Origin of the sequence: Saccharopolyspora cebuensis (assembly GCF_039542665.1) — a bacterium.
GTDB lineage: Bacteria > Actinomycetota > Actinomycetes > Mycobacteriales > Pseudonocardiaceae > Saccharopolyspora > Saccharopolyspora cebuensis.
The window spans coordinates 112625-157823 of record NZ_BAABII010000013.1 but is presented as its reverse complement, the minus strand read 5'-3'; the positions used below and the strand labels follow the sequence as shown (position 1 = coordinate 157823).

Annotated in this window: 44 protein-coding genes (1 of these 44 only partly in view); 21 read left to right on the top strand and 23 right to left on the bottom strand. The window is 73.1% G+C overall.

Annotated elements, in window-relative coordinates:
• Window positions 1-436 precede the first annotated feature (436 nt).
• Complete coding sequence (locus ABD976_RS19845; RefSeq protein WP_345365345.1) at window positions 437-634, top strand: DUF7455 domain-containing protein; 198 nt, start codon at window positions 437-439, stop codon at window positions 632-634.
• A gap of 89 nt (window positions 635-723) precedes the next feature.
• Here the strand turns inward: ABD976_RS19845 and ABD976_RS19840 are convergent, their stop codons facing one another.
• Window positions 724-1956 carry a cysteine desulfurase-like protein gene (locus ABD976_RS19840; RefSeq protein ID WP_345365343.1) on the bottom strand — a complete coding sequence of 411 codons (1233 nt, stop codon included), beginning with the start codon at window positions 1954-1956 and terminating at the stop codon, window positions 724-726.
• Window positions 1957-1986: 30 nt separating this feature from the next.
• Complete coding sequence (locus ABD976_RS19835) at window positions 1987-3732, bottom strand: DEAD/DEAH box helicase (RefSeq protein ID WP_345365363.1); 1746 nt, start codon at window positions 3730-3732, stop codon at window positions 1987-1989.
• Between the two features lie 225 nt (window positions 3733-3957).
• On the opposite strand from ABD976_RS19835, the gene ABD976_RS19830 reads away from it, so the two are divergent.
• Window positions 3958-5049, top strand: a complete 1092-nt coding sequence (locus tag ABD976_RS19830; protein WP_345365341.1) for a YihY/virulence factor BrkB family protein — start codon at window positions 3958-3960, stop codon at window positions 5047-5049.
• A 52-nt stretch (window positions 5050-5101) separates the two neighbouring features.
• Here ABD976_RS19830 and ABD976_RS19825 read toward each other — a convergent pair whose 3' ends face one another.
• A complete protein-coding gene (locus ABD976_RS19825; RefSeq protein ID WP_345365339.1) occupies window positions 5102-5347 on the bottom strand; it encodes a DUF3039 domain-containing protein in 246 nt (81 codons plus the stop codon).
• A 52-nt stretch (window positions 5348-5399) separates the two neighbouring features.
• Window positions 5400-5747: a DUF3099 domain-containing protein gene (locus ABD976_RS19820; protein ID WP_345365337.1), complete on the bottom strand. Its 348-nt coding sequence runs from the start codon at window positions 5745-5747 to the stop codon at window positions 5400-5402.
• A gap of 122 nt (window positions 5748-5869) precedes the next feature.
• On the opposite strand from ABD976_RS19820, the gene ABD976_RS19815 reads away from it, so the two are divergent.
• The 4 genes from ABD976_RS19815 (at window position 5870) to ABD976_RS19800 (ending at window position 7832) form a co-directional block, all read left to right on the top strand.
• On the top strand, window positions 5870-6541 hold the full coding sequence (locus tag ABD976_RS19815; protein ID WP_345365335.1) for a lysophospholipid acyltransferase family protein: 672 nt from the start codon (window positions 5870-5872) through the stop codon (window positions 6539-6541).
• 37 nt (window positions 6542-6578) lie between these two features.
• Window positions 6579-7190: a TetR/AcrR family transcriptional regulator gene (locus ABD976_RS19810; protein ID WP_345365333.1), complete on the top strand. Its 612-nt coding sequence runs from the start codon at window positions 6579-6581 to the stop codon at window positions 7188-7190.
• 91 nt (window positions 7191-7281) lie between these two features.
• A complete protein-coding gene (locus ABD976_RS19805) occupies window positions 7282-7701 on the top strand; it encodes a hypothetical protein (RefSeq protein ID WP_345365331.1) in 420 nt (139 codons plus the stop codon).
• Entirely contained in the window at window positions 7701-7832 is a 132-nt protein-coding gene (locus ABD976_RS19800; RefSeq protein ID WP_345365329.1) for a hypothetical protein, read from the top strand. Before ABD976_RS19805 ends, ABD976_RS19800 begins: the two co-directional genes overlap by 1 nt.
• A gap of 19 nt (window positions 7833-7851) precedes the next feature.
• On the opposite strand, the gene ABD976_RS19795 is transcribed toward ABD976_RS19800, so the two are convergent.
• Window positions 7852-8421, bottom strand: a complete 570-nt coding sequence (locus tag ABD976_RS19795) for an HhH-GPD-type base excision DNA repair protein (RefSeq protein WP_345365327.1) — start codon at window positions 8419-8421, stop codon at window positions 7852-7854.
• A gap of 179 nt (window positions 8422-8600) precedes the next feature.
• On the opposite strand from ABD976_RS19795, the gene ABD976_RS19790 reads away from it, so the two are divergent.
• Window positions 8601-8954 (top strand): ArsR/SmtB family transcription factor, encoded by a 354-nt coding sequence (locus tag ABD976_RS19790; protein ID WP_345365325.1) that lies wholly within the window; start codon window positions 8601-8603, stop codon window positions 8952-8954.
• Window positions 8947-9561 (top strand): SRPBCC family protein, encoded by a 615-nt coding sequence (locus tag ABD976_RS19785; RefSeq protein WP_345365323.1) that lies wholly within the window; start codon window positions 8947-8949, stop codon window positions 9559-9561. Before ABD976_RS19790 ends, ABD976_RS19785 begins: the two co-directional genes overlap by 8 nt.
• On the opposite strand, the gene ABD976_RS19780 is transcribed toward ABD976_RS19785, so the two are convergent.
• Complete coding sequence (locus ABD976_RS19780) at window positions 9540-10049, bottom strand: GNAT family N-acetyltransferase (RefSeq protein ID WP_345365321.1); 510 nt, start codon at window positions 10047-10049, stop codon at window positions 9540-9542. The genes ABD976_RS19785 and ABD976_RS19780 overlap by 22 nt on opposite strands.
• Window positions 10050-10160: 111 nt before the next feature.
• Here ABD976_RS19780 and ABD976_RS19775 point away from each other — a divergent pair, with 111 nt between their 5' ends.
• The 3 genes from ABD976_RS19775 (at window position 10161) to ABD976_RS19765 (ending at window position 13377) form a co-directional block, all read left to right on the top strand.
• Window positions 10161-11672: a DUF7782 domain-containing protein gene (locus ABD976_RS19775; protein ID WP_345365319.1), complete on the top strand. Its 1512-nt coding sequence runs from the start codon at window positions 10161-10163 to the stop codon at window positions 11670-11672.
• Window positions 11669-12094 (top strand): D-aminoacyl-tRNA deacylase, encoded by a 426-nt coding sequence (dtd, locus tag ABD976_RS19770; protein ID WP_345365317.1) that lies wholly within the window; start codon window positions 11669-11671, stop codon window positions 12092-12094. Before ABD976_RS19775 ends, dtd begins: the two co-directional genes overlap by 4 nt.
• Before the next feature lie 311 nt (window positions 12095-12405).
• On the top strand, window positions 12406-13377 hold the full coding sequence (locus ABD976_RS19765) for a sigma-70 family RNA polymerase sigma factor (RefSeq protein ID WP_369774929.1): 972 nt from the start codon (window positions 12406-12408) through the stop codon (window positions 13375-13377).
• A gap of 335 nt (window positions 13378-13712) precedes the next feature.
• Here the strand turns inward: ABD976_RS19765 and ABD976_RS19760 are convergent, their stop codons facing one another.
• The gene (locus tag ABD976_RS19760; protein ID WP_345365313.1) at window positions 13713-14441 is read right to left on the bottom strand and encodes a tyrosine-protein phosphatase; all 729 of its coding nucleotides are present in this window, start codon (window positions 14439-14441) and stop codon (window positions 13713-13715) included.
• A 267-nt stretch (window positions 14442-14708) separates the two neighbouring features.
• On the opposite strand from ABD976_RS19760, the gene ABD976_RS19755 reads away from it, so the two are divergent.
• Entirely contained in the window at window positions 14709-16361 is a 1653-nt protein-coding gene (locus ABD976_RS19755; protein WP_345365311.1) for a fumarate hydratase, read from the top strand.
• 152 nt (window positions 16362-16513) lie between these two features.
• On the opposite strand, the gene ABD976_RS19750 is transcribed toward ABD976_RS19755, so the two are convergent.
• Window positions 16514-16969, bottom strand: a complete 456-nt coding sequence (locus tag ABD976_RS19750; RefSeq protein WP_345365309.1) for a hypothetical protein — start codon at window positions 16967-16969, stop codon at window positions 16514-16516.
• 140 nt (window positions 16970-17109) lie between these two features.
• On the opposite strand from ABD976_RS19750, the gene ABD976_RS19745 reads away from it, so the two are divergent.
• Entirely contained in the window at window positions 17110-18384 is a 1275-nt protein-coding gene (locus ABD976_RS19745) for a YeeE/YedE family protein (protein ID WP_345365307.1), read from the top strand.
• On the opposite strand, the gene ABD976_RS19740 is transcribed toward ABD976_RS19745, so the two are convergent.
• From ABD976_RS19740 to ABD976_RS19725, 4 genes are read right to left on the bottom strand one after another with little or no spacing between them, the layout of a single operon-like run.
• Window positions 18340-19254: an alpha/beta hydrolase family protein gene (locus ABD976_RS19740; protein WP_345365305.1), complete on the bottom strand. Its 915-nt coding sequence runs from the start codon at window positions 19252-19254 to the stop codon at window positions 18340-18342. The genes ABD976_RS19745 and ABD976_RS19740 overlap by 45 nt on opposite strands.
• Window positions 19255-19299: 45 nt before the next feature.
• Window positions 19300-21978 carry a bifunctional acetate--CoA ligase family protein/GNAT family N-acetyltransferase gene (locus ABD976_RS19735; protein ID WP_345365361.1) on the bottom strand — a complete coding sequence of 893 codons (2679 nt, stop codon included), beginning with the start codon at window positions 21976-21978 and terminating at the stop codon, window positions 19300-19302.
• 46 nt (window positions 21979-22024) lie between these two features.
• Window positions 22025-23200 (bottom strand): acetoin utilization protein AcuC, encoded by a 1176-nt coding sequence (locus tag ABD976_RS19730; protein WP_345365303.1) that lies wholly within the window; start codon window positions 23198-23200, stop codon window positions 22025-22027.
• Between the two features lie 50 nt (window positions 23201-23250).
• A complete protein-coding gene (locus tag ABD976_RS19725; protein WP_345365302.1) occupies window positions 23251-24102 on the bottom strand; it encodes a sulfurtransferase in 852 nt (283 codons plus the stop codon).
• Between the two features lie 120 nt (window positions 24103-24222).
• Here ABD976_RS19725 and ABD976_RS19720 point away from each other — a divergent pair, with 120 nt between their 5' ends.
• The 3 genes from ABD976_RS19720 (at window position 24223) to galE (ending at window position 27128) form a co-directional block, all read left to right on the top strand.
• Window positions 24223-24921, top strand: a complete 699-nt coding sequence (locus tag ABD976_RS19720) for an iron-dependent transcriptional repressor DtxR (RefSeq protein WP_345365300.1) — start codon at window positions 24223-24225, stop codon at window positions 24919-24921.
• On the top strand, window positions 24918-26096 hold the full coding sequence (gene galK, locus ABD976_RS19715) for a galactokinase (RefSeq protein ID WP_345365299.1): 1179 nt from the start codon (window positions 24918-24920) through the stop codon (window positions 26094-26096). The genes ABD976_RS19720 and galK overlap by 4 nt, the downstream gene beginning before the upstream one ends.
• 69 nt (window positions 26097-26165) lie before the next feature.
• Window positions 26166-27128 carry a UDP-glucose 4-epimerase GalE gene (gene galE, locus ABD976_RS19710; RefSeq protein WP_345365298.1) on the top strand — a complete coding sequence of 321 codons (963 nt, stop codon included), beginning with the start codon at window positions 26166-26168 and terminating at the stop codon, window positions 27126-27128.
• Window positions 27129-27163: 35 nt separating this feature from the next.
• On the opposite strand, the gene ABD976_RS19705 is transcribed toward galE, so the two are convergent.
• Together ABD976_RS19705 and ABD976_RS19700 are read right to left on the bottom strand one after the other, a co-directional pair.
• Window positions 27164-28243, bottom strand: coding sequence for a DUF4192 domain-containing protein (locus ABD976_RS19705; RefSeq protein ID WP_345365296.1), 1080 nt, complete (start codon window positions 28241-28243; stop codon window positions 27164-27166).
• A gap of 176 nt (window positions 28244-28419) precedes the next feature.
• Window positions 28420-30183 carry a Xaa-Pro dipeptidyl-peptidase gene (locus tag ABD976_RS19700; protein WP_345365294.1) on the bottom strand — a complete coding sequence of 588 codons (1764 nt, stop codon included), beginning with the start codon at window positions 30181-30183 and terminating at the stop codon, window positions 28420-28422.
• 137 nt (window positions 30184-30320) lie between these two features.
• Between ABD976_RS19700 and ABD976_RS19695 the strand changes: the two genes are divergently transcribed.
• The 3 genes from ABD976_RS19695 to ABD976_RS19685 all read left to right on the top strand — a co-directional run bounded on the left by ABD976_RS19695 (window position 30321) and on the right by ABD976_RS19685 (window position 31912).
• Window positions 30321-30629, top strand: a complete 309-nt coding sequence (locus tag ABD976_RS19695) for a hypothetical protein (RefSeq protein WP_345365292.1) — start codon at window positions 30321-30323, stop codon at window positions 30627-30629.
• A gap of 172 nt (window positions 30630-30801) precedes the next feature.
• A complete protein-coding gene (locus tag ABD976_RS19690) occupies window positions 30802-31095 on the top strand; it encodes a TetR-like C-terminal domain-containing protein (protein ID WP_345365290.1) in 294 nt (97 codons plus the stop codon).
• 73 nt (window positions 31096-31168) lie between these two features.
• Window positions 31169-31912 (top strand): DUF3626 domain-containing protein, encoded by a 744-nt coding sequence (locus ABD976_RS19685; protein WP_345365288.1) that lies wholly within the window; start codon window positions 31169-31171, stop codon window positions 31910-31912.
• Between the two features lie 94 nt (window positions 31913-32006).
• Here the strand turns inward: ABD976_RS19685 and ABD976_RS19680 are convergent, their stop codons facing one another.
• The 4 genes from ABD976_RS19680 to ABD976_RS19665 all read right to left on the bottom strand — a co-directional run bounded on the left by ABD976_RS19680 (window position 32007) and on the right by ABD976_RS19665 (window position 36907).
• Window positions 32007-32696, bottom strand: coding sequence for a hypothetical protein (locus ABD976_RS19680; RefSeq protein WP_345365286.1), 690 nt, complete (start codon window positions 32694-32696; stop codon window positions 32007-32009).
• Window positions 32697-32910: 214 nt separating this feature from the next.
• Window positions 32911-35721, bottom strand: coding sequence for a vitamin B12-dependent ribonucleotide reductase (locus ABD976_RS19675; RefSeq protein ID WP_345365284.1), 2811 nt, complete (start codon window positions 35719-35721; stop codon window positions 32911-32913).
• Window positions 35722-35875: 154 nt separating this feature from the next.
• A complete protein-coding gene (gene nrdR, locus ABD976_RS19670) occupies window positions 35876-36406 on the bottom strand; it encodes a transcriptional regulator NrdR (RefSeq protein WP_345365359.1) in 531 nt (176 codons plus the stop codon).
• A 249-nt stretch (window positions 36407-36655) separates the two neighbouring features.
• Entirely contained in the window at window positions 36656-36907 is a 252-nt protein-coding gene (locus ABD976_RS19665; RefSeq protein WP_345365281.1) for a LysM peptidoglycan-binding domain-containing protein, read from the bottom strand.
• A 605-nt stretch (window positions 36908-37512) separates the two neighbouring features.
• On the opposite strand from ABD976_RS19665, the gene lexA reads away from it, so the two are divergent.
• On the top strand, window positions 37513-38241 hold the full coding sequence (lexA, locus tag ABD976_RS19660; RefSeq protein WP_345365279.1) for a transcriptional repressor LexA: 729 nt from the start codon (window positions 37513-37515) through the stop codon (window positions 38239-38241).
• Window positions 38242-38875: 634 nt separating this feature from the next.
• On the opposite strand, the gene ABD976_RS19655 is transcribed toward lexA, so the two are convergent.
• The 5 genes from ABD976_RS19655 to ABD976_RS19635 all read right to left on the bottom strand — a co-directional run bounded on the left by ABD976_RS19655 (window position 38876) and on the right by ABD976_RS19635 (window position 43998).
• On the bottom strand, window positions 38876-39916 hold the full coding sequence (locus ABD976_RS19655; protein WP_345365277.1) for an SdiA-regulated/phytase-like domain-containing protein: 1041 nt from the start codon (window positions 39914-39916) through the stop codon (window positions 38876-38878).
• On the bottom strand, window positions 39913-41388 hold the full coding sequence (gene hflX, locus ABD976_RS19650) for a GTPase HflX (protein WP_369774934.1): 1476 nt from the start codon (window positions 41386-41388) through the stop codon (window positions 39913-39915). Before hflX ends, ABD976_RS19655 begins: the two co-directional genes overlap by 4 nt.
• Before the next feature lie 68 nt (window positions 41389-41456).
• On the bottom strand, window positions 41457-42311 hold the full coding sequence (gene dapF / locus ABD976_RS19645; protein ID WP_345365275.1) for a diaminopimelate epimerase: 855 nt from the start codon (window positions 42309-42311) through the stop codon (window positions 41457-41459).
• Window positions 42312-42320: 9 nt separating this feature from the next.
• Window positions 42321-43238 (bottom strand): tRNA (adenosine(37)-N6)-dimethylallyltransferase MiaA, encoded by a 918-nt coding sequence (gene miaA / locus ABD976_RS19640; protein ID WP_345365273.1) that lies wholly within the window; start codon window positions 43236-43238, stop codon window positions 42321-42323.
• A gap of 46 nt (window positions 43239-43284) precedes the next feature.
• Window positions 43285-43998, bottom strand: a complete 714-nt coding sequence (locus ABD976_RS19635) for a class III extradiol ring-cleavage dioxygenase family protein (RefSeq protein ID WP_345365271.1) — start codon at window positions 43996-43998, stop codon at window positions 43285-43287.
• Between the two features lie 309 nt (window positions 43999-44307).
• On the opposite strand from ABD976_RS19635, the gene ABD976_RS19630 reads away from it, so the two are divergent.
• Window positions 44308-45199: the 5' portion of a DUF349 domain-containing protein gene (locus tag ABD976_RS19630; protein ID WP_345365269.1), read on the top strand. Its footprint extends 449 nt past the window's final position; the window shows 892 of its 1341 coding nt (coding positions 1-892); it begins with the start codon at window positions 44308-44310; the stop codon falls past the right edge of the window.

Here is a 45199-nt window from a genome sequence, read left to right as displayed (position 1 = left end):
GCCGTCGACCCGCGGGTCGACGGCAGCCCCCTTCGGCGTTCCCGGGGTCGGTGCTTCCGGGGAACTTCGCCGTTGCCGGGGTGCGGGCGTGTTCGCCCGCAGCGGAATCGAGCGGCCCGAGATCACGGCGATCTTGTGATCCGAACCACCGGAAGGGCCGCTGAGAATCCACTTCGGATAGCTGACGTGAGAGTGTTTTCCCTCGTCAGGGCCTCGCGAAGCGCGATGTTCACCCAGCGTTGGGACGGTTGCTGCAACCGGGTGCTTCACCGTGACGCCCATCGCGACCCGCCGCGGGAACACTGACTGGAGCTCATGCGTCTGGAAGAGTGGGTAGCAACGAGCACCGACCCCGCAGCCAGTGGGCCACCGGTGGTCGTAGCAGGATCGAGGGCGTCGGGAGGAATGCCCGACGCCGGGACGGAGGGAGATCACGATGCCGGGAACGCTCACCCGCCCCGAGCTGACCGCCGCCGACCGCTGCGACCGCTGCGGGGCCGCTGCCAAGCTTCGCGCCGTACTGCCGTCCGGTGGCGAGCTGCTGTTCTGCGGGCACCACGCCCGCGCCTACGAGGCCGGACTCCGGGAGATGGAAGCCGACCTCCAGAAGGACGAACAGCACGAGGTGCAGTAAGCCGACGAGCGGAGCCCCCGGGAGGACGAGTTCCTCCCGGGGGCTCCGTGGCATCCGGGGCCAGGTGGTGCCCGGCCCGGGACCGCCGCTCAGCGGTGTCCGGGCCGGTTCGCCGGGGTCAGCTCGGCCAGCGCCGCCAGCAGCCGGTCCACGTCCTGCCGCAGGCTGTAGTGGGCCAGGCTCGCGCGCACCGCTCCCGCCGGACCGAGCCCGAGCGCGTGCACGAGCTCCCAGGCGTAGGAATGGCCGCTGGAGACGTTCAGACCACGCGCGGCCAGCTCGCCCGCCAGCCCCGCCGGGGTGTACCCGTCGACGCTGAAGCACGCGGTCGGGGTGACCCGGCCGCGGGGCGCACCGTGCCGGACCACCCCGCCCAGCTCGGCGAGCCCGTCGAACAGCCGCGCGGCCAGCGCGTCCTCGTGCTCGCGGACGGCGCGCCGGGACACCGCGAGGCGCTGCGCGCGGGTGCCGGTGGCCGCGTCGTCCAAGTCCGCCAGGTGCTCGACGGCGGCGACCAGCCCGGCCAGCGCGGCGAACGGCTGGGTGCCCAGCTCGAAGCGCTCGGGGACGGTGTCCGGGGACGGCGCGAGCTTGTCCGGGTGCAGGTCCTCCAGCGCGCCCGGATCGGCCGCCACGACGGCGGCCAGGTGCGGACCGGCCCACTTGTAGGCGCTGGTGGCGTAGAAGTCCGCCCCGAGCTCGGCGAGCCGGACGTGCTCGTGCGGGCAGTGCTGCACCCCGTCGACGAACGACACCGCGCCCGCCGCGCGGGCCCGCCGGGTGATGCTCGCCAGGTCCGGCACGGTGCCGATGAGGTTCGACGCGGCGGTCACGGCGACCAGCCGGGTGCGCTCCCCGATGAGTTCGGCGACCCGTTCGGCGGGCAGCTCACCGGTGACCGGATCGACCTCGGCCATCCGCAGCACCGCCCCGGCGCGCCGCGCGACCGCGACCCACGGGCGCACGTTCGCGTCGTGGTCGAGCTGGGTCACCACGACCTCGTCACCGGGATTCCAGCCGTCCGCGAGCACCTCGGCGAACCGGTAGGCCAGGGCGGTCGAGCTCGGACCGAACACCACCCCGGCCGGGTCCGGCGCGCCGACCAGGTCGGCCACCGCCGCCCGCGCCTCGGCGACGATCCCGCCCGAGCGCCTGCTGGCCCGGTGGTCACCGCCCAGGTTCGACAGGCCGCCCCGGTGGGCGTCCCCGATCGCCTCGATCACCGCTTCCGGGACCTGCGTGCCGCCGCCGGCGTCCAGCCAGGCCCGGCCGTCGGCGAGCGCGGGGTAGCCCGCCCGGATCCGCTCCACGTCGTATGCCATGCGGAGCAGCCTAGGAACAGCGGCGGTGCATCACCAGGAGCGCAGCGTGGCGATGCGCTCCTCCAGCTGCTCCACGGTGGCCATCGCGGTCGGCGGACCACCGCAGCTGCGCTGGAGCTCGTTGTAGATCTTGCCGTGCGGTTTCCGGGTTCGGTGGTGGTGCAGCGCCACCAGCGTGTTCAGCTCCTTGCGGAGCTTGCGGAGCTGTTCCTGGACGTTCTGCGGCCGGGAGGCGCGCTCCGCCTGCTCCCGGGCCTGCTCCTCGGCCTTCGCCGACTTGGCCTCGGTCTCCCGCTTCCCGACGACGTCGAGCTGCTCCTCCTGCCGCTGCCGCAGCAGGGCCCGGACCTGGTCGGGTTCGAGCAGACCGGGCAGACCCAGGTAGTCCTGCTCCTCCTCGGTGGTGCTGAACGCCGCGGTGCCGAACGAGGAGCCGTCGTAGATGACCTGGTCCAGCTCGGCGTCGGCGCCCAGCGAGGTGAACGCCTTCTCCTCCTCGCCGGGCTCGTCGCGGGTCGCGTTGGCCTGCGCCAGCAGCTCGTCGTCCCAGCCGTCCTTCTCCCGGTGCGGCTTGCCGAGGACGTGGTCCCGCTCGGCCTCCAGCTCGCTGGCCAAGCCGAGCAGCACCGGGACGCTGGGCAGGAAGATGCTGGCGGTCTCGCCGGGCCGCCGGGAGCGGACGAAGCGGCCGATGGCCTGGGCGAAGAACAGCGGCGTCGAGGCGCTCGTGGCGTAGACGCCCACCGCCAGCCGGGGGACGTCGACGCCCTCGCTGACCATCCGGACCGCGATCATCCACCGCTCGTCGGACTCGGCGAACTCGGCGATCCGGCCGGAGGCCTTGGGGTCGTCGGAGAGCACCACGACCGGCTCGGCACCGGTGATCCGCTGCAAGGTCTTGGCGTAGGCCTTGGCGCTGACGTGGTCGGTGGCGATGACCAGGCCGCCCGCGTCCGGCATCCCGCCCCGGCGGAGCTGCGTCAGGCGGGTGTCGGCGGCCTGGAGCACCGCGGGCAGCCAGTCCCCCGACGGGTCCAGCGCGGTGCGCCAGGCCCGCGCGGTCTGCTCGGCGGTGAGCGGCTCACCCAGGCGGGCGCTGAACTCATCACCCGCGCTGGTCCGCCACCGGGCCTCCCCGGAGTAGGCCAGGAACAGCACCGGGCGGACGACGCCGTCCTTGAGCGCGTCGGTGTAGCCGTAGGAGTGGTCGGGGCGGCTGCGCTGCGCGCCGTCGGCGTCGGGCTCGTAGTTGATGAACGGGATCGGCGAGTCGTCGCTGCGGAACGGGGTGCCGGTGAGCGAGAGCCTGCGCACCGCCGGGGTGAACGCCTCGCGGATCGCGTCGCCCCAGGACTTGGCATCGCCGGCGTGGTGGACCTCGTCGAGGATCACCAGGGTCTTGCGCCGCTCGGTGCGGACGCGGTGCAGCGTCGGGTGCGCGGCGACCTGCGCGTAGGTGAGCACCACGCCCTGGTAGTCGCTGGAGGTGATCCCGTCGCCGTTGCGGAAGTCGGGGTCCAGCGCGATGCCCGCGCCCGCGGCGGCCAGCGACCACTGGTGCTTGAGGTGCTCGGTGGGGGCGACCACGGTGACCGCCTCGACGGTGCGGTCGGCGAGCAGTTCGGCGGCCACCCGCAGCCCGAACGTGGTCTTGCCCGCGCCCGGCGTCGCGACCGCGAGGAAGTCCTGCGGCTTGGTCGACAGGTACTTGGCCAGCGCCCGGCGCTGCCACGCGCGCAGCGGGCGGGACGCGGGCTGCGACGGATCGGTGAGCACGGATCGGACGGGGTGGTCGAGTTGCGCTTCGGACACGCCGGCTCGCCGCTCCTTTCGTGCGTTCTCCGCTGCGGACCGTCGAGCAGCCTACCCGCGACGCGCGCCGCGACCGGGCAGGCCCGGCCGCGCTGAGAGCATCGCGACACCCCGGCTCAGCGCGGTCGGGGTCGATTCGGCCGGGTCGGCGTTCGAGGTGGCCCCGGATGCAGCATCCTGGTGCACGACATGCACCCACCCAGTCCCGCCCCCGGCCGACCGCCGGTCGCCCCGGTCCGCCCGGCCCCGCCGGTGCGCCGGGGCCCGCTGCGCTTGGTCGGCCGCACCGTGCACAAGGCGTGGTGGGACAACATCTTCTCGGAATCGGCCTCGGCCGCGTTCTGGCAGACGTTGTCGCTCCCGCCGCTGCTGCTGGCGCTGCTGGGCAGCCTCGGCTTCCTCGGCGACTGGTTCGGCCCGGACCTGGTCGACGTGGTGCAGAGCAAGATCGTGAGCTTCTCGCGCTCGGTGTTCACGCCCAGCGTGGTGGACCAGATCATCGCGCCGACGGTCGCCGACATCCTCACCAAGGGCCAATCCGAGATCGTGTCGGTGGGCTTCGTGCTGTCGCTGTGGGCGGGTTCCTCGGCGCTGGCTTCGCTGGTGGACTCGATCACCTTGGCCTACGACCAGTACCTGGTGCGCAACGCGGTGTGGCAGCGCGTGTTCGCCCTGCTGCTGTACCTGGTGTCGCTGGTGCTCGCGGTGTTCGGGTTGCCGGTGCTGGCGCTGGGGCCGGAGTGGCTGCCGACGATCTTCCCGGCGGAGTTCCAGGACGACATCGCCCGGCTCGTCGGGCTGTTCTACTACCCCGCGACCGGCCTGCTGCTGGTGCTGGCGCTGGCCACGCTGTACCGGGTGACGGTGCCCAGGAAGCTGCCGTGGCACCGGGGGCTGCCGGGCGCGCTGCTGGCGATGGCGGTGTTCCTGTGCTCCAGCATCGGCCTGCGGCTCTACATCACCTGGGTGACCAGCACCGGTTACACCTACGGCGCGCTGGCCACGCCGATCGCGTTCCTGCTGTTCGCGTTCTTCATCGGCTTGGCGGTCATCATCGGCGCCCACTTCAACCACACCATCCAGGAGATGTGGCCGGCCCGGATGACGCGGCGGGAGCGCCGGAAGTGGCGCAGGCTGGAGCTGGCCAGGCTGGACCAGCGGATGCACACCGAGGAGGGTTACCTGGCGTGGCGGGAGCGGCGGGACCGCGACCCGGGCGCGCAGGACTCGGGCGCGCAGGACTCGGGCGCGCAGCAGGAACGCGGACAGGACCAGGACTGATCGCGATTCCGGCGGGGCGGCGGCGGGCTGCCCGGCACCGCCCCGCAGGCGCTCACTCGCCGCCGGGCGGCAGCGAGTTGAAGACCTCCTTGCAGTCCGGGCAGACCGGCGAACCCGGCTTCGGCGACTTCGTCACGGGGAAGACCTCCCCGCACAACGCCACCACGTGGGTGCCCGTGACCGCGCTCTCGGCGATCTTGTCCTTCTGCACGTAGTGGAACATGTCCGGACGGTCGTCACTGGTCTGGTCAGTGGTCTCGGTCCGGGTGTCGGTCTCCGGCAGCGTCATCGTGCTCATGGGTCCATGATGCCCCACGACCGGGGCTGTTGTCCCCGAGGTCGCGGGCGGGTCAGCTGCTCTCCACGACCCGGTTGCCGCCGGTCTCGAGGCTCCGCGGGGACCGGCGGAACCGGTGCGCGTCCTCCTTCTTGCGGGCCGGCCGGTCGTTGGCGACGAGCACGGCCATCCAGGGCAGCGGCACCGAGATCGCGATGATCAGCAGCGCGAGCCACCAGAGCTGCCAGAACTGGTAGACGAGCACGCCGCCGACCAGGCACGGGATGCGGCTGGACATCATGATGAGGTACTTGCGCCGGCGAGCCGCCTGCTCGTCGTCGTAGGACGGCCGGGCCTCGGTGATCAGCACCGGGGAGTCGTCGCGATGGTGCACGGACAACCACCTCCAGACCGGCACCATGGTGCCACCCGGTCGGGCGTGCCGTCAGCGCGGGGACGCCGATTCACCGAGTTCGCCGACTGGGCACAGCGCCGAAACCCGGCCGGGTTAGATTCGGGTGGACGGCGTCGCGGGAGGCGGACATGTTGTACACGGTGAGCAAGCGGGTCCTGGGCACGCTCGCCCGGACGATCTACCGACCCACGATCATCGACGCCGACAAGGTCCCGGCGTCCGGCCCGGTGATCCTGGCGCCGAACCACCTGGCGGTGCTGGACAGCTTCATCGTGCCGCTGGTGCTGCCGCGCCCGGTGGCCTTCCTCGCCAAGGCCGAGTACTTCCGCGGCACCGGACCGAGCGGGCGGTTCAGCCGCTGGCTGTTCACCTCGCTGGGCGCCATCCCGGTGGACCGGGGCAAGGGGCGGGCCGCGATGGAGGCGCTGAACGCGGCCGAGCAGGTGCTGCGCGACGGCGGTGCGTTCGGCATCCACCCGGAGGGCACCCGCTCCCCCGACGGCAGGCTCTACCGGGGCCGGACCGGCGTGGCGCGGCTGGCGCTGAGCACCGGCGCCCCGGTGGTCCCGGTCGCGCTGACCGGCACCGACAAGCTCCAGCCGCGCGGCGCGAAGCTGCCCCGGCCGCACCCGTTCTCGGTGCGCTTCGGCGATCCGCTGCACTTCACCCGCTACAGCGGGATGGAGAACTCGTTGCCGGTGCTGCGCTCGATCACCGACGAGATCATGTACGCCATCGCGGAGCTCTCCGAGCAGGAGTACGTCGACCGGTACCAACGCCCCGGCGCCGCCGCGGCCTGATCGCCGCAGCGGCGGCCGGTCCCCTAGCCTCCCCCTCATGCGAAGGCGCGCGTCCGGCCTGATCCGCGACACCGGCCGGGGCCACGAAGCGGCGATCCTGCGCGCCGCGCTGGAGGCGTTCGCCGCGAAGGGCTTCAACGGCACGTCCATGCGGGAGGTCGCGCACAGCGCCGGGACCAGCCTGTCGAACCTCTACAACTACTTCCCGTCCAAGGGCCACCTGCTCGCCGAGCTGCTCCAGCGCGCCGGGGACGAGCAGCTCAGCCGCGTCCGGGACGCCGCGGCGGGCGGGAGCGCCACCGAACGGCTGGACGCGGTGGTGCGCGCCCACATCGGCTTCAGCACCGAGCACCAGCTCGCCGCGCTGGTGGCGCTCAGCGAGGTCCGCTACCTGGTGGGCGAGCAGCGCACCCGGGTGGTCCGGGCCCGCGACGCGGTGCTGGCCACCGTGGCGCGGATCGTCGCCGACGGCGCGGCCTCCGGCGAGTTCGGCACCCCGCACCCGCACGACGCGGCGCGCGCGATCGTGGCGATGTGCTCCTCGGTGGCCACCTGGTACCGGCCGCGCGGCCGGCTGTCCAGGAAGGCCCTCGCCGAGCAGCACGCCCGCTACGCCCTCGCCCTCCTGGAAGCCGACGCCCTCGGCTGACTCCCGCCCACCCCCGCGTGCGGACGCCCGGGAGGGGATGGTCCAAGATCAACAGCGTTGCCGTCCCGCATCCCGAGCCCCCGGGGGAATGATGTTCGATCCGGACCTGTGGCGGGTCCTGGGCGTGCACTGGCACGGCTACGTCGAGATCGACCGCGGCGACCCGTGGTGGGCCCCGCGGTCCCGGGCGGAGCTGCTGCGGCTCCCGCCCGCCAAGGTCCTGCTCACGCCGGACGCGGCGAGCGACTGGGTGTCGGAGATGACCGCCGCGCACGCCCTCCCCGTGGAGGTTCGCCTGGTCGGAGCACAGGGTCCGCACGGCGGCGTCGGAATACTGGGGGACGACGGGCACCGGGAACACGATTCCCAGGCGGACCACGTCGTCCTCAGCCGGGGCGACAGCCTCCGCTACGACTTTCCCCGCGAGGGGGACAGACTGCACCTGCGGGTGGAAGCGGTCACCGCGCGGCAGTGCGCGGTGACCCACCCACGCGAAGACCAGGAGAGTTGATGCCTGCCCGCGTCCACCACCGCCTCGCCGCGGAGATCGTCGCGCCGCTCGACCAGACCTGCCCGGTCTGCCACGGACCGATGATCCCGGTGCAGGGCAGCGACCGGTGGGTCTGCCCGCGGGGTTGCTAGCGCGCCACCCGGCCGGGCGCTACTTCTTCGCCGCCTTGGCCGCCTTCTTGAACGCGCGCACCTCGGCGAGGCTGTCCGGACCGGTGACGTCGGCGATCGAACGGCGCGAGCCCTCCTCGCCGTAGGCCCCGGCGGCATCGCGCCAGCCGTCCGGGGTGACGCCGAGCTGCTTGCCGAGCAGGGCGACGAAGATCCGCGCCTTCTGGTCGCCGTACCCGGGCAGCGCCTTCACCCGGCGGAGCAGCTCCTTGCCGTCCGGGTCGCCGGACTTCCAGATCTCGTCGGCCCGGCCGTCGTAGTGCTCCAGCACGTAGCCCGCGAGCGCGTGCACCCGGCGCGCCATCGAGGCGCCGTAGCGGTGGATGGCGGGCGGCTGCACGCACAGCTCCACGAACCCGTCGAGGTCGGATTCGGCGATCCTGGTGATGCTGAACCCGTCCATCCGGTCCGCGATCTTCCTCGGCCCGGCGAACGCGTGCTCCATCGGGAACTGCTGGTCGAGGAGGAGCCCGGTCATCAGGGCGAACGGGTCTTCGCTGAGCAGCTCGTCGGCCTCGGGGTCGCCGGTCAGGCGCAGGGCGGTGGACATGAGGTCATCCTGGCACGGGGCCGCACCGCCGGGCACGGCCCGCTCCCCGGGGCGCGGCGGCCTCGCCAGCGCGGGAGCGCAACGCCCGCCCGTCGAGCTCGGCCGGAGGTGGCGGCGGAACCTCGCGCCGCGAATGATCAGCTTTGACTTATATAAGCCGACGCTGCCATACTCGGCGGGTGCATGCCTTCGACGTGCTCGGCGACCCGGTGCGCCGCCGCATCCTGGAGCTGCTCGCCGAGGGCGAGCGGACGTCCGGGGCGATCACCGCGACCGTGCGGGAGGAGTTCGGCATCTCCCAGCCCGCGGTGTCGCAGCACCTCCGCGTGCTGCGCGAACACGGCTTCACCACGGTCCGGGCGGCGGGCACCCGTCGGCTCTACGCGGTGGACGCCGCACCGCTGCACGAGATCGACACGTGGCTGGAGCGCTTCCGCCGGTTCTGGGACCAGCGGCTCGACGCGCTGGCCACCGAACTGGCCCGCGGCAACCGGGGCCGCACCACCGCGAAAGAAGAGGACCACCATGACTGACACCGCGCAGCTCGTCGACGCCCTGCACCGCCGGGTCGGCACCGGCGCGCACGGCGGGCGCACCATCGCCCTCACCCGCACGTACGACGCCGCGATCGCCGACGTGTGGTCGGCGTGCACCGAACCCGACCGGCTCGCCCGGTGGTTCCTCCCCGTCTCCGGCGACCTGCGCACCGGCGGGCAGTACCGGTTGGAGGGCAACGCGAGCGGGACCGTCGAGCGCTGCGACCCGCCGCGCGGCTTCACCGCGACCTGGGAGTTCGGCGGCGGGACGAGCCGGATCGAACTCCGGCTGAGCACCGAGGAGGGCGGGCGGACCCGCCTCGAACTCGAGCACTCGGTGCCCGACGACGAGCACTGGGCGGAGTTCGGGCCGGGCGCCGCCGGGGTCGGCTGGGACATCGGGCTGCTGAACCTGGGCCTGCACCTGGCCGGTGCGCAGATCCAGCCCGAGGAGGAGTGGGCGGCGACCGAGCCCGGCCTCCGGTTCATGCGGCTCAGCAGCGCGCGGTGGGGCGAGGCCGACATCGCCGCCGGTGCGGGCCCGGAGCAGGCGCGGGCCGCGGCCGAGCGCACCGCCGCCTTCTACACCGGCTCGACCCAGTAGCGGCGGCGCGGCGCGGCATCGCCGCAGGGCACCACCGATTCCAGCCGACCGCCGCAGCGCTCGATCACCGCCGCCGACGCCGCGTTGTCCTCGGCGCAGGTCACCAGCACCCGCTCGACGCCGTGATCGCGGGCGATCCGGATGCCCCGCCGCAGCAGTTCGGTGGCGTACCCACGCCGCCGGAACCGCCGCAGCACGGCGTAGCCGATGTGCCCGCCGATCCGGCGCAGGTGGTCGTTGAGCTCGTGCCGGACCGACAAGCCGCCCGCGATCTCGCCGTCGACGACCGCCAGCAGGAACGTCGCGGGCACGAACCCGGGCAGGGGCGGGGCTCCGGGGGCCAGCACGGCCACGCACTCGTCCCAGGGCATGTCGGGCGTCAGGCCGGGGCCGAAGTCGAAGTCCTCGGCCGCCAGCTCCCGCTGCGCCGCCCGGAACGCCACCTCGTCCGCCGCGCGCACCGCCCGCAGTTCCAGCACGTGGTCCACGGGCGCGACGATGCCACGTGGCGCGCGCGGCGTTCCAGCGAATATCCGGCCGGGTGCCCTGCCGACCAGCCGGTCCCCGCACGTCAGCGGCCCCGTGTGAGGATCGTCGGCGTGATTCCCGACCTCTCCGCGGACCGCATCGACCGGCTCCGCGACGCGTTCCAGGCGGCCCGCTACGACGCCGACGGCGTCCTCGACCTGCTCGGACCGGAAGCCCACGCCGCCCTGGGGCGCGGCGAGCCGGTCCCCGCCCACCGGGCCACCGCCGACGCGGGCGCGCTCGGCACGCTCGTCCGGTTGTTCCTGCTCGGCGAGCCCCAGCCGCGCGGCGCCGTCGAAGCCGCGCTGGCCCCGCTGCCGCTCGACGAGGCGCGGGCCGCCGGGATCGTCGTGGCCGACGGCGACGCGCTGCGCCCCGGCCTCGACGTGCGCCCGCACGGCGCCGGGGACGACTCGTGGTGGGTCGTCTCGGACCTGGACTCCGACCTGCGCGGCGGTCGCCCGGTGGCGCCCGACCACGTGCTCGGCGTCGGACACGCCTCGCTGAGCCTGGTGCGGGCCACCTCGCGCCGCCCGGTCGGCTCGCTGCTCGACCTGGGCACCGGCTGCGGGGTGCAGGCGCTGCACGGCAGCACCCACGCCCGGCGGATCACCGCCACCGACGTCTCGGAGCGGGCCCTGGCGCTGGCCGGGGCGACGTTCCGGTTGAACCGGGTCGAGGCGGAGCTCGCCGCGGGCGAGTGGTTCGAGCCGGTCCGGGGTCGCCGCTTCGACCAGGTCGTGTGCAACCCGCCGTTCGTGGTCGGGCCGCCGCGCACCGACTTCACCTACCGCGACTCCGGGCTCGCCGGGGACGACGCGAGCGCCCTGGTGGTCCGCCAGCTCCCGTCCTTCCTCGAACCGGGCGGTACCGGTCAGCTCCTGGCGTCCTGGGTGCACCGGCGCGGCGAGGACTGGCGCGAGCGGGTCGCCGGGTGGCTGCCACCGGGCGGGGTGGACGCCTGGTTCGTCCAACGCGACATCGCCGACCCGGTGCTCTACGTGGGGACCTGGTTGCGCGACGCCGGGTACGACCCGCGCTCCCCGGAGGGCGTGCGCAAGGCGAACGAGTGGCTGGACTGGTTCGCCGCCAACGGGGTGGAGGGCGTCGGCTTCGGCTTCGTCACGCTGCGCCGCACCGACGCGGCGCAGGGGGACGTGGTGTGCGAGGACCTCCGGCACGCCTACGACGACCCGCTGGGACCGGAGTCCGACGAGTGGTTGCGCCGCGTCGACTGGCTGCGCGCGCACGGCTCGGACGAGGGCCTGCTCGCGGCCCGGCTGACCACCGCCGAGCACGCGGTGCTGGAGCAGGTCTCCGAACCCGGTGACGAGGGGTGGCGACCGATCGTGCACCGGCTGCACCGCACCGACGGGCCGGGCTGGCAGCACGAGGTCGACGAGCTCGGCGCGCGGCTGCTGGCGGGCTGCCGGGGCGCGCTGCCGCTGGGCGACCTGCTGGAGCTGCTCGCGCTGGGCGGCGGGCTGGACCCCGCCGAGCTGACCCGTTCCGCGCTGCCGGTGTTCCGCGAACTGATCCGGCACGGAATGGTGCTGCCCGCGGAATGGCGGGAGCAGCGATGAGGGCGATCGCCACTCGGGTCACGCGCGCCTCGGTGAGCGTCGAGGGCACCGAGGTCGGTTCGATCGCGGAACCGGGGCTGCTGGTGCTTTTGGGCGTGACGCATTCCGATGGTTCCGGCGAAGCCGTCGCAATGGCGCGGAAACTGCACGAGTTGCGGGTGTTGCGCGACGAGGAGTCGTGCGCGACCACCGGCGCACCGCTGCTGGTGGTCAGCCAGTTCACGCTCTACGGCTCGACCAAGCGCGGACGGCGCCCGTCCTGGACCGAGGCGGCCCGGCCCGAGCAGGCCGAACCCCTGGTCGACGCGGTGGTCGCGGAGCTGCGGCGGCGGGGTGCGGAGGTGGCCACCGGGGTGTTCGGGGCGATGATGTCGATCGAGAGCGTGAACGACGGCCCATTCACACTTTTGGTTGAGGTTTAAAAGTAACGAGGGCTCTCAGGAAAACCTCAGGCTTTGGCGCGCAACCGATGTGACCGCCATGACGTCCACCAGTCGCCGAGAGCGGGAACGAATTCGGAGCACGAGTCGTTTTCCCAGTAACGAAGCTTCGGCGCCAGGTCCTCCGCCCAGGTGGGTACTCCACCCGGTAGGAGGGTCTGGAACCCCACAACACAGACGTCGACGTGGCACTCGGAACCCTTCACCTCCGAGCGTACGCGTCCGCAGCACCCTCGCCGTCCGGCGAAGGTGTGATTGCGCCCGCCAAGCCAGCCCGCCAGGGAGGGAGCACAATGACCGTCCCGCAGACCGCCAACCCGACCACCACCGCCCCCGAGGACCTGGACAACCAAGGCCCGTCGGCCGACTTGGTGCGCGTGTACCTCAACGGGATCGGGCGGACCGCGCTGCTCACCGCCCAGGAGGAGGTCGACCTCGCCAAGCGGATCGAGGCGGGTGTGTTCGCCAAGCACCTCCTGGAGACCGACGACGCGCTGTCCCGGGAGCGGCGCTCGGACCTCAACGCCGTGGTGCGCGACGGCCGCCGGGCCAAGAATCACCTGATGGAGGCCAACCTCCGCCTGGTGGTCAGCCTGGCCAAGCGCTACACCGGTCGCGGCATGCCGCTGCTGGACCTGATCCAGGAGGGCAACCTCGGCCTCATCCGCGCGGTGGAGAAGTTCGACTACACCAAGGGCTTCAAGTTCTCCACGTACGCGACCTGGTGGATCCGGCAGGCCATCACCCGCGGCATGGCGGACCAGAGCCGCACCATCCGGCTGCCCGTCCACCTGGTCGAGCAGGTCAACAAGCTGGCCCGGATCAAGCGCGACCTGCACCAGAAGTTCGGCCGCGAGGCCACCGACGAGGAGCTGGCCGAGGAGGCCGGCATGACGGTGACCAAGGTCATCGACCTGATGGACCACTCGCGCGACCCGGTCAGCCTGGACATGCCGGTCGGTTCCGAGGAGGACGCCCCGCTCGGCGACTTCATCGAGGACTCCGAGTCCGCGGACGCGGAGAACGCGGTGATCTCCGGCTTCCTGCAGGACGACCTCCGCCGCGTGCTGGGCACGCTGGAGGAGCGCGAGCAGGCGGTGATCCGGATGCGCTACGGCCTCGACGACGGCCAGCCGCGCACCCTCGACCAGATCGGCAAGGCGTTCGGGCTGTCCCGCGAGCGGGTCCGCCAGATCGAACGCGAAGTCATGGCCAAGCTGCGCCAGGGCGACCGGGCCGACCGGCTCCGGGCCTACGCGAGCTGACCGGCGCGCCGGACGGGGTTGCACCCGTTCGGCGCGTTGACGCCCCACCGCCGGGCCCCCACCCTGGGACCCGTCTCCGCACTCGCCTCGGCTCTTCGAACACGGCGGGCCGCAGAACTCAACTGCCTCCGCGCTCCCGGACCGCGTCCTCGCGAGAAGGCCCGCGGGACCGCGGCGCCACCCGCGCGGGTGGCGGCGGGCCCCGTTCGTCGAAGCCCGCGGTGACAGGTCCTGAGCGGTCCGGCGCAGGAGCCCCGCGGCGAGGGCCCACCTCGTCGCCATCCCCGGGAGGCCGGACCCGCCTTCGTCGCGGGTCCGACCTCCCGATTCGCGCGTCAGGCCTCGGTCAGGAACCGCTCGCGCCACCGCTGCAGCTCCGCCTCGGTCACCCCGTGCGCCCGCAGCCAGCCCGCGGCCTGGTCGGGGTGCTCGGCGAAGCACGCCAGCACCGCTTCGATCGCGTCGACCGGCGTCGAGGCCAGCTGCATCACGTCCTCCTCGTCGACCCCGGGCGGCAGTTCGGGGGCGACGTCGAGCCGTTGCAGCACCCGGTACATGTTGCGATCGGTGCGCACGTAGTCGGCGACGATCGCGTCCTCCCGGACCCCGGCCGCGCTGAGCAGCAGCGCGCTGATCACACCGGTGCGGTCCTTGCCCGCGGCGCAGTGCACCAGCACCGGTCCCTCGGCGGCCAGGGCGATCCGGAACACCTCGGCGACCCGCTCCCCCGCCTGGCGCAGGATCGCCCGGTACATCGCGGTCAGCTCGTGGTCGCCGTCCTCGGCTTCCGCGGTGGGGTCGATCCCCGCGAGCAGCGCCATCGGGCGCACCTCGGCGGTCCCGGCCAGCGGGTGCACCGCCCCGGACAGCTCGGCGGGTTCGCGCAGATCGATCACGACCGCCGGCGGCCACTCAGGGACCTCCTCGGGCTCGCGGTCGCCGTCGTGCGGCGCATCGCTGCGGTACACCACGCCGGTCCGGGTCACCACGCCGTCGGACACCGGCTGACCACCCAGGTCCCGCAGGTTGACCAGGCCGCTGAGCGGCGATTCCGTGGTCGACAAGGGCACTTCTCCTCGATGTCGCGCGTCTTCTGGGCTGCCAGCCTCGCAGCCCCGCCCACCGGCGACCAGACCCACCCGGCGCATTCCCCGGCAGTTACCAACTCCACATCCCCTTGACCAGCGGCTCCGGAACGCTTCCGAGTGCGGTCGCGGAGCCTCCGACGTCGTGCGACGCGCTTCCGGCCACCGCAACCCCGGGCTGGGCGGCCCGCCGCGCGCGGTGTTTATTGGGTCGGCGTACCCGAACGCGCGCAAAGGAGCGGCGACGTGACCACCACCTTCGACTTCACCGAGGTGCTGCCCCTCGGTCCCGATCCCACCGAGTACCGCCTGCTGACCGAGGACGGGGTCCGGCTCGTCGAGGCGGCCGGGCGGAAGTTCCTCGAAATCCAGCCCGGCACGCTCACCGCGCTGGCCACCGAGGCCGTCAAGGACATCCAGCACCTGCTGCGGCCCTCCCACCTGGCCCAGCTCAAGGCCATCGTCGACGACCCCGAGGCCAGCCCCAACGACCGGTTCGTGGCCACCGACCTGCTGCGCAACGCGTGCGTGTCCGCAGGGGGCGTGCTGCCGATGTGCCAGGACACCGGCACCGCGATCGTGATCGGCAAGCGCACCGAGGCCGTGCTCACCGGCGGCGGGGACGAGGAGCTGCTGGCCCGCGGCGTCTTCGACGCCTACCAGGACCTCAATCTGCGCTACTCCCAGATGGCCCCGCTGAACTTCTGGGAGGAGCGCAACACCGGCAGCAACCTGCCCGCGCAGATCGAGCTGTCCCACAAGCCCGGCACCGACCCGGCCTACGAGTTCCTGTTCCTGGCCAAGGGCGGCGGCAGCGCGAACAAGACCTTCCTGTACCAGGAGACCAAGGCGCTGCTGAACCCGACCCGCCTCGGCCGGTTCCTGGAGGAGAAGCTGCGCTCCCTGGGCACCGCGGCCTGCCCGCCGTACCACCTGGCGATCGTCGTCGGCGGCATGTCCGCCGAGTACAACCTCAAGGTCGCGAAGCTGGCCTCCGCCCGCTACCTCGACGAGCTGCCGCGCACCGGATCGCCCTCGGGGCACGCGCTGCGCGACGTCGAGATGGAGCAGCAGGTGCTGGAGATGACCCGGCAGTTCGGCATCGGCGCGCAGTTCGGCGGCAAGTACTTCTGCCACGACGTGCGCGTCATCCGGCTGCCCCGGCACGGCGCCTCGCTGCCGGTGGGCGTGGCGGTGTCGTGCTCGGCGGACCGGCAGGCCAAGGCCAAGATCACCCCGGAGGGCGTGTTCCTGGAGCAGCTCGAACGGGATCCGGCCCGGTACCTGCCGGAGGTCGACGACGCGCAGCTCTCCGACGAGGTCGTGCGCATCGACCTGAACCAGCCGATGTCGCGTATCCGGGAGGTGCTCTCGACGCTGCCGGTCAAGACCCGGGTGTCGCTGACCGGTCCGCTGGTGGTGGCGCGCGACATCGCCCACGCCAAGATCGCCGAGCGGCTCGACGCCGGCGAACCGATGCCGCAGTACCTGCGCGACCACCCGGTGTACTACGCGGGCCCGGCCAAGACCCCGGACGGCTACCCGTCGGGCTCCTTCGGCCCGACCACCGCGGGCCGGATGGACGGCTACGTCGAGCAGTTCCAGGCGGCCGGCGGCTCGCACGTCATGCTCGCCAAGGGCAACCGGTCGAAGCAGGTGACCGAATCCTGCCGCGAGCACGGCGGGTTCTACCTGGGCTCGATCGGCGGGCCCGCCGCCAGGCTGGCGCAGGACTGCATCCGCTCGGTCGAGGTCCTCGAATACGCCGAGCTCGGCATGGAGGCCGTCTGGAAGATCGAGGTCGAGGACTTCCCCGCGTTCGTCGTCGTCGACGACAAGGGCAACGACTTCTTCGCCGAGGCCACCACCCCGACCCTGCAGATCTCTTTCAACCGCTGAGCGGACCGCACCCGGCCCCGCGCGGGGCCGGGTCCCCGCACCCACCTCGGCGGCTCCCCGCTGCGGGGCCGTCCTCGCGGCGGACCGCCGAGGTGGGTGCGTCCGGAGGGACTGCTGGGGCCACCGGTCCGGCCGGTGGGCGCACCAGGCGGTCAGCGCGGCACCTTCACGTCCTGCTGCTCCAGGACGACGGTGCGCTGGTCCAGCGGAGCGTCCAAGCGCACCGCCACCGGCGGGTAGCGGAGGTCCATCGTGCACATCCCCGGCGGCTCCGGCGTTTCCTCCACGAACCGGACGGTGACGTGCTGGGCGGTCTGCTCGGCCACTTCGGCGTGCACCTGGCTGCACCCTCCTTCCTGGCCGGTGGCGACCACCACGGTCCCCCCGTCCTGGGTCCAGACCTGGCGCGGATATCCTCGCGGCAGCCGTTCGGCGTCCACTGCGGATTCCGCGATCGGTGTCCGCTCGGCCTCCGGTTTCGGTGCCACCGGCCCGGGTGGGGCGGGCGGCTGACCGCCGAAGCCGATGTCCTCTGCGGGCTGTTGAGCGCAGGCCGTCACCCCGAGGAGCAACGCCGCCGCGCCCACTGTGGTGTGCAGGCGTCTCATGCCGGGAAGACGGAAGCCGCCCCCGCACGGGTTGCGCGGCCGAGGATCCCGGTTTTCCCAGATTCCGGAACGAGTGGAATCGGGCCCACCGCTCGTGGTGTTGTCGAGGGCGGTCATCCCGTTCCGCTTGGAGTGCGCCCATGTCCTCGTCCGCCCCAGTCGACCCGCGCGTCGCTGCCGAAGCGCAGGCCCCGGCCGCGACCGAACCGGCCGCGCAGGCCCTGCCGCGCCCGCAGTGGGTTCCGCTCACCGTCGGGATCGTCGCGGGCGCCGCGCTCATCGCGGGTGCCGGTGCGGTCGCCGGGGCGCAGGCCGCCGTGCTGGCCGTGCTCGGCCTCGCGCTCGGCCTGACCCTGTTCCACTCCCGGTTCGGCTTCACCTCGGCCTGGCGGCAGCTCGTCTCGGTGGGCCAGACCTCCGGCATCCGGGCGCACCTGCTGATGCTGGGCGCCGCGACGGTGCTGTTCGCGCCCATCCTGGCGGGCGGGGTCACGTTCTTCGGCGGTCAGCCGGAGGGCTACGTCGAGCCGCTGGGGCTGAGCCTGGTGGTCGGCGCGGTGCTGTTCGGCATCGGGATGCAGCTCGGCGGCGCCTGCGCCTCGGGCACCCTGTTCGCCGTGGGCGGCGGCAACACCCTGCTGGTCATCACGCTGTTCTTCTTCATCTGCGGATCGGTGCTCGGCGCCCTGCACATGCCCTTCTGGAGCGCCGACGCGATCACGATGGGCTCGTTCTCGCTGGCCGAGGACACCGGGCTCGGCTACGCCGGTGCGGCGGTGCTGCAAGTCGTGGTGCTGGCCGTGATCGGCTTCATCGCCGTGCGCTGGGCCCGCCGCCACGACGCGCCCCGGGCAGGACGTCCGCCGTCGGCGCGCGGGGTGTGGCGGATCGTGCGCGGTTCGTGGCCGCTGTGGGTCGGCGCGCTGCTGCTGGCCGCGCTCAACGCGGTGGTCCTGCTGACCCGGGGCACGCCGTGGGGCATCACCTCGGCGTTCGTGCTGTGGGGTTCCAAGGCGTTGCAGGCGCTCGGCGTCGACGTGGCGAGCTGGCCGTACTGGCAGGGCGAGAAGGCCGCGGCGCTGTCCCAGCCGGTGCTGGCCGACGCCACCTCGGTGCTGGACTTCGGGATCATCGCCGGCGCGCTGGTGGCCTCGGCCGCGTCCGGGGCGTTCGTGCTGGCCAAGAAGCTGCCGCTGCGGGTCGTCGCGGCCGCGGCGATCGGTGGCCTGCTGATGGGCTACGGCGCCCGGCTGGCCTACGGCTGCAACATCGGCGCCTACTTCGGTGGCATCGCCTCGTTCTCCGCCCACGGCTGGGCGTGGGGCCTGCTGGCCCTGGTCGGCACCTGGATCGGGCTGAAGCTGCGCCCGCTATTCCGCCTGTCGGTGCCCAAGCCGACCGACTCGGTCTGCTGATCCGCCCACCCACTCGCCGATCCAGCGGGCGAGCTCGCCGGACCGGCGGGTCCAGGCGAAGTGGCCGAGGTCTCCGGGACCGGCCTGCTCCGAGGTGTAGTGCCGGTGCGTGCGCGGGGCCCGGGGCGCCTTGCCGACCAGGTGGTCGACCGACGTGGGCGGCGCCAACCAGTCGTCGGCGACGCTGACCGTCAGCAGCGGCAGCCGCAGCCGGGACAACGCGGCCTCGTAGTTGTAGGAGGAGCCGGCCAGCGCGTACCGGCCGGTCCGCGCGTTGCGGGCCCAGTCGCGCATCAGGGGCCCGGCCTGCCGTCCACCGAACCCGAACCGGTGGCCGGGCCAGAAGCCGAGCACCGCGGAGACCCCGGCGACGAGCTGCGTGGCGGCCAGGACGGCCGCGCGGCGCGCTCGGGGGAAGCCGCGGAACCACACCGATCCGGCGGCGACCAGCACCACGCCCCGCACCCGGTGCGGGTAGCGGGCCGCGTGCAGCATGGCGACCTGGCCGCCGAGGCTGTGCCCGAGCAGGTAGCGGGGTGCGCGCGGGTAGAAGGACTCGACGAGCCCGAGCACGTCCCCGAGGTCGTCGACCAGGTGCTGGTAGCCGTAGCGCACCCGGCGCGCGGCCACCGGGGTGCTCTCCCCCTGCCCGCGCAGGTCGAAGGTGACCGCGGTGAGTCCCCGCTGGTGCAGTTGCCCGACGAAGGCCCGGTAGTACCGCGCGGGCACGCCCATCGCGGGCAGCACCACCACGACCGGCGCGCTGGCGTCCTCCTGGGCGAGGGCGCGGACCTTGAGCCGGTGCCCGCCTGCCGGGACCATGCCGAGCACGACGGGGGCGGGGGCGTCCACAGTGGTGTCGTCAGCCACGGCGCCAGATTAACGAAACTCTGTTGTTTCGGACAGGGTGCGGGGTCAGCGGAGTCGCCGCGGCCCGACGTCCCGTTCCCCCGGCGACGTCCCGATGCAGATCCGAGCCCCGGTCACCGCCACTCCCGCGGCCGAGGCGAGCACCGGCTGGAGCTGCAGGTCGCGCACCTCCGGCAGGTCCTCGGCGAGCACCGCCACCCGCAGCACCACGTCCTCCAGCGCCGCGAGGTCGGCCGGCTCGTCACCCCGGTACCCGGCGAGCAGCGGAGCCGCCTTGGGCGCCCGCACCAGGGCGTGCACGTCGACGTCGGTGAGCGGCACCGCGCGGTAGGCCTTGTCCCCGAGCAGCTCGCTGGCCACCCCGGCCAGGCCGAAGGACACCAGGGTGCCGAAGGACGGGTCGTCGACCAGGTCGATCACGCAGGAGGTGCCGCGGGCGGCCATCCGCTGCACGTAGACCCCGTCGCACCCGGCGAGCCGGGCGAGGTCGTGGTAGGCGGCGCGCACGGCCTCCGGTCCGCCGAGGTCCAGCCGCACCCCGGCGAGGTCGCTGCGGTGGCGCAGCTGATCGGTGCTGGCCTTGAGCACCACGGGATAGCCGAGCTCCTCGGCGGCGCGAACGGCCGCCCCGGCGTCGGCGACCAGCCGGAACGGTTCGAGGTCGATGCCGTAGCAGGCCAGCAGCGCCACCGCCTGCTCATCACCGAGCCGCTCCACCCCGGCCACCACCCACTCCTCGACCAGGGCCCGCGCCCGCTCGGCGTCGAGGCCCGGGGGACGGGCGAAGTCGCCCTGCGGCGCGCTGCGCCACCGCGCGTACCGGGTGGCCCTGGCCAGCGCCAGGACCGCGCGTTCCGGGCTCGGGTAGGACGGCACCGACCCCTTGTCCGCGGCGGCGTCCGGACCGGGGACGGCGAGCTCGTCCGGCACGCCCTCGGCACCGAGGAAGGTGGTCACGACCGGCTTGGAGCGGGCCGCGTCGGCCTCGTGCAGCGCCTCCCGCAGCGCCCGCGCGTACGCCGCACCCGGCACCGCCACCGGCGGCGCGAACACGGTGACCAAGGCGTCCACGTCGTCGCGCAGCGCGGCGTCGCGGACGGCGGCGGCGAACTCGACCGGTCCCGCCGAGGCGCCCACGTCGACCGGGGTGCCCGCCAGCCGCAGGTCCTGCGCCTGCGCCACGTCGGCGGCGAGCATCCCCAGCGCCGAGGAGTTGCCGACGATGGCGACCCGGTTGCCCGCGGGCAGCGGCTGGTGCGCGAGCAGCAGCGCGGTGTCGAACATCTGCGCCACCGACTCGACGCGGATCACCCCGGACTGCTCGAACAACGCCTGCACGCTGGTCTCGTCGATCTGCACCGAGGTGGCGGCCAACCCCGCGCGCACCGCGTTGCGGCCGGACTTGACCACCACGATCGGCTTGGTGCGGGCCAACCGCCGGGCCAGCCGGGCGAACTTGCGCGGGTTGCCGAACGACTCCAGGTACAGCAGCACGACGTCGGTCGAGGGATCGGTCTGCCAGTACTGGAGCAGGTCGTTGCCGGAGACGTCGGCGCGGTTGCCCGCGGACACGAACGTCGACAGGCCGAGCCCGCGTTCGGTGGCGGTGGCCAGGATCGCGACGCCGAGCGCGCCGGACTGGCAGAAGAAGCCGGTGCGCCCCCGGCCCGGCAACCGGGGCGCCAGGCTGGCGTTGAGCCGGTGGTCGGGGTGGGTGTTGACCACGCCGAGCGCGTTGGGGCCGACCACCCGCATCCCGTGGACCCGCGCGGCGCGCACCATGCTGCGTTCCACCTCGCGTCCCTCCGGCCCCGCCTCGCTGAAGCCCGAACTGACGATGACCAGGGCCTTCACGCCCTTGGCGAGGCAGGCGTCGAGCACCTCGACGACCCCGGCCGCCGGGATGGCGACCACGGCCAGGTCCACCTCGTCGGGGATGTCGAGCACCGAGGGGTAGGCGCGCACCCCGCGCACCGCCCGGTGCTCCGGGTTCACCGGGTAGACCGGCCCGGTGAAGTCCGCGGTGAGCAGGCTGGTGAGCACGGCGTGCCCGATCTTGGCATGATCGGTCGAGGCACCGATGACCGCGACCGACCGGGGGTGCAGCACGTTGTGCACGCTGCGGGCCTCCGCCGCCTGCTCCCGCGCCCGGGCGACCTCCAGGGACTTCTCCGTCGGGTCGATGTCGAACTCCAGGTGCACGACGCCTTCCTCCATCGCCCGGCTCACCTGGTAACCGGCGTCCCGGAAGACCCGCACCATGGTCGAGTTCTCCGCGAGCACCTCGGCGACGAAGCGGCGCAGTCCGCTCTCCCGCGCCGCCGCGGCGAGGTGTTCCAGCAGGATCGACCCCAGCCCCCGCCCCTGGTGCTCGTCCTGCACCACGAAGGCCACCTCGGCGGAGAGCTGCTCACCGAGCCGGTCGTAGCGGCCGACCGCGACGATGTCGTCGCCGAGCATGGCGATGAGCGCGACCCGGTCGCGGTAGTCCACGACGGTGAAGCGCTCGACGTCGCGCCGGGGCATCCGCGGGTACGGGCCGAAGTAGCGGAAGTAGCGGGTCCGCATGCTCAGCCGACCGTGGAAGGCGATCACCTTCTCGGCGTCCTCGGGGGTGATCGGGCGAAGGTGCACGGTGCCGCCGTCGGAGAGCACCACGTCGGCTTCCCACCGGCGCGGGTATTCCGCCGGGGTCCCGTCCGGCGGCGGATCGGCCCCCGGCACGCCTTCGGCCCCCGGCGACCGGTCGGCGTCCTCTCCTCCGGGGCCCTCAGTCACGGCTGTCCACCGGGTCCAGCCCGTGCAGCGGGAACACCGCGTGCCGGGTGTCGCGGATCGCCGTGTCGACCGGGGAATCGGTGACGCCCGCCCACGGCCGGAACTCCGGGTCCCCGCCGTCGGTCATCGACGTCGGCAGCGCGATATCGGGCGCGACCGAGACGGCGTGCGCTATCCAGTCGTCCGGCACGGTGGTGTTCGGCGCGACGTCCCGGTCCAGCAAGGTCGCCAGCAGATGCGTCCACGCCCGCGGGACCACCCGGAACAGCGAGTACCCGCCCCCGCCGAGCGCGAGCCACTTGCCGCCCGCGTAGCGCTCCGCCCACTCCCGCATCGCCTGGTAGCTGGCGCGCTGCCCGTCCACCGTCAGCCCGAGGTCGGCCAACGGGTCCTCGCGGTGCGCGTCGGCACCGCTCTGGGTGACCAGCACCTGGGGGCGGAAGGCGTCGAGCAGCGACGGGACCACGGCGTGGTAGGCGCGCAGCCACTCCGCGTCTCCCGTGCCCGGCGGCAGCGCGATGTTCACCGCCGACCCGTCCGCCGCGTCCCCGCCGACCTCGGTCGGGAACCCGGTCCCCGGCCACAGCGTGAGCGGGTGCTGGTGCAGCGATACGGTCAACACCCTCGGGTCGGCGTAGAACGCCGCCTGGACGCCGTCGCCGTGGTGCACGTCGACGTCCAGGTAGGCGATCCGTTCGACGCCCTGCTCCAGCAACCACGCGATGGCCACCGCGCAGTCGTTGTAGACGCAGAAGCCCGCGGCGTGCCCGGCCATCGCGTGGTGCAGCCCGCCGGAGAGGTTCACCGCCCGGTCCGCCCGGCCCGTCACGATCTGCTCCGCGGCCGTGATCGAGCCGCCCGCGACGCGCGCCGACGCTTCGTGCATCCGGTCGAAGATCGGGTTGTCGCCGGTGCCCAGACCGTGCCCGACCTCCCAGCCGGTGTGCGGGGCTTCGCGCACCGCCGCCAGGTAGTCCGCGGTGTGCACGCGCTCGAGCTCGGGATCGGTGGCGAGCCGCGGCTCGATCACCTCGATGCCGTCCAGCACTCCCAGCGACCGCGCCAGGCGCATCGTCAGGTCGAGCCGGACCGGGTGCAGCGGATGATGACCACCGAGGTCGTAGTCGAGGAGTGCCTCATCCCACACCACGGCGCACGGAGTACCCATACCCGGACGCTACCTCCCCGGTGGTGTCCGACACAGCCTCCGGAATCGGCTCACCCCCGTTCCCGACCGGTGGCGGCCGGACGGGCCGGGTCGGCCGACCAGTGCGACCAGGACCCCGCGTACAGGGGCGCGGGCCGGTCCGCGCTCGTCACCCCGGCGTGTTCGAGGGCGAGTACCACCGAGGAGGCGGTGATGCCCGAGCCGCAGTAGGCGCCCACCGGCTCGCCGGGTCGCACCCCGAGGTCGGCGAACCGCGCCGCGAGGTCCGCGGGCGAGCGCCAGCGACCGCGCTCGTCCACGTGCTCGGCGAACGGGGCGTTGACCGCGCCGGGGACGTGCCCGGGACGCGGGTCCACCGGCTCGACCTCGCCCCGGTAGCGCTCCGGGGCCCTGGCGTCGAGCAGGCTGCCCTCCCGGGCGAGCTCGGCGGCGGCATCGGCGTCGAGCACCGGCATCGAGCCGGGGCGCACCCGGAGGTCACCGGGCGCGGGGCTCGGGACGGCCACCTCGGTGGTCAGGCCGGCGTCGAGCCAGGCCGCGTAGCCGCCGTCGAGGACGGCGACCTCGCGGTGGCCCGCCCAGCGCAGCAGCCACCACGCCCGGGCCGCCGCGGAACCGTTGTCCGCGTCGTAGACCACGACCGGCCGGTCCTGGTCCACCCCGGCGCGCCGGAGCACCGCCTCCAGCGCCTCCGGATCGGGCAACGGGTGCCTGCCTGCCGGGCCGGGCGGCGCCGCCAGTTCGGTGTCCAGATCGACGAACACGGCACCGGGCAGGTGACCGCGTTCGTAGTCCTGCCTCCCGGGTGGGCCGAGCAGGCTCCACCGGACGTCCAGCACGGTCGGGCGAGGCTCCCGACCGAGTCGGTCCATGAGATCATTGGTCCTGATCAACGGTTGCATGACGACCTTTCGTAGCCCGGACGGGGTCCGTCTGAGAACCGGCTAGTCAACTCCCCGACCACTGACCGCTGTCGCCCGGTGGGACTAGCATCGTGGTTGGGACTTGAATGGGGAGCCGACGTGAACGATCTCATCGATACCACCGAGATGTACCTCCGCACGATTTACGACCTGGAGGAAGAAGGCGTAGTTCCGCTGCGGGCACGGATCGCCGAGCGCTTGGAGCAGAGCGGCCCGACGGTGAGCCAGACCGTCGCGCGGATGGAACGTGACGGACTCCTCACCGTCGCCGAAGACCGCCACCTGGAGCTCACCAAGGCCGGACGCGCCCGGGCCATCAGCGTGATGCGCAAGCACCGCCTCGCCGAACGCCTGCTCGTGGACGTGATCGGCCTGGAGTGGGAACACGTGCACAACGAGGCCTGCCGCTGGGAACACGTGATGAGCGAGGCGGTCGAGCGCAAGCTCGTCAAGCTGCTGGGCAGTCCCACCACCTCCCCGTACGGCAACCCGATCCCCGGTCTCGACGAACTCGGCGTCGACTTCACCGACATCACCGCCGAGACCGATCTCCAGCGCGTCGACGAGATCGCCCGGGCCGGCGGTGGCCGGGTCAAGGTGTGCCGCATCGCCGAGCACGTCCAGCTCGACCCCGATCTGATGACCGAGCTCAGGGAAGTCGGCGTCGTCCCCGGCAGCGAGGTCGAGGTCATGCCCGTGGTCGGACCGAACAAGCCGATCCAGCTCCGCGGTGACAACGGCGGCGCCACCGAGCTGTCGGTCGGCATCGCCCACGCGGTGATGGTGCGCGCGAAGTGACCGCCGCCGAACGCGCCGCGGAACTGTTCACCGCGGAACACGGGTGCGAGCCCGACGCGGTGTGGTCGGCCCCGGGTCGGCTCAACCTGATCGGCGAGCACACCGATTACAACGACGGCTTCGTGCTCCCCTGCGCGCTCCCGCACCGCACCGCCGTCGCCGTGCGGGCGCGGACGGACGACGTGCTGGGCATGGCCACGTTCGGCGACGATGGTCGACTGCACCGCGCGGCCGACGTCCGGCTCGCCGAGCTGCGCCCGGGCCAGCCGTCCGGTTGGGCGGCTTACCCGGCCGGCGTCGCGTGGGCGCTGCGCGAGGCCGGCTTCGCCCTCCCCGGTGCCGATCTGGTCCTCGTCGGCGAGGTGCCGACCGGTGCGGGCTTGTCCTCCTCGCACGCGTTGGAGTGCGCGGTGGCGCTGGCCCTGCTCCAGCTGGCCGGCCGGGCTCCCGGCGACCCGGGTGCGCCGAGCCGCACCGAGATCGCCCGCTTCGTGCAGCGCGCGGAGAACGACTTCGTCGGTGCCTACACCGGTTTGCTCGACCAGACCGCTTCGCTGCGCTGCACCGAGGCGCACGTGCTGTTCTACGACGTGCGCTCCGGGGATTCCGAGCAGATCCCGTTCGACCCGCTCAGCGCCGGGCTCGAACTGCTGGTGATCGACACCCGCACCAAGCACTCGCACGCCGAATCCGGTTACGGCGACCGGCGACGGGGCTGCGAGCGGGCCGCGGAGCTGCTCGAGGTCGCGGCCCTGCGCGACGTCGCCGAGGCGGACCTGGGCACGGTGCTGCCCCGGCTGCCCGAGGAGCTGCGCCCGCTGGTCCGCCACGTGGTGACCGAGGACGAGCGGGTGCTGCGCACCGTCGCGCTGCTGCGCGACGGGCACTACGCCGAGGTCGGCCCGCTGCTCACCGCCTCGCACACGAGCCTGCGCGACGACTACCGGGTTTCCAGCGCGGAACTCGACCTCGCGGTGGACGGTGCCCTGGCCGCCGGCGCCCTCGGTGCCCGGATGATCGGCGGCGGCTTCGGCGGGTCGGCGATCGCGCTGGTTCCGACCGCGTCCCGCGAAGTCATCGAGGACGCCGTCGTCGCGGGCTTCGAGCGCCGAGGGCTGGCGAGCCCCCGTCTGTTCGCAGCGATACCCTCCGCCGGGGCGGGCCGTGATCGCTGAGCGGTGCGCGACGCCCCGCTCCCGCCGCACGGCGGTTCCCCCTGATCTCGCACGGAAGGCAGTACGCAGGTGAAGCTCCTCGTCACGGGTGGCGCAGGCTACGTGGGCAGCGTCAACGCGGCCCGCTTGGTGGAGGCCGGTCACGAGGTCGTCGTCGTCGACGACCTCTCCACCGGGCACGCCGACGCGGTCCCCAGCGGTTGCTCGTTCGTCCGGGGCGACATCGCCGAGGTGGCCGGTGAGGTGCTGGCCGGCTCGTTCGACGGGGTGCTGCACTTCGCCGCCAAGTCGTTGGTCGGCGAATCGATGGAGGACCCGGGCAAGTACTGGCGGGGCAACGTGGTCACCTCGCTGCGCCTGCTGGACGCGATGCGGGAGCACGGCACGCCTCGGCTGGTGTTCTCCTCGACCGCCGCGACCTACGGCGAACCGGAATCGACGTCGATCCGGGAGGACGCCCCGGCACGGCCGACGAACACCTACGGCGCGACCAAGCTGGCCATCGACCACGCGATCACGTCCTACGCGACCGCGCACGGCATCGCCGCGACCAGCCTGCGGTACTTCAACGTCGCGGGTGCGCACGGTGCGTTCGGCGAGCGGCACGCGGTGGAGACCCACCTGATCCCGATCGTGCTCCAGGTCGCCTTGGGACAGCGCGACCAGGTGCAGATCTTCGGCGACGACTGGCCGACCGAGGACGGCACCTGCGTCCGGGACTACATCCACGTGACCGACCTCGCCGACGCGCACCTGCTGGCGCTGGAGCACGCGGTCGCCGGGGAGCACCGGATCTACAACCTCGGCAACGGCACCGGGTTCTCCGTCAAGCAGGTGATCGACACCTGCCGCCTGGTCACGGGCCACCCGGTGCCCGCGGCCGTCGCGCCGCGCCGCGCCGGGGATCCCGCTTCGCTGGTCGCCTCCAGCGAGCGGGCCCGGCACGAGCTCGGCTGGCGGCCGCAGCGCGCCGAGCTGGACACCATCGTGCGGGATGCCTGGGAGTTCGCCCGGCAGCGCCACACCGGCTGAGCCGCGCCGCAGGGCGCGGGCGATGAGCACGGGGATCACCACGCATCCTCCTCGTCCATCATGATCCGGGCGTCCTCGGCCGCGTCGCGGGCGACGATCGCCAGATCGGCGGGTGTGATCCCCGCGTCCATCGCGTGCCGCAGCAGCGTTCCGAGCCGGTGATCGGGCCGGACCTGCTCGATCCGTTCCAGGGCGACGCTGGCCAACCCGCCTTCACCGCGCATGTACGCGGCGAACGCCAGCAGCGCGGCGGCGTCGGCGACCTCGGGTTCCGGTGCCTTGCGGACCAGTTCCAGCCAGAGCTGCTCCGCGGCTCCGGCCTGCTCGCTCAGCACGGTGCCGAGCATGGTGTCGCGGACCCTGGTGTCCGACAGCGCGAGCAGCACCCGGACCACGTCCTCCTCGGTCAGCGCGGCACCGGTCGCGGTGCGCTGGATCGCCCCGAAGACGGTGTTCACGTCCCGGTGCAGGAGTTCGGACCCGGGTGCCTCGTCCTCGCGCTCCTCGGTGAGCGCGTCGAGCCTGGCGGCACGGCGTTGCACCGCGTCCGGGTCTTCGGTCGCGACGAGCGAGCACAGCTCCTCCCTGCTCCCGAAGGTCACCGCTCCGGTCGTGGCCATCGCGGTGCCGACAGGCGAGATCAGCGGGTCGTCGACTTCTCCGGTCTCGCCGTCGAGGTAGCCGTGGTACGCGGCACCGGCGCGGATCTCCGGCGCCCACAACGCTTGCACGACCGTGATGCCCCGGGCGCGGAACCGCCGCACGAGGTGGTCGACGAGCACCGCGTTCGGCGGTGAACCCGGCTCGTCGGGTGGACAGCACGTCTCCCCGCACGGGTCGCGTTCGGGCGGGTGCCCGACCACGACCAGGAAGACCGCGCTGGTCCGCTGGGTGCGCAGCGGGCCGCGCAGCAGCATCTCGGCGACCGCGCCGCGCCCGCCCGGGCACGGCAGGTCCACGCGCACGGTCACGCCGAAGGACGGTGCGCCCCCGGGGTCGTCCACGGTGATGACGATCAGCGAATCGGCCGGCGCGAAGCCGACCAGGTGCGGAACGGCGGCGAGCAGTTCCGCGTCGGAGGTGACGGGAATGGGTGTGTTGATCCGAGCAGCCATGACACGACGATGCGCGCTCCGCGATGGCCGGCGGTAGGCCCATTTTCAAATCTGTGGACGACGACGGTCCCCTGTGGATGGATACTGCGGAAAGCAGCATCTTCTCCACTGTGGAGTGTCACCGGATACGGTATTGCCATTCCCGCAACCGGTGCACACTCAACGTGACTCACCCATCAGGGTAGTCGGCCGAGCACCGGCAGCGCGAGGCCGCTCCGACGCAGCTCCAACGCCAGCTCCGTTCCCGGCGGCGGCCGCAGGGTGAAGTCGTGATCGCTGGAGAGCACCGCGAAGCCGATCCGGTGACCCGCACCGAAGACGTGGTCGTCCGGTTGCAGCGCGACGTCCACGGAATACCGCTTGCCCGGCACGACGGGCGACGTGCGGTCGAGGGCATGCCGGTTCTGCGGATCGGTCCACCCCCGGGTCACGATCTCGACCGTGCCGTCCGGCGCGTGGTCCACCAGCAGCGCGGTGACGTTCGCGGCGGGCGCGTCGAAGCGCAGGGCGAGCTCGGCGCGCGCGGTTCCGCTCAACCGCACCGGCGCGTCCAGGGGCTCGGTCGTGTAGGAGAGCCGGTGCGGTGAGCTCGCGGCGGCGACGAGGTCCTCGGCGCGCACCGCGGCGTCGTCGCGCAGCACCTCGACGACCGGGCGGCCGCCCCGCTCCGCGGTCAGCCCGCCTCGCCGGTCACCACCCGCGGTGGGCCGCAGCACCACCTCGCGGGCTCCCGGTGCGGGCCACTCCGGCTCGTCCACCCAGCTCCCGTCCTCGCGCTGGACCGTCGCGCGGGGCTCCTGCTCGACGCCGTTGCGCACGCCGTGCAGGTACCGGGTGAACCAGCGGTTCAGCGTGCGCAGCCATTCCCGCTCGCGCAGCGAGATCGGATCGACGTGCCCGCTCTGGTGCCACCAGATCCGGTGCGGCACGTCGTGCTCGCGCAGCGCGGCGTACCACTGGGCGGCCTGCCGCGTCTTGACGTTCCAGTCGTTGAGCCCGTGCACCGCCAGCACCGCGGCACGCACCTCGTCGGCGTCGTGGAGGTAGTTGCGCTCGTCCCAGAACTCGTTGTAGTCCCCGGTGATCCGGTCCTGCGCCGCGGTCAGCCCGTCGATCACCGGACGGCACGGCTCCCGGTCCTCGCGGGTGTGCACGTACTTCGCCAGCACGTCGGCGTCCTCGCCCTGGTACCCACCGGGTGCCACGACCGCCCCGTCGGAGCGGTAGTAGTCGTACCAGTTGGAGATCGCCGCGATGGGGACGATCGCCTCCAGCCCCTCCACCCCCGTGGTGGCCACCGCGTTGGGCAGCGTTCCGTTGTAGGAGACGCCCATCATGCCGACCCGCCCGGTCGCCCAGTCGGCCTCGACCGGACGTCCGTCGCGGTTGCGGGCGAAGGCCCGGCCGTTGAGCCAGTCGACCACGGACTTGGCCCCGATCGTCTCGTTCTCCCCTCCCGCGGTGGGGCACCCGGTCGACTCCCCGGTGCCCAGCGATTCGGCGTAGACGACGGCGTAGCCCCGGGCCAGCAGGTAGTCCTCGTAGCGCCAGTCGATCTCCACCGCCCGCCGCGAGGACGACGCGACCCGCGGGCCGGGACGCGACGGCACGTGCAGTTCGGTGTCGACGTCGTGGTGGGGCACCTCGTTGGTGTCGGCGAAGTACGGGCTCATCCGGTAGACCACCGGAACGCGCAGCCCGCGCTCGGTCCCGGCGGGTCGCACCACTTGCACGTGCACCTCGTCCGGCCGCCCGTCGCGGTCGGAGTCGGTCGGTGCGGCGACGAACAGCTCCTCGCGGACCGCGCGGGCCGGATCGAAGACCGGCTGGGCTTCCCCGTCCTCGAACACCGGCCCGCCCGGAGGCGCAGCGGCCGCGGGTACCGCGGACAGCGGAAGGGCGCACAGCACCGCCAGCAGAACACCTCGGACACGACGCATGCGGCCTCCCTCGGTCTCCGACATCAGCACCCTTCTCACCTGCGGCGGAGAAGTCAACGACCACCGTGGCGGGTTTGCGCCAAGACCACGCGGCCGGATGCTGAGTACAGTCGGCCGCAGCCGTCGGAGGAGAGCGCATGTCCGTACCGCCCAGCCTGCTGACCTCGACCGGACTCATCGGCGGCTTCGCCGTCGCACGAACCGCTCGGCACCGCCGCTGGAGCGGCGCGGTCGCCGCCGCGGGCGGCCTGGGTGCCGCCGAGCTCTGCCGCAGGCGCAGCGGACTAGGGCCCGCACTCCTGCTGGGCACGACCTACGGCGCGGCGCTGGCCGGATCGCACCCGCTGGCCAGGAAGATCGGCGCCTGGCCCGCGGTGCTCACCGCGACCGCCACCACCGCTGCCGTGGCCGGGTTGCTGTCCCGGCGGAACCGCCCCACGAGGTAGCGCGGTGCCGCGGCACGGACGCGATCCCCGCGGGGACCACGCTGCGCACGGTCGAGCCGCGCAGGCGCTCGGCGGACGACCTCGCCGACCGAGCCACCGCCAGCGCCGTGGCGCCGTGGGCTCGCGGCGCGCCACCGCTGGGTCCGTTGCGGGCGAACGCTCAGCGCCGGACGTGCGCCGCGGCGACGAGGACCAGACCGGCCACCGCCCCGGTGCCCGCGAGGCTGCCGATGTGCCCGCGGCCGGGCCGCACCACCACGCCGACCGGTTCGAACGCGAGCAGCCGGTCTTCCGCCGCGCCGTGGCGCGCGGCGAACTGGCCGCCGACGTCGCCCCCGCGCTCCTGGTCGACCTGCTCGCCGGAGCCGCCTGGCTGCGCGTCGTCTACCGGCAGGTCCCGGCAGGCGACGACTTCGCCGTCCGAGCCGTGGACACCGTGCTCGCGGGGGCGGCGAACCGTGGTTGAGCCGAGGTGGGCACGCGCGCTGGCGCACGTGGCGGCCGCCGCACGGGGCGAACCGGTACCGCCGGACGCGCGCGTGACGGTGAACTTCCACCCGGACCGGTCGGCGGGCGGGCGCCCCCTGCTCGCGCGGCTGGCCGAAGACGGCCTGTACCGCTCGCAGTTCGAGACCGGCACCAGCAACGGCGGGCTCACCGCGCACCCCGGCGGCGACCGGTGGCGTTGGGAGAGCCGCATCTTCGGCGGTGCCTACGACGACGGTCCGCCGGCAGCGCGGCCGCGCTACGGAGCGCTGAACTTCCGCGCGGCACCGGCCGGGGCCGCGCCCCGGTTCGGCTCAGCGCACCTCCGGCTCACCGCGGACGTGCTGGAGCGCACCACCTTCTGCTACCCCGACAGCGTGACCGAACCGGTCCACTTCGGAGTCGCCGCCCGGATGTCGCTGATCGCGCTGGCGGAGGCCGCCGCGGGCGAGGTGGACGCGCTCGACGACTACGTCGAAGCGCACGTCCACGGACCGGTGCGGATCGACCGGGACGTCGAAGCGCTGGTGCTCGACCCGTGCTTCCGCGGCACCGAGGTCGCCGACCTGGCCGCGGCGCTGCCCTGCCCGCTCGAATGGCACCGCGGTTTCCGGCTCACCACCGGCGAACTGCGCCGCCACCCCGACTACCGCGGACCGGGCATCGTCGCGCTCGGCGAGCGGCTCGCCGTCGACGGGCACCTGGACGCCCGCATCGTCGGAGCGGCGGCGCTCACCGGTGAGCACCACCCGCAGGAACTCAAGTACCTGTGGCACGCCATCGCCCGGTTCGGTTGATCGCCTCCCCGGTCGCCGCGGCGACGTGGTGACGCAGGCGTCCGTCCAGCGCGGCCGGATCGGACCGGCGGCGGTCGCGGGCGGTCACAGGCGGTCACGAGCCGCCGCACACCTCGCCGACCTCGCGGGGATCCGACGCCAGGAGCAGTCCGGCGATCCGCTCGGCCTGGGCCGCCGGGTCGGCTTCGAAAACGCGCAGCACGATCCTGAACTGCAGCCGAGGATCGCGGAGGTCCCCCTGACGCGGATGCATGAAGTACAGGGTGATCCGGTCGCGCTCCCACGGATAGGCGCGCACCGAAGGAGAGCTGCAATCCCACCGTTCGAGCCATTCGACCTGCCGGTGGAGGTCCTGCTCCAACAGCCGCGCCACGGTGGCCGCCGGCCATTCCCAACTGCGATCCGACCAAGCCCGGTCGAGCTCCGCCTGGTACTGCCGCGCATCGAACCGGAACTCGGGCAGGCTGTTCTCGCGGATGGCGGGAGGGTCCCATCCGGACCAGACGACGTGCTCGCCATCGCGCCGGATCGTCACGTACAGCGCGCCGCAGCACTGCTCGGTGCACTCCGCCTCGGCGAGCCGCACCTCGTGCGGTCCCGCCGTGGCCACCAGCGGGCCATCCGGCCGCAAGAGCTCATCGGGCCCCGCGGCCCGCTCCTCGGGGCAGTCCACGGCCACGACGTCCACGCCATCGACCATCGGCCGGACCTGGACGACCGCACCCGCAGCCGACGGGTCGGGGACGACGGTTCGCAGGGCGAAGTGGCTGATCTCCTCGGTCACCGAAGCAGTGTGCTGCCCGGGACACCGCCCACGCCACGGGTTTTCCGGCGGCGGGACGGACGCGGAAGGCACCCCCGAACCGGTGGACTTCGCCCCGCACCGCGCTGAAGAGGCACGCGCAGAGGGTGGCCCGGCGTGACACCGGACCACCCTCCGACCTGCCTACGTCCTGCTGCTCGCGGTTGATCGGCGTGGCATCACACGCCGATCGGCGTCAGCTGCAGCCGGAAGTGGAGCCGCAGCCCTCGCACAGGTAGCACGAGCCGGACGGGCGCATCTTCGTCCCGCAGGTCATGCACAGCGGAGCGTCGGCGGCCTTGCCCAGCCGCAGCTCCAGCAGCTCGGTCGAGCTGCCCGCCTGCCGCTCGTCCGACGCCGGTTCGGCCTGCGGGTAGTCCACCGTGGACCGCATGGTGTCCACGTCGTCGTCCGCGGGCGCCGGCTCGATGCCGGAGACCTGCGCCTCGCGTTCGGCGGCGGTGAACACGCCGAGCTGAGCGCGCTTCTCGTAGGGCAGGTAGTCCAGCGCCAGCCTGCGGAACAGGTAGTCCAGCACGCTGCTGGCCATCCGGATGTCCGGGTCGTCGGTCATCCCGGCCGGCTCGAACCGCAGGTTCTGGAACTTGGCGACGTAGAACTCCAGCGGAATCCCGTACTGCAGGCCCACCGAGATCGACATCGAGAAGGCGTCCATCACGCCGGCCAGCGTCGAACCCTGCTTGCCCAGCTTCACGAAGATCTCGCCGAGCCCCGCGTCCGGGTACGACCCCGCGTGCAGGTAACCCTCGGCACCGCCGACCGTGAACGACACCGTCTGGCTCGGGCGCTTCTTGGGCAGGCGCTTGCGGACCGGGCGGTACTCGATCTGCGTCTCGACCTTCTTCTCCGCCTCGCCCTGCTCGCCCTTGCCCGCCGACAGCGGCTGGCCGACCTTGCAGTTGTCCCGGTAGATCGCCAGGGCCTTGAGGCCGAGCTTCCAGCCCTCGAAGTAGAGCTGCTCGACGTCCTCGATGCTGGCGTGCTCCGGCATGTTGACGGTCTTGGAGATCGCACCGGAGATGAACGGCTGCACCGCGGCCATCATCCGGACGTGGCCCATCGCGGCGATGGAGCGCTCGCCCATCGCGCAGTCGAAGACCTCGTAGTGCTCCGGACGCAGACCCGGCGCGTCGACCACGTGGCCGTGCTCGGCGATGTACTCCACGATCGCCTCGATCTGCTCGTCCTGGTAGCCCAGCGACTGCAGCGCGCGCGGCACGGTCTGGTTCACGATCTGCATCGAGCCGCCGCCGACGAGCTTCTTGAACTTCACCAGCGCGAGGTCCGGCTCGACCCCGGTGGTGTCGCAGTCCATCATCAGCCCGATGGTGCCGGTCGGCGCCAGCACCGACGCCTGCGCGTTGCGCCAGCCGTTGCGCGCCCCGACCTCCAGCGCCTCCTGCCACACCTTCGTCGCGAGGCGGTGCACGGCGACGTCGTTGCGGTGGTAGGTGCGGACCAGGTCGTTGGCCGCCGCGTGCTTGCGCATCACCCGCTGGTGCGCCTCGGCGTTGCGGGCGTAGCCCTCGAAGGGCCCGACCGCGCCCGCCATCTCCGCGGACCGCTTGTAGGCGGTACCGGTCATCAGCGAGGTGATCGACGCCGCCAGCGCCCGCCCGCCGTCGGAGTCGTACGCGTGCCCGGTCGCCATCAGCAGCGCGCCGAGGTTGGCGTAGCCGATGCCGAGCTGGCGGAACTTGCGCGTGGTGTCACCGATCGACTCGGTCGGGAAGTCCGCGAAGCAGATCGAGATGTCCATCGCGGTGATGACGAACTCGACGGCCTTCTCGAAGGTCTCGGCGTCGAAGGTGAGGTCCTCGCGGAGGAACTTCATCAGGTTCAGCGAGGCCAGGTTGCAGCTCGAGTTGTCGAGGTGCATGTACTCCGAGCACGGGTTCGAGGCGGTGATCCGGCCGGTCTCCGGCGCGGTGTGCCAGTCGTTGATCGTGTCGTCGTACTGGATGCCCGGGTCGGCGCACTCCCACGCCGCCTGCGCGAGCTGGCGGAACAGGTGGCGGGCCTGGACGGACTCGATGACCTCGCCGTCGGTGCGCGCGCGGAGGCCGAACCCGCCGTCGCTCTCCACGGCCCGCATGAACTCGTCGGAGACGCGCACCGAGTTGTTGGCGTTCTGGTACTGGACCGAGGAGGAGTCGGCACCGCCGAGGTCCATGTCGAAACCGGAGTCCCGCAGCGCGCGGATCTTGTGCTCCTCGCGCGCCTTGGTGGAGATGAACTCCTCGATGTCCGGGTGGTCGACGTCGAGCACGACCATCTTGGCCGCGCGGCGGGTGGCGCCGCCGGACTTGATCGTCCCCGCCGAGGCGTCCGCCCCGCGCATGAAGGACACCGGGCCCGACGCCGTGCCGCCCGAGGACAGCAGCTCCTTCGAGGAGCGGATGCGGGAGAGGTTCAGCCCCGCGCCCGAACCGCCCTTGAAGATCAGGCCCTCTTCCTTGTACCAGTCGAGGATCGACTCCATCGTGTCGTCGACGGAGAGGATGAAGCAGGCGGAGACCTGCTGCCGGGACGCGGTGCCGACGTTGAACCAGACCGGGGAGTTGAAGCTGAACACCTGGTGCAGCAGCATCCAGGTCAGCTCGTGCTCGAAGATCTCCGCGTCGGTCTCGGTGGCGAAGTAGTCGTGCTCCACCCCGGCGGCGACGTAGGTCTTCACGACCCGGTCGATGAGCTGCTTGAGGCTGCTCTCCCGCTCCTCGGTGCCCACCGCACCGCGGAAGTACTTGCTCGTCACGATGTTGACCGCGTTCAGCGACCAGGACTCGGGGAACTCGACGCCGCGCTGCTCGAAGTTGACCGAGCCGTCCCGCCAGTTGGTCATCACCACGTCGCGGCGCTCCCAGCGCACCTCCTCGTAGGGGTGCACGCCCTCGGTGGTGTAGACACGTTCCACCCGGATGCCCTTGCGGGCACCTGCTTCCGGCTCCCCCGCTGCGCCGGCCGGGCTACCGACGGTCTCTGTCATGACCTGACCCTCTTCTCTGTTGCTCACTCGTGTGCTGCCCCCGTCCGGGCTCCCCGTCCGGTTCGGTCGTGCCTCTCCGCCCGGCGGCGTCCCACCCCGGGACGTCCGCCTGCGTTGCGCTCCGGTCGCCTGGTGCGACGACCGACGTCGCGATCTACCCACTGCTGCGCTCCAGGTCCTGGGCCTCCTCCGGTCGCGTCGCCGCGTCGGAACCGGTGAGCCGCTCGGCACCGGTCGCGCCGCAGGCCTCGCGCAGGTCGGCGATCTCCCGCTCGAAGTCCTCCACCGAGGAGAACGCCCGGTACACGCTGGCGAACCGCAGGTAGGCGACCTGGTCGAGGTCGCGCAGCGGCCCGAGGATCGCCAGCCCGACCTCGTGGCTGGGCAGCTCGGTCACCCCCAGCGCGCGCACGCTCTCCTCGACGCGGTGCGCGAGCTGCTGCAGCGCGTCCTCCTCGACCGGGCGCCCCTGGCAGGCGCGCAGCACGCCCCGGACCACCTTCTCGCGGCTGAACGGCTCGGTGACGCCGGAACGCTTGACCACCGAGAGCACCAACTGCTCGATGGTCGTGAACCGGCGACCGCAGGCCGAGCACGACCGCCTGCGCCGGATCGCCTGGCCTTCCTCGACCTCGCGCGAGTCGACGACCCGGGAGTCCTCTCCCCGGCAGAACGGGCACCGCACCGGCACTCACCCCCTCCGGTTGCCGACTCCCAGCGCACCGCGGCGGAGTGCGCTCCGCGCAGGCGAGCTGGATGACCGGACACCTTACAAGCCCAACCTGTGCGGGAAGCACATGGGCGTAACTACTAGATGTTGTGGTCGACTCTAATCGTCACCCGAACGCCGCGCAAACCGACACACCGAGCGAGCACGTCCGTGCGACGCGGGTGAGCGAAACCGGCGCCGCGAACACGAGCCGCGCCCGGGCGGTCACTCCCGGCCCGTCGGCACCACCAGCACCGAGCCCACCGCGACCCGCTCGCCGTCGAGCCCGTTGAGGTCCGCGATCCGCTCCGCCAGGAGCACCGGGTCCGCCCCGGGCGCCACCCGGACGGCCAGCGACCGGAGGTCCTCGCCGGGGCGGACCTCGACGACGTCGGTACCCCCGGGCGCCGCGGTCGATCCGACCGCCACCCCGTCGGCGCCGGGAGCGATCGGACGGCCGAAGAGCCCCACCAGCATGACAATGGCGAACGTGACGACAGCGACCGAGGCCAACAAGAGCGCTTCGCCCTCACGGCGCGTGCCTGCGCGCCCGCGCCGCGAGGTCGGCGCCGAGGAGCCGCGCAGCGCCCGGCCGCCGTGCCGCGCGTCCGCGGACCGCTCCGGTAAGCCCGCCGCACCACGACCCGACCGGGCGAATCCCGCCCACCACCGGACCGAGCGCGCGCCCGCCCGCTCACCGCACGCGCTCCCCCGCTCCGCCCGGTGCGGCGCCGAGCGGTCCGAGCGGGACCCGCTCGGACCCCGGCCGCTGCGCCTCGGACGGCCCCGACCGTCGGCATCGGCGAACGTGACCATGACACCTCCCGCACGACGTGGTGGAACGCGCCGCGACCCCGCGCGACGCGATCGAATGAGTGTTCGATCGAACCTCCGTGCGATTGTGTACCAGGAGACCGCCCCGACGCGAGACCTCGAGCCGGAAATTCGCTCGAACAGGTGTTTGATCTCCGGGTTCGGCCGGTCTACTGTGGAAACCGGGCACCGAGCGGGATCAGCCTCCCGCGCCCGCCAGGCGCGGACACCGCGGAACGCAACGAGGTTGTGACGGACAGGAGGCAGTGGTGGCGAGTAATGCGACCGGCTCCATCGAGGGCCGACTAGACGAGGTCCCGGACGTCCCGGACCCGCAGGCCGACGTGCCCACCCTGCCCCAGCAGGCGAACGGGACCGACGGGCTCAGCGAGCGCCAGCTGAAGGTGCTGGACGCGATCCGGACCTGGATGCGGGAGCACGGCTACCCGCCGAGCGTCCGGGAGATCGGCGACGCCGTCGGCCTCACCTCCACGTCGTCGGTGGCCTACCAGCTCCGGGTGCTGGAGCGGAAGGGCTACCTGCGCCGCGATCCGCACCGGCCGCGCACGGTCGGCGTCCTCGTCGCGGGCGAAGGCGACGACGGCGAGCTCGCCGGGCGGACCAAGCCGGCCTACGTCCCGGTCGTCGGCCGGATCGCGGCCGGTGGACCGATCCTCGCGGAGGAGGCCATCGAAGACGTCTTCCCGCTGCCCAAGGAGATCGTCGGCGACGGCACCCTGTTCCTGCTCCGGGTCGTCGGTGATTCCATGACCGACCTCGCCATCACCGATGGCGACTGGGTCGCCGTGCGCCAGCAGCCCGACGCGGAGAACGGCGACGTGGTGGCCGCGATGATCGAGGGCGAAGCGACGGTGAAGACCTTCAAGCGCACCGACGAGCACGTCTGGCTGATGCCGCACAACTCGGCGTACGAACCGATCCTCGGCGACGACGCCAAGGTCCTGGGCAAGGTGGTGGCGGTGCTGCGGCGACTCTGAGCCTCGCGAGGGCGGCCGGAGCGCCGGGCTCAACCCGGGATCGCTGCGGCGGGCCCATGCAGACCCGGACCGATGCACGACCAAGTCCGCGAACGCATGGGCTGGCCGACGCGATGCCCGCGCGGACCCCGGTGTGGGCACGGTGTGGGCAGACGTGTGGGGAGATGCTCCCGGCATCTACCCCGACCCTGCCCCGCCGGTGTCAGACGCCCCGCCGGTGTCATGCTCCGCAAGTGATCCGAAGCGGGTGTCGGCCAAGCGGGTCTGCCCGCGCCGGTCGCAACGCCGCGGTGCTCGTCGCCGCCCTGACGCCTTCCGCCCTGACGCCCGGCTGATGCCCGGTCACTGACCGCCCGGCTGATTCCTCGGCGCCGAGGTCCGAAGCGCAATGCCCGGGCGCTGACGCCCGAAGCGCCAATGTCCGAAGCGCTGACGCCCGGGTCACTGACCGCTTGGCCGATTCCCGGCGCCGAGGTCCGAAGCGCCAATGCCCTGGGCGCTGACGCCCGGGGCGCTGATGCCCCGCTGATGCCCCGGGCGCTGACGCCTGGCGGTGCGAGCGGGATGAGCAGGGCGTTGGCGGCGGTCGGGTGGTCCGCGCCGATCGGCTTCGCGGACCGTTCCCCGCCACCGGTCAGCTTCGGCGGAGGCGCCCGATGACGAGCATCACCACCGTCGCGAGGATGCCCGCGGCGAGCAGCGCACCGCCGGTCGAGGTCTGCGAGCCGGAGTCGACGGCGGGTGCGGCTCCGTCGTCCTGCGGCGCGGCCGGGGGCGGCTCCGCTTCGGCGCGCTGGGCCAGCGCGGCCTGCTCCGCGCCCGGGACGGCACGCACGGGCTCGTTGCCCTCCGAAGCGGACAGCAGCGTGCCGTCCGGGCCGAACGCGATGGACTCGCCCTGCTCCTCGTCCGGCAGCGGGACGCGCAGCGGCTCCCCGGCCAGCGCCCGCACCACGTCGCCGTCCTCCGGGATCCGGTAGAGGTAGGCGTCGGTGTAGGTGCGCAGCGCCGCCACGGTGCCCGCCGCGTTCACCGCACCACCGGTCACCGCCGTCGTGCCGAAGCCCTGGTCCCACGGCCCGCCCGGCGTGTCCGTCGAGGTGAGGCGCACCGAGCCGACCCGCTCCAACGGCACCGTGCGGTCCTCGGCCAAGGGCGCCGCCGGGCGGTAGATCGCCGCGGACCCGAACGGCGCCTTGGTGACGACGTGCGGCACACCCCGCTCGTCGAACAGCAACGCCTCGGCATCGTGCGGACCGTCCGGGTAGCTCATCCGGTAGAGGTTCGCGCCACCGCCGGGTGGCATTTCGTGCAGCGCGATGTCCTCCCGGGCCCGTCGGTTGTCCCCGGTGTCGGCCAGCCACAGGGTGCCGTCCGGGGACAGCGCCAGGTCTTCGACGTCGTAGGGGTTCGTCGACGCGGTCCGGACGTCGCGCACCGAACAATCCTCGGGATCGAGCACGAAGACCCGCAGCGAGCTGCCGCCGTCGCTCACCGCGTACCAGGAGTCGCCGTCCGAGGCGAAGCCGGACAGCTCCGCCAGTCCGGGCTCGGCGACGGTGCAGCGCTGCTCGGGCACCAGCGCCTCGGTGCTCGCCGGTGACGCCGCGGCCTGGCCGGACGTCACCGGCAGCAGCGCGAGCAGTGCCGCGCCGCCGAACCGGCTCCGCCTCATCCCACGCCGACGAACTGCTGCAGCACGCCCGCGAGGTCCGTCCGGACCTTGGCGCGCAGCCGCGTCCCCTCCGGGGTGTGCTCCTCCTCGACGATCTCGCCCTCGGTGTGCGCCCGGGCCACCAGATCGCCGCGCGTGTAGGGGATGAGCACGTCGACGAACACGTCCGGCCGGGGCAGCCGTTCGGCGACCTCCGCCCGCAACTCCTCGATGCCATCGCCGGAATGCGCGGAGACGAAGTGCGCATCCGGCAGCAACCGGCGCAGTTCGGCGATGCGGGTGCCGTCCACCTGGTCGATCTTGTTCACCACGAGCAGCTCCGGCGGCATCGAATCCCGGTGCTCCTCGGCGATCTCGGCCACCACCTCGCGCACCGCCGCGACCTGCTCGTGCGGCGCGGCCTCGGAGCCGTCGACCACGTGGACCAGCAGGTCGGCCCCGGCGACTTCCTCGAGCGTCGACCGGAACGCCTCCACGAGCTGGTGCGGCAGGTGCCGCACGAACCCGACGGTGTCGGTGAACGTGAACGGCCTGCCGTCCGGCGTCACCGCCTTGCGGGTGGTGGGGTCGAGCGTGGCGAACAGCGCGTCCTCCACCAGCACCCCGGCACCGGTCAGCACGTTGAGCAGGCTGGACTTGCCCGCGTTGGTGTAACCGGCGATCGCCACGCTCGGCACCGCGTTGGTCTCGCGGCGACCGCGCTTGGTGTCGCGCACGGTGCGCATCGCGTGGAGCTCCTTGCGGAGCTTGCTGATGCGCTTGTGGATGCGCCTGCGGTCGGTCTCCAGCTTGGTCTCACCGGGACCGCGCGTTCCGACGCCGCCGTTGGCCCCGGCCCGGCCACCGGCCTGCCGGGACATGGCGTCACCCCAACCGCGCAGGCGCGGCAGCATGTACTGCAGCTGCGCCAGCTCGACCTGGGCCTTGCCCTCCTTGGACCGGGCGTGCTGGGCGAAGATGTCGAGGATCAGCGCGGTCCGGTCCACGACCTTGACCTTCAGCTTGTCCTCCAGCTGCCGGAGCTGGCCGGGGGAGAGCTCACCGTCGCAGATGACGGTGTCGGCCCCGGTGGCCACGACGGTGTCCCGCAGTTCGCGCACCTTGCCGGACCCGATGTAGGTGCCGGGGTCCGGGCGGTCGCGACGCTGGATGAGACCTTCCAGCACCTCGGAGCCGGCGGTCTCGGCCAGCCTGGCCAGCTCGGCCAGCGACGCCTCGGCGTGGGCGGCGTCACCCTCGGTCCAGACGCCGACCAGCACGACGCGCTCCAACCGGAGCTGCCGGTACTCGACCTCGGTGATGTCGGCGAGCTCGGTGGACAGGCCGGAAACCCGTCGCAGCGAGGCGCGCTCGGCGAGGTCCATCTCGCCGGCGGAGGGCTCATCGCCGTCCGCGGCGAGGATCGGTTCGAATTCGTCGGCTTCGACCACGTCCGGGTCGACGTCGGCGGACCACATCAAGGATTTCTTCATATCGGTTCCATTGTCCCACGCCGTGCGACCGATTTTCACCCTTCGCGCCCGGGGTGCCCGATCCGGCGTCAGAGGCCGTCCCACCAGCCCTGGTCGAGCCACCCGGTCGCGACCAGCACCGCGGGTCCGGTCAGCGTGCTGCCACCACTGGTCACCTCGACCTCGACCGTCCCGCCGGGCACGTGCACCACGCGCGTCCCGGTGGTCCGCCCGGCGGCGCGCAGCGCGGCGACGGTGGCGGCGACCGTGCCGGTCCCGCAGGAGCGGGTCTCGCCCACGCCGCGCTCGTGCACCCGCATCCGCACCTGCCCGTCGTCGAGCGGCCGGACGAACTCCACGTTCACCCCGCCGGGGAACAGCGCCTGGTCGTGCGGCGGTGCCGCGGTGAGGTCGAGGGCGTCCAGGTCGACGCCGGTCACGCAGGCCAGGTGCGGGTTCCCCAGGTCGACGGCGACGCCGGTGAACTCGGTTCCGCCGACGGTGGTGGTCGATTCCCCGAAGACCTCGGCCGCGCCCATCCCGACCGACACCCCGCCGTCGGGGTGCGTCCGGACCGGCCGGAGCCCCGCCCGGGTGCCCACCGGGATCTCCCCCGGCTCGGCCAGACCCGACTCGACCAGGTAGCGCGCGAACACGCGCACCCCGTTGCCGCACATCTCGGCGACCGAACCGTCGGCGTTGCGGTAGTCCATGAACCACACGTCCGGGTCGACGTCGGCCGGTGCGCTCGCGGGGTCGCCGAGCTTGCCCGCCCGCACCACCCGGAGCACCCCGTCGGCACCGATCCCGCGCTGCCGGTCGCAGAGCGCGCGCACCCGCGCGGCGGACAGGTCGAGCCCGCCGTCCGGATCGGGCAGGATCACGAAGTCGTTCTGGGTGCCGTGGCCCTTGCTGAACTCGACACCGCGCTGGGAAGGCCGCACGCCTCCAGTCTACGGAGCGGCGGTCGCCCGAACGGCCGGCACCAGTTCGGGGTCGGAGGCGTCGAACCAGCGGATCCGGTCGTCCCGGCGGAACCAGGCCCGCTGCTTGCGGACGAAGCGCCGGGTGGCCCGCGCGGTCTCGGCCGCCGCGGCGGCCATGTCGCCCGCGCCGTCCAGCTCGGCGAGCACCTGCTGGTAGCCGAGGGCCCGGGACGCGGTGCGCCCGGTGCGCAGCCCGACCTGCTCCAGCGCCCGCACCTCGTCGAGCAGGCCCGCGTCGAACATCCGGGTCACCCGTTCGTCGACCCGCGCGTCGAGCTCGGCGACCGGGCGGTCCAGGCCGATCAGCACCGCGTCGTAGCGCGGTGGGCCCGGCGCGGGCAGGTGCGCGGAGAAGGGTCGCCCGGTGATCTCGACGACCTCCAGGGCGCGCACGATCCGCCGCCCGTTGCTCGGCAGGATCGCCTCGGCCGCGACCGGATCGACCTCGCGCAACCGGCGGTGCAGCGCGGCCGCGCCCACCGCGGACAGCTCGTCCTCCAGGCGGCCGCGCACCTGCGGGTCGGTGCCGGGGAACGACAGCTCGTCGACGACCGCCTGCACGTAGAGCCCGGAACCGCCGACCAGCACCGGCATCCGCCCGCGCCGCCGCACGTCCTCCACCGCCGCGCGGGCGTGGCGCTGGTAGGCGGCCACCGAGGCGGGCTCGGTGACGTCCAGGACGTCGAGCTGGTGGTGGGCGACCCCGCGCCGCTGCTGCGGGGTGAGCTTCGCGGTGCCGATGTCCATCCCCCGGTAGAGCTGCATGGCGTCGGCGTTGATCACCTCGCCCCCGCCTCCGGCGGCCAGCTCCACGGCGAGATCGGACTTGCCGGTGGCGGTCGGGCCGACGACGGCGACGAGGCGGGGCGGGGACGTCCTGGACACGTCCGCGACCCTACGAGCCGCTCCGCCGGGGCGCCGCCGCCGGGGCTCAGCCCAGCCGCGACCAGACCGCCACGTGGTAGCCGATGCCGAACGGGGCCGCGGAGTGGAGCGGTTCGGCGTGCCACCGGGCTCCCGAGGCAGCCACCACCCCGGGCATGGTCTGGAGGGCCGCGCGACCGCGCACGCCGAGTTCGGCGAGCGCAGGGTCCAGGTCGCGCAGCGCCGCCGCGTCGGCCTCGGCCAGGGCGGTGCCGATCCGCTCGTCCAGCGGGGCGGCCCGGTCGTCCACCGGACGCGGTGACCGCTCGTCGCGGCAGTCGGTCCCGTCGGCCAGCACCAGCAGCCCGGTCGGCGCGCTGCCGGTCGACCGGTCGAGATCGGTCCCCCACCGCGCGCACCGATCCGCGGGGGCACCGGGCTCCAGCAGGTGCGCCGCGACCGACGACGCCCCGGCGCGTTCCCGCAACCAGCCCGCGATCAGACCGGGCAGCGGCAGCTCCGGATCCGGCGCGGCCGGCTCCCCGAGCGAGACCCGGACGTCGACGCCGTAGCCCGCGAAGGTGCCCGCGCTCGCCGGGGGCAGCATCCGGGGTCCGGTGGGATCTGCCGCGACCGCCACCCATTCGGGGGCAACGTCGGTCAGACTGGAGGCGGCGCGCGAACAGGCGCCCCGCAGTTGCGCGAGCTCCGGGCCCGACCCCGCGGTCAGCTCCGGGACCAGCAGCGGCGGGCAGGGCACCACGGCGATACGGGTGATCACATCCGTGCACGGTAGAGGGCACGTCCGGCACCGGCCGGAGCAGGTGGGCGCGGGCGGCGCCACCCTGCCCGCTGCACCGGAGCGGGCCGCTGATGACAATGGTGCCGTGCAGGTCATCACCCGATCCCGGCGGCGCCGCGCCGCGGCGATCGCGCCGCGGAGTACCGCAGCGGATCGTGACCTGTTTGAATGCGCCAACGGAGGCCGGACCGGTGCACGGTCCGGGTCACCGCTTGCTGGGCCCCGCCGCCGCGGGGCGCCCGTGCCCGGCACGGGCATCGGAGCGGGCACGCTAGGAGGAAGCCGGCCATGACGCACCAGGACACCACCCCCGACGCCGCCGCGGCCAACGCGGCGACCACGGACTCGGCGACGGGTCCGGCGACCGCGGACGGGTCCACCACGGCCGCGCCCGCAGTGCCGCCCGCCTCGCAGAACCCGGCGCGGTGGGGCCGGGTGGACGAGGACGGCACCGTCTACGTGACCACGCCCGACGGGGGCGAGCGCGCCGTCGGGTCCTGGCAGGCGGGCGAGGCCGCCGAAGGGCTGGCGCTCTACGCGCGCAAGTTCGACGACCTGCGCACCGAGGCCGAGCTGCTGGAGAAGCGGCTCAGCTCCGGCTCGGGCGACCCGAAGCAGGCGCTGAGCAGCGCCGAGCACCTGCGCGACGGGCTGGCGGAGGCCGCCGTGGTCGGTGACCTGGCCGCCTTGGGCGCGCGGCTGGACCACGTCGTCGGCCGCGCCAAGACCGCCGTGGACAACGCCAAGGTGGAGAAGGACCGCGCCAGGGCCGACGCGGTGGCCCGCAAGGAAGCGCTGGTCACCGAGGCCGAGGAGATCGCCGCCGAGGCCACCCACTGGAAGACCGCGGGCGACCGGCTGCGCGCCATCCTCGACGAGTGGAAGACCGTCCGCGGTGTCGACCGCAAGACCGACGAGCAGCTCTGGCGCCGGTTCTCCAAGGCCCGCGACGCGTTCAGCAGGCGCCGCGGCTCGCACTTCGCCGAGCTGGACCGGCAGCGCGCCGCCGCCAAGACCCGCAAGCAGGAGCTGGTCGAGGAGGCCGAGGGCCTCACCGGCTCGACGAACTGGGCCGACACCGCGAACCGCTACAAGCAGCTCATGGCGGAGTGGAAGGCCGCCGGGCGGGCGCCGAAGGACAGCGACGACGCGCTGTGGCAGCGGTTCCGCACCGCGCAGG

Coding starts and splice junctions, on each gene's coding strand:
- ABD976_RS19845 (WP_345365345.1), top strand. CDS start 437: ATGCCGGGAACGCTCACCCGCCCCGAGCTGACCGCCGCCGACCGCTGC.
- ABD976_RS19840 (WP_345365343.1), bottom strand. CDS start 1,956: ATGGCATACGACGTGGAGCGGATCCGGGCGGGCTACCCCGCGCTCGCC.
- ABD976_RS19830 (WP_345365341.1), top strand. CDS start 3,958: ATGCACCCACCCAGTCCCGCCCCCGGCCGACCGCCGGTCGCCCCGGTC.
- ABD976_RS19825 (WP_345365339.1), bottom strand. CDS start 5,347: ATGAGCACGATGACGCTGCCGGAGACCGACACCCGGACCGAGACCACT.
- ABD976_RS19820 (WP_345365337.1), bottom strand. CDS start 5,747: ATGGTGCCGGTCTGGAGGTGGTTGTCCGTGCACCATCGCGACGACTCC.
- ABD976_RS19815 (WP_345365335.1), top strand. CDS start 5,870: ATGTTGTACACGGTGAGCAAGCGGGTCCTGGGCACGCTCGCCCGGACG.
- ABD976_RS19810 (WP_345365333.1), top strand. CDS start 6,579: ATGCGAAGGCGCGCGTCCGGCCTGATCCGCGACACCGGCCGGGGCCAC.
- ABD976_RS19805 (WP_345365331.1), top strand. CDS start 7,282: ATGTTCGATCCGGACCTGTGGCGGGTCCTGGGCGTGCACTGGCACGGC.
- ABD976_RS19800 (WP_345365329.1), top strand. CDS start 7,701: ATGCCTGCCCGCGTCCACCACCGCCTCGCCGCGGAGATCGTCGCGCCG.
- ABD976_RS19795 (WP_345365327.1), bottom strand. CDS start 8,421: ATGTCCACCGCCCTGCGCCTGACCGGCGACCCCGAGGCCGACGAGCTG.
- ABD976_RS19785 (WP_345365323.1), top strand. CDS start 8,947: ATGACTGACACCGCGCAGCTCGTCGACGCCCTGCACCGCCGGGTCGGC.
- dtd (WP_345365317.1), top strand. CDS start 11,669: ATGAGGGCGATCGCCACTCGGGTCACGCGCGCCTCGGTGAGCGTCGAG.
- ABD976_RS19765 (WP_369774929.1), top strand. CDS start 12,406: ATGACCGTCCCGCAGACCGCCAACCCGACCACCACCGCCCCCGAGGAC.
- ABD976_RS19750 (WP_345365309.1), bottom strand. CDS start 16,969: ATGAGACGCCTGCACACCACAGTGGGCGCGGCGGCGTTGCTCCTCGGG.
- ABD976_RS19745 (WP_345365307.1), top strand. CDS start 17,110: ATGTCCTCGTCCGCCCCAGTCGACCCGCGCGTCGCTGCCGAAGCGCAG.
- ABD976_RS19730 (WP_345365303.1), bottom strand. CDS start 23,200: ATGGGTACTCCGTGCGCCGTGGTGTGGGATGAGGCACTCCTCGACTAC.
- ABD976_RS19725 (WP_345365302.1), bottom strand. CDS start 24,102: ATGCAACCGTTGATCAGGACCAATGATCTCATGGACCGACTCGGTCGG.
- ABD976_RS19705 (WP_345365296.1), bottom strand. CDS start 28,243: ATGGCTGCTCGGATCAACACACCCATTCCCGTCACCTCCGACGCGGAA.
- ABD976_RS19700 (WP_345365294.1), bottom strand. CDS start 30,183: ATGCGTCGTGTCCGAGGTGTTCTGCTGGCGGTGCTGTGCGCCCTTCCG.
- ABD976_RS19695 (WP_345365292.1), top strand. CDS start 30,321: ATGTCCGTACCGCCCAGCCTGCTGACCTCGACCGGACTCATCGGCGGC.
- ABD976_RS19675 (WP_345365284.1), bottom strand. CDS start 35,721: ATGACAGAGACCGTCGGTAGCCCGGCCGGCGCAGCGGGGGAGCCGGAA.
- ABD976_RS19665 (WP_345365281.1), bottom strand. CDS start 36,907: ATGCTGGTGGGGCTCTTCGGCCGTCCGATCGCTCCCGGCGCCGACGGG.
- ABD976_RS19655 (WP_345365277.1), bottom strand. CDS start 39,916: ATGAGGCGGAGCCGGTTCGGCGGCGCGGCACTGCTCGCGCTGCTGCCG.
- hflX (WP_369774934.1), bottom strand. CDS start 41,388: ATGAAGAAATCCTTGATGTGGTCCGCCGACGTCGACCCGGACGTGGTC.